Origin of the sequence: Marinibacterium sp. SX1 (assembly GCF_050389775.1) — a bacterium.
Classification (GTDB): Bacteria; Pseudomonadota; Alphaproteobacteria; order Rhodobacterales; family Rhodobacteraceae; genus Marinibacterium.
Genome location: NZ_CP177144.1, coordinates 676,820 through 732,783 on the forward strand (window position 1 = coordinate 676,820; position 55,964 = coordinate 732,783).

54 protein-coding genes (2 of these 54 running past the window's edge) are annotated in these 55,964 nt (G+C 65.9%); 34 read left to right on the forward strand and 20 right to left on the reverse strand.

The window, feature by feature from the left end; translation table 11 throughout:
• A protein-coding gene (locus tag ACK3BB_RS03105) for an FkbM family methyltransferase (RefSeq protein ID WP_428927272.1) crosses the window boundary here: on the forward strand, positions 1–9 show its end. 759 nt of this gene lie to the left of the window's left edge; 9 of the gene's 768 nt are visible here — the last part of the coding sequence; the start codon falls outside the window, past its left edge; its stop codon occupies positions 7–9.
• Between the two features lie 51 nt (positions 10–60).
• Positions 61–657 (forward strand): HD domain-containing protein, encoded by a 597-nt coding sequence (locus tag ACK3BB_RS03110; RefSeq protein WP_428927273.1) that lies wholly within the window; start codon positions 61–63, stop codon positions 655–657.
• An 82-nt stretch (positions 658–739) separates the two neighbouring features.
• Here the strand turns inward: ACK3BB_RS03110 and ACK3BB_RS03115 are convergent, their stop codons facing one another.
• From ACK3BB_RS03115 to ACK3BB_RS03125, 3 genes are all read right to left on the reverse strand, one after another.
• Complete coding sequence (locus ACK3BB_RS03115; protein WP_428927274.1) at positions 740–1,048, reverse strand: hypothetical protein; 309 nt, start codon at positions 1,046–1,048, stop codon at positions 740–742.
• A 277-nt stretch (positions 1,049–1,325) separates the two neighbouring features.
• A complete protein-coding gene (locus ACK3BB_RS03120) occupies positions 1,326–1,880 on the reverse strand; it encodes an ActR/PrrA/RegA family redox response regulator transcription factor (RefSeq protein WP_428927275.1) in 555 nt (184 codons plus the stop codon).
• 68 nt (positions 1,881–1,948) lie between these two features.
• Complete coding sequence (locus tag ACK3BB_RS03125; RefSeq protein WP_428927276.1) at positions 1,949–2,569, reverse strand: SCO family protein; 621 nt, start codon at positions 2,567–2,569, stop codon at positions 1,949–1,951.
• Positions 2,570–2,673: 104 nt separating this feature from the next.
• Here ACK3BB_RS03125 and regB point away from each other — a divergent pair, with 104 nt between their 5' ends.
• The 12 genes from regB (at position 2,674) to ACK3BB_RS03185 (ending at position 19,160) form a co-directional block, all read left to right on the forward strand.
• Entirely contained in the window at positions 2,674–4,071 is a 1,398-nt protein-coding gene (gene regB / locus ACK3BB_RS03130) for a sensor histidine kinase RegB (RefSeq protein WP_428927277.1), read from the forward strand.
• Between the two features lie 129 nt (positions 4,072–4,200).
• A complete protein-coding gene (locus ACK3BB_RS03135) occupies positions 4,201–5,784 on the forward strand; it encodes a PAS-domain containing protein (RefSeq protein ID WP_428927278.1) in 1,584 nt (527 codons plus the stop codon).
• 42 nt (positions 5,785–5,826) lie between these two features.
• Entirely contained in the window at positions 5,827–6,297 is a 471-nt protein-coding gene (tsaE, locus tag ACK3BB_RS03140) for a tRNA (adenosine(37)-N6)-threonylcarbamoyltransferase complex ATPase subunit type 1 TsaE (RefSeq protein WP_428927279.1), read from the forward strand.
• Positions 6,294–7,295, forward strand: a complete 1,002-nt coding sequence (locus tag ACK3BB_RS03145) for an aminoglycoside phosphotransferase family protein (protein ID WP_428927280.1) — start codon at positions 6,294–6,296, stop codon at positions 7,293–7,295. Before tsaE ends, ACK3BB_RS03145 begins: the two co-directional genes overlap by 4 nt.
• Positions 7,292–7,972 (forward strand): nucleotidyltransferase family protein, encoded by a 681-nt coding sequence (locus ACK3BB_RS03150; RefSeq protein ID WP_428927281.1) that lies wholly within the window; start codon positions 7,292–7,294, stop codon positions 7,970–7,972. Before ACK3BB_RS03145 ends, ACK3BB_RS03150 begins: the two co-directional genes overlap by 4 nt.
• On the forward strand, positions 7,965–10,910 hold the full coding sequence (gene addB / locus ACK3BB_RS03155; protein ID WP_428927282.1) for a double-strand break repair protein AddB: 2,946 nt from the start codon (positions 7,965–7,967) through the stop codon (positions 10,908–10,910). The genes ACK3BB_RS03150 and addB overlap by 8 nt, the downstream gene beginning before the upstream one ends.
• Entirely contained in the window at positions 10,907–14,314 is a 3,408-nt protein-coding gene (gene addA / locus ACK3BB_RS03160) for a double-strand break repair helicase AddA (RefSeq protein WP_428927283.1), read from the forward strand. The genes addB and addA overlap by 4 nt, the downstream gene beginning before the upstream one ends.
• Positions 14,315–14,358: 44 nt before the next feature.
• Complete coding sequence (trxA, locus tag ACK3BB_RS03165) at positions 14,359–14,679, forward strand: thioredoxin (RefSeq protein WP_111776918.1); 321 nt, start codon at positions 14,359–14,361, stop codon at positions 14,677–14,679.
• A 97-nt stretch (positions 14,680–14,776) separates the two neighbouring features.
• The gene (gene hslV / locus ACK3BB_RS03170) at positions 14,777–15,334 is read left to right on the forward strand and encodes an ATP-dependent protease subunit HslV (protein WP_428927284.1); all 558 of its coding nucleotides are present in this window, start codon (positions 14,777–14,779) and stop codon (positions 15,332–15,334) included.
• 66 nt (positions 15,335–15,400) lie between these two features.
• A complete protein-coding gene (gene hslU, locus ACK3BB_RS03175) occupies positions 15,401–16,708 on the forward strand; it encodes an ATP-dependent protease ATPase subunit HslU (RefSeq protein ID WP_428927285.1) in 1,308 nt (435 codons plus the stop codon).
• The gene (locus ACK3BB_RS03180) at positions 16,686–17,879 is read left to right on the forward strand and encodes an alpha/beta hydrolase (protein WP_428927286.1); all 1,194 of its coding nucleotides are present in this window, start codon (positions 16,686–16,688) and stop codon (positions 17,877–17,879) included. The genes hslU and ACK3BB_RS03180 overlap by 23 nt, the downstream gene beginning before the upstream one ends.
• 45 nt (positions 17,880–17,924) lie before the next feature.
• Complete coding sequence (locus ACK3BB_RS03185; RefSeq protein WP_428927287.1) at positions 17,925–19,160, forward strand: MFS transporter; 1,236 nt, start codon at positions 17,925–17,927, stop codon at positions 19,158–19,160.
• Here ACK3BB_RS03185 and ACK3BB_RS03190 read toward each other — a convergent pair.
• Genes ACK3BB_RS03190 through ACK3BB_RS03200 form a run of 3 tightly spaced genes read right to left on the reverse strand, consistent with a single transcriptional unit; the run spans position 19,144 to position 21,471 of the window.
• Entirely contained in the window at positions 19,144–19,740 is a 597-nt protein-coding gene (locus ACK3BB_RS03190; RefSeq protein ID WP_428927288.1) for a Smr/MutS family protein, read from the reverse strand. The two genes, ACK3BB_RS03185 and ACK3BB_RS03190, sit on opposite strands and share 17 nt — an antisense overlap.
• On the reverse strand, positions 19,740–20,810 hold the full coding sequence (mltA, locus tag ACK3BB_RS03195) for a murein transglycosylase A (RefSeq protein ID WP_428927289.1): 1,071 nt from the start codon (positions 20,808–20,810) through the stop codon (positions 19,740–19,742). Before mltA ends, ACK3BB_RS03190 begins: the two co-directional genes overlap by 1 nt.
• Positions 20,811–20,814: 4 nt before the next feature.
• On the reverse strand, positions 20,815–21,471 hold the full coding sequence (locus ACK3BB_RS03200) for a Tim44/TimA family putative adaptor protein (RefSeq protein ID WP_428927290.1): 657 nt from the start codon (positions 21,469–21,471) through the stop codon (positions 20,815–20,817).
• Between the two features lie 119 nt (positions 21,472–21,590).
• Here ACK3BB_RS03200 and ACK3BB_RS03205 point away from each other — a divergent pair, with 119 nt between their 5' ends.
• Complete coding sequence (locus ACK3BB_RS03205; RefSeq protein WP_428927291.1) at positions 21,591–22,118, forward strand: FxsA family protein; 528 nt, start codon at positions 21,591–21,593, stop codon at positions 22,116–22,118.
• A 54-nt stretch (positions 22,119–22,172) separates the two neighbouring features.
• The gene (gene secB, locus ACK3BB_RS03210; RefSeq protein WP_428927292.1) at positions 22,173–22,682 is read left to right on the forward strand and encodes a protein-export chaperone SecB; all 510 of its coding nucleotides are present in this window, start codon (positions 22,173–22,175) and stop codon (positions 22,680–22,682) included.
• 112 nt (positions 22,683–22,794) lie between these two features.
• Here secB and dnaQ read toward each other — a convergent pair whose 3' ends face one another.
• The 4 genes from dnaQ to ACK3BB_RS03230 are packed head-to-tail and all read right to left on the reverse strand — an operon-like array spanning position 22,795 to position 25,487.
• A complete protein-coding gene (gene dnaQ / locus ACK3BB_RS03215; RefSeq protein WP_428927293.1) occupies positions 22,795–23,478 on the reverse strand; it encodes a DNA polymerase III subunit epsilon in 684 nt (227 codons plus the stop codon).
• Positions 23,471–24,061, reverse strand: a complete 591-nt coding sequence (gene coaE, locus ACK3BB_RS03220; RefSeq protein WP_428927294.1) for a dephospho-CoA kinase — start codon at positions 24,059–24,061, stop codon at positions 23,471–23,473. Before coaE ends, dnaQ begins: the two co-directional genes overlap by 8 nt.
• Positions 24,058–24,891 carry a shikimate dehydrogenase gene (locus ACK3BB_RS03225; protein WP_428927295.1) on the reverse strand — a complete coding sequence of 278 codons (834 nt, stop codon included), beginning with the start codon at positions 24,889–24,891 and terminating at the stop codon, positions 24,058–24,060. Before ACK3BB_RS03225 ends, coaE begins: the two co-directional genes overlap by 4 nt.
• Complete coding sequence (locus tag ACK3BB_RS03230; protein WP_428927296.1) at positions 24,888–25,487, reverse strand: Maf family protein; 600 nt, start codon at positions 25,485–25,487, stop codon at positions 24,888–24,890. Before ACK3BB_RS03230 ends, ACK3BB_RS03225 begins: the two co-directional genes overlap by 4 nt.
• A gap of 448 nt (positions 25,488–25,935) precedes the next feature.
• Here ACK3BB_RS03230 and ACK3BB_RS03235 point away from each other — a divergent pair, with 448 nt between their 5' ends.
• From ACK3BB_RS03235 to ACK3BB_RS03265, 7 genes are all read left to right on the forward strand, one after another.
• Entirely contained in the window at positions 25,936–26,385 is a 450-nt protein-coding gene (locus tag ACK3BB_RS03235) for a CopD family protein (protein ID WP_428927297.1), read from the forward strand.
• Positions 26,386–26,520: 135 nt separating this feature from the next.
• Positions 26,521–27,792: a transcription termination factor Rho gene (gene rho / locus ACK3BB_RS03240; RefSeq protein WP_428927298.1), complete on the forward strand. Its 1,272-nt coding sequence runs from the start codon at positions 26,521–26,523 to the stop codon at positions 27,790–27,792.
• 13 nt (positions 27,793–27,805) lie between these two features.
• Positions 27,806–29,083 carry a tRNA uridine-5-carboxymethylaminomethyl(34) synthesis GTPase MnmE gene (mnmE, locus tag ACK3BB_RS03245; RefSeq protein WP_428927299.1) on the forward strand — a complete coding sequence of 426 codons (1,278 nt, stop codon included), beginning with the start codon at positions 27,806–27,808 and terminating at the stop codon, positions 29,081–29,083.
• Positions 29,084–29,101: 18 nt separating this feature from the next.
• Positions 29,102–30,979 carry a tRNA uridine-5-carboxymethylaminomethyl(34) synthesis enzyme MnmG gene (gene mnmG, locus ACK3BB_RS03250; protein WP_428927300.1) on the forward strand — a complete coding sequence of 626 codons (1,878 nt, stop codon included), beginning with the start codon at positions 29,102–29,104 and terminating at the stop codon, positions 30,977–30,979.
• A complete protein-coding gene (rsmG, locus tag ACK3BB_RS03255) occupies positions 30,976–31,602 on the forward strand; it encodes a 16S rRNA (guanine(527)-N(7))-methyltransferase RsmG (RefSeq protein ID WP_428927301.1) in 627 nt (208 codons plus the stop codon). The genes mnmG and rsmG overlap by 4 nt, the downstream gene beginning before the upstream one ends.
• Positions 31,595–32,398: a ParA family protein gene (locus ACK3BB_RS03260; protein ID WP_428927302.1), complete on the forward strand. Its 804-nt coding sequence runs from the start codon at positions 31,595–31,597 to the stop codon at positions 32,396–32,398. Before rsmG ends, ACK3BB_RS03260 begins: the two co-directional genes overlap by 8 nt.
• A 17-nt stretch (positions 32,399–32,415) precedes the next feature.
• A complete protein-coding gene (locus ACK3BB_RS03265; RefSeq protein WP_428927303.1) occupies positions 32,416–33,312 on the forward strand; it encodes a ParB/RepB/Spo0J family partition protein in 897 nt (298 codons plus the stop codon).
• A gap of 15 nt (positions 33,313–33,327) precedes the next feature.
• Here ACK3BB_RS03265 and hemW read toward each other — a convergent pair whose 3' ends face one another.
• The 3 genes from hemW to rph are packed head-to-tail and all read right to left on the reverse strand — an operon-like array spanning position 33,328 to position 35,793.
• Complete coding sequence (gene hemW / locus ACK3BB_RS03270) at positions 33,328–34,479, reverse strand: radical SAM family heme chaperone HemW (RefSeq protein ID WP_428927304.1); 1,152 nt, start codon at positions 34,477–34,479, stop codon at positions 33,328–33,330.
• Positions 34,472–35,083 carry an RdgB/HAM1 family non-canonical purine NTP pyrophosphatase gene (gene rdgB / locus ACK3BB_RS03275; protein WP_428927305.1) on the reverse strand — a complete coding sequence of 204 codons (612 nt, stop codon included), beginning with the start codon at positions 35,081–35,083 and terminating at the stop codon, positions 34,472–34,474. Before rdgB ends, hemW begins: the two co-directional genes overlap by 8 nt.
• Positions 35,080–35,793 carry a ribonuclease PH gene (gene rph / locus ACK3BB_RS03280; RefSeq protein ID WP_428928808.1) on the reverse strand — a complete coding sequence of 238 codons (714 nt, stop codon included), beginning with the start codon at positions 35,791–35,793 and terminating at the stop codon, positions 35,080–35,082. Before rph ends, rdgB begins: the two co-directional genes overlap by 4 nt.
• A 112-nt stretch (positions 35,794–35,905) precedes the next feature.
• Here rph and hrcA point away from each other — a divergent pair, with 112 nt between their 5' ends.
• From hrcA to ACK3BB_RS03295, 3 genes are all read left to right on the forward strand, one after another.
• A complete protein-coding gene (hrcA, locus tag ACK3BB_RS03285; protein ID WP_428927306.1) occupies positions 35,906–36,967 on the forward strand; it encodes a heat-inducible transcriptional repressor HrcA in 1,062 nt (353 codons plus the stop codon).
• Between the two features lie 9 nt (positions 36,968–36,976).
• Positions 36,977–37,540, forward strand: coding sequence for a nucleotide exchange factor GrpE (locus ACK3BB_RS03290; protein ID WP_428927307.1), 564 nt, complete (start codon positions 36,977–36,979; stop codon positions 37,538–37,540).
• A gap of 190 nt (positions 37,541–37,730) precedes the next feature.
• On the forward strand, positions 37,731–39,899 hold the full coding sequence (locus ACK3BB_RS03295; RefSeq protein WP_428927308.1) for a response regulator: 2,169 nt from the start codon (positions 37,731–37,733) through the stop codon (positions 39,897–39,899).
• A gap of 2 nt (positions 39,900–39,901) precedes the next feature.
• Here the strand turns inward: ACK3BB_RS03295 and ACK3BB_RS03300 are convergent, their stop codons facing one another.
• Together ACK3BB_RS03300 and mutS are read right to left on the reverse strand one after the other, a co-directional pair.
• Positions 39,902–40,324, reverse strand: a complete 423-nt coding sequence (locus ACK3BB_RS03300) for a response regulator (protein WP_428927309.1) — start codon at positions 40,322–40,324, stop codon at positions 39,902–39,904.
• A 72-nt stretch (positions 40,325–40,396) separates the two neighbouring features.
• Positions 40,397–43,009 carry a DNA mismatch repair protein MutS gene (mutS, locus tag ACK3BB_RS03305; RefSeq protein WP_428928809.1) on the reverse strand — a complete coding sequence of 871 codons (2,613 nt, stop codon included), beginning with the start codon at positions 43,007–43,009 and terminating at the stop codon, positions 40,397–40,399.
• Positions 43,010–43,166: 157 nt separating this feature from the next.
• On the opposite strand from mutS, the gene ACK3BB_RS03310 reads away from it, so the two are divergent.
• A complete protein-coding gene (locus ACK3BB_RS03310; protein ID WP_428927310.1) occupies positions 43,167–45,431 on the forward strand; it encodes an NADP-dependent malic enzyme in 2,265 nt (754 codons plus the stop codon).
• Positions 45,428–46,291, forward strand: a complete 864-nt coding sequence (locus ACK3BB_RS03315) for a ribokinase (protein ID WP_428927311.1) — start codon at positions 45,428–45,430, stop codon at positions 46,289–46,291. The genes ACK3BB_RS03310 and ACK3BB_RS03315 overlap by 4 nt, the downstream gene beginning before the upstream one ends.
• 51 nt (positions 46,292–46,342) lie before the next feature.
• On the opposite strand, the gene msrA is transcribed toward ACK3BB_RS03315, so the two are convergent.
• Entirely contained in the window at positions 46,343–47,002 is a 660-nt protein-coding gene (gene msrA / locus ACK3BB_RS03320) for a peptide-methionine (S)-S-oxide reductase MsrA (RefSeq protein WP_428927312.1), read from the reverse strand.
• 144 nt (positions 47,003–47,146) lie between these two features.
• Between msrA and ACK3BB_RS03325 the strand changes: the two genes are divergently transcribed.
• The 3 genes from ACK3BB_RS03325 to ACK3BB_RS03335 are packed head-to-tail and all read left to right on the forward strand — an operon-like array spanning position 47,147 to position 49,643.
• A complete protein-coding gene (locus ACK3BB_RS03325) occupies positions 47,147–47,962 on the forward strand; it encodes a peptidoglycan-binding protein (protein WP_428927313.1) in 816 nt (271 codons plus the stop codon).
• A 29-nt stretch (positions 47,963–47,991) separates the two neighbouring features.
• The gene (locus ACK3BB_RS03330; protein ID WP_428928810.1) at positions 47,992–48,924 is read left to right on the forward strand and encodes a D-amino acid aminotransferase; all 933 of its coding nucleotides are present in this window, start codon (positions 47,992–47,994) and stop codon (positions 48,922–48,924) included.
• On the forward strand, positions 48,924–49,643 hold the full coding sequence (locus tag ACK3BB_RS03335) for an HAD family hydrolase (RefSeq protein ID WP_428927314.1): 720 nt from the start codon (positions 48,924–48,926) through the stop codon (positions 49,641–49,643). Before ACK3BB_RS03330 ends, ACK3BB_RS03335 begins: the two co-directional genes overlap by 1 nt.
• Positions 49,644–49,685: 42 nt before the next feature.
• On the opposite strand, the gene ACK3BB_RS03340 is transcribed toward ACK3BB_RS03335, so the two are convergent.
• Both ACK3BB_RS03340 and ACK3BB_RS03345 read right to left on the reverse strand, forming a co-directional pair.
• Positions 49,686–50,093 carry a DUF1810 domain-containing protein gene (locus tag ACK3BB_RS03340; RefSeq protein ID WP_428927315.1) on the reverse strand — a complete coding sequence of 136 codons (408 nt, stop codon included), beginning with the start codon at positions 50,091–50,093 and terminating at the stop codon, positions 49,686–49,688.
• Between the two features lie 118 nt (positions 50,094–50,211).
• Complete coding sequence (locus ACK3BB_RS03345; protein WP_428927316.1) at positions 50,212–51,429, reverse strand: argininosuccinate synthase; 1,218 nt, start codon at positions 51,427–51,429, stop codon at positions 50,212–50,214.
• A gap of 102 nt (positions 51,430–51,531) precedes the next feature.
• On the opposite strand from ACK3BB_RS03345, the gene ilvA reads away from it, so the two are divergent.
• Positions 51,532–52,767, forward strand: a complete 1,236-nt coding sequence (ilvA, locus tag ACK3BB_RS03350; protein WP_428927317.1) for a threonine ammonia-lyase IlvA — start codon at positions 51,532–51,534, stop codon at positions 52,765–52,767.
• A gap of 50 nt (positions 52,768–52,817) precedes the next feature.
• Here ilvA and ACK3BB_RS03355 read toward each other — a convergent pair whose 3' ends face one another.
• The gene (locus ACK3BB_RS03355; protein WP_428927318.1) at positions 52,818–53,150 is read right to left on the reverse strand and encodes an Hpt domain-containing protein; all 333 of its coding nucleotides are present in this window, start codon (positions 53,148–53,150) and stop codon (positions 52,818–52,820) included.
• Positions 53,151–53,331: 181 nt separating this feature from the next.
• Here ACK3BB_RS03355 and ACK3BB_RS03360 point away from each other — a divergent pair, with 181 nt between their 5' ends.
• A complete protein-coding gene (locus ACK3BB_RS03360; protein WP_428928811.1) occupies positions 53,332–54,681 on the forward strand; it encodes a PP2C family protein-serine/threonine phosphatase in 1,350 nt (449 codons plus the stop codon).
• 26 nt (positions 54,682–54,707) lie between these two features.
• Here the strand turns inward: ACK3BB_RS03360 and ACK3BB_RS03365 are convergent, their stop codons facing one another.
• A complete protein-coding gene (locus tag ACK3BB_RS03365; protein WP_428927319.1) occupies positions 54,708–55,160 on the reverse strand; it encodes an NUDIX hydrolase in 453 nt (150 codons plus the stop codon).
• A 75-nt stretch (positions 55,161–55,235) separates the two neighbouring features.
• Here ACK3BB_RS03365 and ACK3BB_RS03370 point away from each other — a divergent pair, with 75 nt between their 5' ends.
• On the forward strand, positions 55,236–55,964 hold the 5' portion of the coding sequence (locus ACK3BB_RS03370) for an Hsp33 family molecular chaperone HslO (RefSeq protein ID WP_428927320.1). Its footprint extends 255 nt past the window's final position; only the first 729 of its 984 coding nucleotides appear in the window; its start codon is at positions 55,236–55,238; its stop codon lies off the right edge, out of view.

Sequence of the window (55,964 nt, forward strand, 5' to 3'; positions counted from 1 at the left end):
CCGGAGTGATTGAAGCGGCAGGCGGAAGGGTCTAGGAGGCGGCTCGATCGGAGGATTGTGATGCCGCCCAAGACTCAACGCGCCTGGCAACGTATGCTTTCCGGCCGGCGGCTGGACCTGCTGGACCCCACCCCGGTCGATATCGAGATCGAGGACATCGCCCACGGGCTGGCCTTTGTCGCCCGGTGGAACGGGCAGACCGCCGGCGATTATGCCTATTCGGTGGCCGAACATTCGCTGCTGGTCGAAGAGATCTTTGGCCGGATGCAGCCCGAAGCGCCCGTCAAATGGCGGCTGGCCGCGCTGCTGCATGATGCGCCCGAATACGTCATCGGTGACATGATTTCCCCGGTCAAGGCGGCGGTCGGACCCGATTACGGGGCGCTGGACGATCGGCTGACGGCCGCAATCCACATCCGCTTCGGCCTGCCCGCGGCGATCCCCGTGCGCGTGAAGAAACAGATCAAGAAGGCCGACAAGGTCTCCGCCTGGATGGAAGCCACCCGGATCGCCGGGTTTTCACAGGCCGAGGCCACCAAGTTCTTTGGTCGCCCGTCGCCTGAACTGATCGACGGCCTTGATATCGTGCTGCGGCCCCCGGTTGCCGTGCGACAGGATTTCACCGCGCGCCATGCCGAGCTGATGGCCCGGTTCTGAGCGCGGATCCCCGAAAGAGCCCGGCAAGACCCCAGGAAAGACCCCCGCGCCGGCCCCTCCCCCGGGCCGTGTCGCGGATGGCTCAGCCGGCAATGCCCTCGACGGTCTCGACCAGCGCGGTGTGCCAGCCCTGGCCCGTGGCCATGATGCAGGCGAAACCGTCGGCGCGGGTGACAAAGACCGTGAAGCTGCCCGATTGCGAGCTCCAGATCTCGACCAGCTGCTGGGCATTCTGCATGCCGCCGCCGGTCAGCGATTCCGAGTATTTGGATTCCAGCGTCTGCACGAGAACGTCACGCGGCAGACAGCGCGGGCTTTGTTGGGCAAGGACCGGCGGCGCGAGGGCGGCAACCCCGAACACGACGGCCATGGCGAGAGTACGCTTGAACATGGCAACCTCCAGTTTTCCAAGGGGCCCCGAACATCGGCCGGCCCCGTTGCGTCGTGGGAAAACTATGAAGGCCGGCGGCTTAATGGGCTGTGAAGCGCGTCACAATCCTGCCGCATTTCGCCTGATCCCCTTTTGTTTCACGGCCCGCCACCCATGATTACGGGCGGGCCGTCAGCCACTTACAGGGGATGCATCATTTTTGTGCAGTCTGTCGAAAATTCTTCGCAACGGGCCGGTTTTCCCCTTTTCCGGGGAAAACGGCTGATTCTCCGCCCCCTCAGCGCGGCGAGCGCTTGGCCAGGATCCGTTGCAGCGTCCGCCGGTGCATGTTCAGCCGCCGCGCGGTTTCCGAGACATTGCGGTCGCACAGTTCATAGACCCGCTGGATATGTTCCCAGCGCACCCGGTCGGCGCTCATCGGGTTCTCGGGCGGCGGGGGCAGTTCGTCGCCCTTGGCCAGCAGCGCATTGGTGATGTCGGTGGCATCGGCGGGCTTGGACAGGTAATCCGTCGCCCCGATCTTGACCGCCGCAACCGCCGTGGCGATGGCCCCGTAGCCGGTCAGCACGACAACCCGGCAATCGGGCCGTTTCTCCCGCAGCACCTCGACCACGTCCAGCCCGTTGCCGTCTTCGAGCCGCAGGTCGACGACGGCAAAGGCCGGCGGCCGCGCCGTGGCGATGGCACGGCCGGCGGCAACGGACCCGGCGGTCTCGATCTCGAAACCGCGCTTTTCCATGGCCTTGGCCAGCCGCCGCAGGAAGGGTTCGTCGTCATCGACCAGAAGCAGGCTCTTGTCCGCCCCGAGGTCCTGCAGCGTCCCGTCAGCCATGTTCCGTCTCCAACCTCTTTGTCGGCGCCAGGTTATGACGCCTCCGGCACAAGTTCAAATGCCAGCAATCAGCCGGCCTGGTCAAGGAAGCACCCCACCGCGTCGGCCAGTTCGTCGGCCGACATGTCGCGCCGGAAGAACCCGACCGTGCCGTGTTCAGGTAGTGTGAGGTAGGTGAAGGTCGAGTGATCGACGAGGTAATACTCGTCGTCGGCGGGCTGGGCCTTGTAATAGGTCTTGTAGGCTTTCGACGCGGCATCGACCTGTTCGGGGCTGCCGGTCAGCCCGATCATCTTCTCGTGAAGGACCTCGGCAAAGTCGCCGACCACCTCGGGCGTGTCACGCTGCGGGTCGATGGTGATGAAGACCGGGGTCACCGACTGGCCGCGCTCTTGCAGGATGTCGACCGTCTCGGCGTTGCGCGTGGTGTCCAGCGGGCAGACATCGGGGCAGAAGGTATAGCCGAAATAGACCAGCGACGGTTCCGTGATCACATCGGCTTCGGTCACCGTGGCACCGGTCTTGTCGATCAGCTCGAACGGGCCGCCGATCTCGCCCCCGGCGACGGCGCCGCCGTTGCACTGGGCAAAGAGGTCGTCGCCGGGCTGGGCCAGCCGTGTGATCACATAGGTGCCACCCAGCACCGCGGCGACAACGGCCGCGGCGGCAATGGCGATGTAACGGGTCATGTACCTGTCTCCCAAGGCAGAGTTGAACCGGCTCCCCGGCCCCCGTAACAATCGGTCAGATCAATTGACGGGGCCGGCCGGGGCCGGACACGGGGCGCGCACGGATGCAGCAATCGGAGGTGAACTTAAGACTGGGCCAGCAGCGCGGCAACTGGATCCGCCTGCGCACGCTCATCCTGCTACGATGGGTCGCGATCGTCGGCCAGGTCACGGCGATCACCGTGGCCGAGCGCACCTATCACCTGACGCTGGATGTCGGCCTGTGTTTCCTGGCTGTGGGCGTGGCCGTGATCGGCAACCTGGTGGCCATGTTCGTCTATCCCGAGAACAAGCGCCTGACCGAGGCCGAGAACTTCCTGATGGTGCTGTTCGACCTGTTGCAGCTGTCCGCCCTGCTGTTCCTGACCGGCGGGCTGAACAACCCGTTCTCGGTCCTGCTGCTGGCTCCGGTGACCGTGGCGGCCAACGTGCTGTCGCTGCGTTCGACCATGCTGGTCGGCGGCACGGCCATTGTCATCGTCACCCTGCTGGCCGAATTCCACCTGCCCCTGCGCACCGATACCGGGGTTGTCCTGCAGGTTCCGGCGATCTTCGTCTTCGGCACCTGGCTGTCGCTGATCATCGCGACGATCTTCATGGCGCTCTATTCGCGGCGGGTTTCGTCCGAGATGAATTCCATGGCCGATGCGCTGACCGCGACCCAGATGGCCCTGGCCCGCGAACAGAAGCTGACCGACCTGGGCGGGGTGGTGGCCGCCGCCGCGCATGAGCTGGGCACGCCGCTGGCCACGATCAAGCTGACCTCGGCCGAGCTGATGGAAGAGCTCGACGACCGGCCCGACCTGCGCGAGGATGCCGCGCTGATCCGCCAGCAGGCCGACCGTTGCCGCGACATCCTGCGCGACATGGGACGGGCCGGAAAGGACGACCTGCACCTGCGCCAGGCGCCGCTGTCGGCCGTGCTGGAAGAAGCCGCCGAGCCGCATATGTACCGCGGCAAGCTGATCCATTTCGAGGACGGGCCCGGCGAGGGCGGTGACCTGCAGCAACCGTCGATCCTGCGCATGCCCGAGGTCATCCACGGCATGCGCAACCTGATCCAGAACGCGGTGGATTTCGCCCATGGCAATGTCTGGGTCGAATCGATGTGGACGGCCGACCGGATCACGGTGCGGATTCTCGATGACGGCGACGGGTTTCCGGCGCATCTGATCGGGCGCATCGGCGACCCGTTCGTGCGCCGGCGCAAGACCGAGACCGAGCGCGCCGCGCGCCCGGAATACGAAGGCATGGGGCTGGGGCTGTTCATCGCCAAGACCCTGCTCGAACGCTCCGGGGCCGAGCTGAGTTTTGCCAATGGCACCGACCCTTACGGCAGCGATCTGCCCCCGGCCGAACGGCGCGGCGCGATCATCGAAGTGGCCTGGCCGCGCGACAAGATCGATGCCCGCGACAGCGCCAATGCCGTGCCGATCGGGGCCAACCGCCAGTTCCGCGCGTGAGTGCGGCGCACAACCGATGCAAGTGTTAAGTAGCGAGAATTCTCTTGGTTTCGCAATGAACTGATTAAGCTCGCGTTAACTCTTTTGCGGCCAGGATGGCGACTGAGCTTGACGCGACGGATTGCGGATATGGACTTTGCTGACGTGCTGGAATGGGCGGGCCTGGCGGCGCTTTGCGCTGCCGCCGCGATAGGGGCGACGATCTGGCTGCAGGCCGGGCGCAACGGTCCGTCCAGCCGATCGCGCCAGGTCGCCCGCCTGCCCGAGCAATCGGAACCGGTATTCCTGTTCGACGAGGACATGCTGATCGATTCCAGCGCCTCGGGCCGCGCCCTGCTGGAGGCCGATGAAGAGGATGGCACGCGTGCCGATCTCGACGACCTGGGCCTGTTGCGCCACATCCTGGCCAAGCGGTTCCTCGATCTCGACACGCTCGACACCATGACCGACGAGGCGGTGTTTTCCGCCCGCGATCCGCTGGACGGCTATGAATTGCTGGCCGAACGGCTCGAAGGCATCCTGCGGCTCGAAGTCCGGCCGGTCCAGCTGCCCGGCCTGGCCAATACCCGCAGCCCCGCCGCGCTGCATGCGCTCGAGGTCGAATACGACACGCTGCGCTCGACGATGGACCTGGCACCCTACCCGATCTGGCGGGTCAATGACGGTGGCGAGGTCAGCTGGTACAACGCGGCCTATGCCGACCTGTTTCATCGCACCCATGGCACGCGGCCACAGCCGGGCAAGCGGCTGTTCCAGTCGGGGCTGGATACCAAGCCCAGCGGCAGCCGGATCCGGGCGTCGATTTCCATTCCCGGCCAGGACAATTTCTATTGGTACGATGTCTGGATTGCCCGGCACGATGGCTATCGCATGTTCTATGCCGTCGATGTCGGCGCCGTGGTCAACGCCGAGATCGCCCAGCGGAACTTCGTGCAGACCCTGACCAAGACCTTTGCCCAGCTGTCCATCGGCCTGGCCATCTTCGACCGCAACCGCCAGCTGGCCCTGTTCAACCCGGCCCTGATCGACCTGACCTCGCTGCCCGCCGATTTCCTGTCGGCCCGGCCCAACCTGCTCAGCTTCTTCGACCGGCTGCGCGATGCGCGCATGATGCCCGAGCCCAAGAATTATTCGACCTGGCGCGACCAGATGGCCGACCTGGTCGCCGCCGCGGCCAATGGCGACTACCGCGAGACCTGGTCGCTGCCGTCCGGGTCGATCTACCAGGTCAGCGGTCGGCCCCATCCCGATGGCGCCGTGGCCTTCCTGTTCGAGGACATCACCGCCGAGGTCACCCTGACCCGCCGCTTCCGGTCCGAGCTGGAGATGAGCGAGGCGATCCTCGACCATCTTGACGACGCCGTTGCGGTCTTTGCGGCCAATGGCGTGCTGACCCTGTCGAACGCCGCCTATCGCCAGCTGTGGAATGTCGACCCCGATGCCTCCTTTGCCGAGGTCACGATCCACGACGCCACCCGCGACTGGCAGTCCCGGTCGATGCCCACGCCGGTCTGGGGCGACCTGCGCGATTTCGTCGCCACCCCGGTCGAGCGGACGACCTGGTGGGCGGGCATCCGGCTGAACAATGGCGACGAGGTCATCTGCACCGTCCATCCGATCCAGGACGGCGCCACGCTGGTCTGTTTCCGCGGCAACCGGCTGACCGAAGCCGCCGGACAGGACGACGGCATGTTGCAGGCGGATGCGCGCTGATCGCATCTTGCGGGGGGCCGGAACGGGCGGCATTCTGCGCGCATGTCGCCGCGCCGCCTCTCCCTGCCCTCCCCGGATGCCACCACCGCCCTTGCCGCGGCGCTTGGCCAATGCCTTTCGCCCGGTGATGTCGTGCTGTTGCATGGCCCTGTCGGCGCTGGAAAATCCCACTTCGCCCGGGGCCTGATCCAATCGCTGCAGGACATCCCCGAAGACGTCCCCAGCCCGACCTTCACCCTGGTCCAAAGTTATGACACCACGCGCGGACCACTGTGGCATTGCGATCTCTATCGCATGTCCGGGCCTGACGAGCTGATCGAACTTGGGCTGATCGACGCCTTCGATACAGCCATCTGCCTGGTCGAATGGCCCGACCGGCTGGGCGAGCTGGCCCCGGCCGGCGCGCTGAACCTGACCTTTGTCCCCGATCCCGACGATCCCGACCGCCGCACATTGACCATCGACGCCGGCACGCCGGACTGGGCCGCGCGCCTCGATGGGCTGGCCGCATGACCGCCCGCGACCGCCAGATCGCCGCCTTTCTCGCCGGGGCCGGTTGGGCCGATGCCGACCGCCGCGCGCTGGCCGGCGATGCCTCGGCCCGGCGCTATGACCGGCTGACCGATGGCCGGGGCCATGCCGCCGTGCTGATGATCGCCCCGCCCGAGGATGCCGCCGGCATCACGACCTTCCAGCGCCTGGCCGATCACCTGGCCGCCGCCGGCCTGTCGGCCCCGCGCATCCTGGCCGCCGATGCCGATACCGGGCTGATGCTGCTGGAAGACCTGGGCGACGACACCTTCACCCGGCTGATCGCCCGCGCCCCTGCCCGCGAGCCCGATCTTTACGCCGCCGCGACCGACCTGCTGGCCGAGCTGCGCGCGATGGACCGGCCCGAAGGGCTGGTCACGCTCGATCCGGTCACCCTGGCCGGCATGACCGACCTGGCCTTCACCCGCTATGCCGCGCCGATCACCGGCGCCGATGCCACGCCCCGGATCCTGCCCCGGCTCGAAGACTTGTTCCACGATGCCCTGCGCGGACCGGCCGTTTTCCTGCATCGCGACTACCATGCCGATAACCTGCTGTGGCTGCCCGACCGCACCGGGCCGGCCCGCGTCGGGCTGCTGGATTTCCAGGATGCCGTGGCCGGACCCGAGGCCTATGACCTGGTTTCGCTGCTGCAGGATGCCCGGCGGGACGTGCCCGCCGCCGTCGAAATCGCCATGACCGCCCGGTTCCGCGACACCCTGGGCCAGGACGATCACACCTTCCGCACGGCCTATGCCGTGCTGGGCCTGCAGCGCAACCTGCGGATCCTGGGCGTCTTTGCCCGGCTGGCCTGCGATTTCGGCAAGCCCCGCTACCTTGACCTGATGCCCCGCGTCTTTGGCCACGTCGAACGCAACCTCGACCATCCGGCGCTGGCCCCGGTCGCCCAGGCCATCCTCGACGCCCTGCCCCGCCCGACCCCGGCCACCCTTTCCCGCCTGCTGCCCCGGACCGCATGACCCAGCCTCCCGTTCTCTTGTTTGCCGCCGGTTTCGGCACCCGCATGGGTGCGCTGACCGCCGACCGCCCCAAGCCGATGATCGAGGTCGCCGGCCGGCCGCTGATCGATCATGCGCTCGACCTGGCCCGCGCGGTGACCCCGCCGCGGATCGTGGCCAACCTGCATTACAAGCCCCGCGCCCTGGCCGATCACCTGGCCGCGCGGAACGTCATCACCTCTTTCGAATGGCCCGAGATCCTGGAAACCGGCGGCGGGCTGCGCCAGGCCCTGCCGCTGCTGGGCGCCGACCCGGTCATCACGCTGAACCCCGACGTGATCTGGCAGGGGCCGAACCCGCTGCAGCTGTTGCTGCAGGCCTGGGACCCCGAGCGGATGGATGCGCTGCTGGTCTGCCTTGACCCGGGTGATGCCGTCGGCCGGCTGGGCGGCGGCGATTTCGACCTGGACGGCGACGGGCGCATCGCGCGGGGCGGCCAGGTCATCTATGGCGGGGCCCAGATCATCAAGACCGGCGGGCTGGACGACATCGCGGAAAAATCGTTTTCGCTCAATGTTCTGTGGGATCGCATGATCGCCGGGGACCGGCTTTTCGGCCTGCGCTATCCCGGCCGCTGGTGCGATGTCGGCCGGCCCGAAGGCATTGCCCTGGCCGAGGGGCTGATCGCCGATGTTTGAACCTTCGGACAAGGCCCGGGTCTTTGCCCTGCCCTGCGGCGCCGATTTCCCGGCCCAGCTGGTCGCCGGGCTGGAAAGCCGGATGCAGGGCCAGCCGCCCGAGGCCTGGGCGCGCATCCTGCTGATCGTCAACACCCGGCGCATGGCCCGCAGGCTGCGCGACATCTTTGACGCCGGGCCGCCACGCCTGCTTCCGCAGATCCGGCTGATGACCGACCTGGATACCGGGCTGGACGACATCCCGCCGGCCATCCCGCCGCTGCGCCGCCGGCTGGAACTGGCCCAGCTGGTCAGCCGCCTGATCGAGGCCGAGCCCGACCTGGCCCCGCGCGCGGCGGTCTATGACCTGGCCGACAGCCTGGCCGATCTCTTTGCCGAGATGCAGGGCGAGGGCGTCAGCCCGGACACCATCGCCGGGCTGGATGTCAGCGACCTGTCGGGCCATTGGGCCCGGGCGCAACGTTTCATCGCCATTGCCGGGATGCTGGCCGATCCCGAAGCCCCCGAGGCCGAGGCGCGCCAGCGGCTGGTGGCCGAATCCCTGGCCGCCCGCTGGGCCGAGGCCCCGCCCGAAACGCCGGTGATCCTGGCCGGGTCGACCGGCTCGCGGGGCATGATGCAGATCCTGATGCAGGCCGCCGCCCGTCTGCCGCAGGGCGCGGTGGTGCTGCCCGGCCATGACCCGGACCTGCCGGACGAGGTCTGGGACGGGATGCGCGCGGCGCTGACCGCCGAGGACCATCCGCAATATCGCTACAAGGCCCTGATGGACCGGATGGACCTGGCCCCGGGCGATATCCGGCCCTGGACCGACAGCCCGCCGCCGGCGCTCGAGCGCAACCGGGTGCTGTCGCTGGCCCTGCGCCCGGCGCCGGTGACCGATGCCTGGCTGACCGAAGGCCCGTCGCTGCCCGACCTGGGCCCGGCAATGGCCGGCGTGACCCTGCTTGAGGCGACCGATCCGCGCGAAGAGGCGCTGGCGATTGCCCTGCGCCTGCGCCAGGCGGCCGAAGACGGCCAGACCGCGGCGCTGATCACGCCCGACCGGATGCTGACGCGCCAGGTCGAGGCGGCGCTGGACCGCTGGGGCATCATGGCCGACGATTCCGCCGGCCAGCCGCTGCACCTGGCCCCGCCGGGCCGGTTCCTGCGCCAGGTGGCCGACCTGATCGCCAACCCGGTGACGCCCGAAAGCCTGCTGGCCATGCTGAAACACCCGCTGTGCCACAGCGGGCCGGGCCGGGCGGATCACCTGATCTATACCCGCGACCTGGAATTGTGGCTGCGCCGCAATGCCCCGCCGCATCCCGAACCGGCCACGCTGGACCGCTTTGCCTCGGACATGGTCGACCGCAAGCGCACACCGCCGCCCGAGCCCTGGCGGGCCTGGGTGGCCGACGCGCTGCTCTGCGCCCATGATCCGGCGGTGGCGCCCCTTGCGGGGCGCGTTGGCGCGCTGCGCGCGCGGGCGGAACGGGTGGCCGCCGGCTCGCAGGCCGATGACCCGGCCGAGACCGGCGGGCTGTGGGACCAGAACGCCGGGCAGGAAGCGCGCAAGGTCATCGAGGCGCTTGAGCTGCATGCCGATGCCGGCGGTGACATGGCCGCGCGCGACGTGGCCGACCTGCTGGGCGCGCTGTTGCAACGCGAAACCGTGCGCGACCGTGACAAGCCGCATCCCGGCATCATGATCTGGGGCACGCTCGAAGCCCGGGTGCAGGGCGCCGACCTGCTGATCCTGGGCGGGCTGAACGAAGGCTCCTGGCCCGAGGCCGCGCGACCCGATCCCTGGCTGAACCGGGCCTTGCGCAACCAGGTCGGGCTGTTGCTGCCGGAACGGCGGATCGGGCTGGCCGCGCATGATTTCCAGCAGGCCGCCGGGGCCGAAGAGGTCTGGATCACCCGGGCGAAACGCTCGTCCGACGCCGAAACGGTGCCCTCGCGCTGGGTCAACCGGCTGGTCAACCTGCTGGGCGGCCTGCCGCAGCGGGGCGGGCCGGAGGCGCTGACCGCGATGCGGGGCAGGGGGCGGCTGTGGCTGGACCGGGTGACCGAGCTGGAACGGGCCGAGCGCACGGCGCCGGCGATCCGGCCGTCGCCCCGCCCACCGGTCGAGGCCCGGCCGCAGCAATTGTCGGTGACGCGGATCAAGACGCTGATCCGCGATCCCTATGCGATCTATGCCCAGACCGTGCTGAAACTGCGCGCGCTGGATCCGCTGATGACCGAACCCGACGCGATGCTGCGTGGCACGGTGATCCATACCGTGCTCGAGGATTTCATCCGCGAGACGGCAGACACGCCCGACGAGGTGACGCCCGAACGGCTGATGCAGGTGGCCGACCGGGTGCTGGCCACCGAGGTGCCCTGGGCCGCCGAACGCCGGCTGTGGCGGGCGCGGCTGGCCCGGGTGGCCGGCTGGTTCACCGATGGCGAACGCACGCGGCGCAGCCTGGGCACACCGGAAGCCTTTGAAATATATGGCGAAGTGTTGATCGAAGACCCGCCGTTCCGGCTGACGGGCGAGGCCGACCGGATCGACCGCGACACCAGCGGGCGCTGGGTGATCTATGATTACAAGACCGGCCGGCCGCCAACGGCCAAGGAACAGAAGCTGTTCGACAAGCAATTGCTGCTCGAAGCGGCGATGATCGGGCAGGGGGCGTTCAAGGGGCTGACGCCGGCCCCCGTGGCCCGGGCGGTGTTCCTGGGCCTGGGCGGCGCGGGCAAGGAAGAGCCGGCGCCCCTGGACGAAACCCCGGTCGAGCAGGTCTGGGAGGAATTCCGCGACCTGCTCAGGGCTTACCGCGATCCGGCCCAGGGCTATACCGCCCGCCGGATGCTGCAAAAGGACAGCGACGTGGGCGATTACGACCAGCTGGCGCGTTACGGCGAATGGGACATGGCCACCGATCCGACCCCGGAGGACCTGGCATGAGCGCGGCAGGACAGGCGGCCGGAACGCCCGACGACAAGGCCCGCGACGCGGCCACCGAACGCCAGGTCCGGGCGGCGCGGCCCGATGCCTCGACCTGGCTGGCGGCCAATGCCGGATCGGGCAAGACCCGCGTGCTGACCGACCGGGTGGCCCGGCTGCTGCTGTCGGGGGTCGAACCCCAGCACATCCTGTGCCTGACCTATACCAAGGCCGCGGCCTCGGAGATGCAGAACCGGCTGTTCAAGCGGCTGGGCGAATGGGCGATGCTGGACGACGGCCCGCTGCGCAAGGCGCTGGCCGTGCTGGGCGCCGGTACGACGGTCGACCTGGGCAAGGCCCGCACGCTCTTTGCCAGCGCGATCGAAACGCCGGGCGGGCTGAAGATCCAGACCATCCATTCCTTTTGTGCCTCGCTGCTGCGGCGGTTCCCGCTGGAAGCCGGTGTCAGCCCGAATTTCACCGAGATGGAAGACCGGTCGGCCGAATTGCTGCGGGCCGAGATCGTCGAGGAGATGGCCGCAGGGCCGCAGGGCCACCTGATCGACGGCATTGCCGGTTACCTGTCCGACGGCCTCGACGCTCTGACCGGCGCGCTGGCGGGCCGGCGCGAGGCCTTTGACCCGCCGATGGACATGGCGGAGATCGAAGGTGTCTTCGGCCTGTCGCCCGGGATGGACGAACAGGCGCTGATCGACCAGGCCTTTGCGCCCGACGACATCGACATGCTGACCGCCCTGTCCCGGGCGTTGCAGACCTCGGGCAAGACCGACCAGAGGGCGGCCGACAAGCTGGCCCAGGTGCGCAGCGAGGACCTGGCCACGCTGGAACTGCTCGAAGGCGTGCTTCTGACCGGGGCCGGGGCCAAGGCGCCGTTCACGGCCAAGATCGGCAGCTTTCCGACCAAGGGCGCCCAGAAGGACGGGGCCGTGGCGCCCTGGATGCCGGCGCTGAACGACCTTATGGAACGGGTGCAGGAAGCCCGGCCACAACGGCTGGGCCTGGTGGCCGCGCGCAAGAGCGCCGCGCTGCATGCCTTTGCCGCGGCCTTCCTGCCCGAATATGCCCGCCAGAAACAGCTGCGCGGCTGGCTCGATTTCGACGACCTGATCCTCAAGGCCCGGGCCCTGCTCAAGGATCCGGCGGTCGCGGCCTGGGTGCTGTTCCGGCTGGACGGAGGGATCGACCACATCCTGGTCGACGAGGCCCAGGACACCAGCCCGGTGCAATGGGACGTGATCGAAACCCTGGCCCAGGAATTCACCGCCGGCGAAGGCGCGCGGGATGTCGAGCGCACGATCTTTGTCGTGGGCGACAAGAAACAGTCGATCTATTCCTTCCAGGGCGCCGATCCCCAGGCCTTTGACAAGATGCAGGCCGAGTTCGCCGACCGGCTGCAGGCCGCCGGGCCCGGGCTGCAATCGCTGACGCTGGAATATTCCTTCCGCTCATCGCCGGCGATCCTGGGCCTGGTCGACACGATCTTCGAAGGCCAGGCCGAGGCCGGTTTTGCCGCCGACAGCCTGCACCGGGCGTTCAAGTCCGACCTGCCCGGGCGGGTCGAGCTGTGGCCCGTCGTGCCCAAGACCGAGGACGAAGAGGACCGGGCCTGGCACGAGCCGGTCGACCGCAAGGGCAGCCGCCACCACACGGTCATCCTGGCCGAACGCATCGCCGAGCGGATCGAGGCGATGATCGGCGTGGAAACCCTGCCCGACGAAGGCCGGGGCGGTCTGATCCGCCGGCCGGTCCGGCCGGGCGATGTCATGATCCTGGTGCAGCGCCGGTCCGATCTCTTTGCCGAGATCATCCGGGCCTGCAAGGCGCGCCGCCTGCCCATCGCCGGGGCCGACCGGCTCAAGGTCGGGGCCGAGCTGGCCGTGCGCGACCTGGGCGCGCTGCTGTCCTTCCTGTCGACGCCCGAAGACGACCTGTCGCTGGCCACGGCGCTGAAATCGCCGCTGTTCGGCTGGTCGGAACAGGATCTTTACGCGGTGGCCCAGGGCCGAAAGGGCTTTCTGTGGGAAGTGCTGCGCCGGCGCGACAATCATCCGCAGACCCTGGCCGTGCTGGCCGACCTGATGGGCCAGACCGATTTCCTGCGGCCCTACGACCTGATCGAACGCATCCTGACCCGCCATGACGGCCGCCGCCTATTGCTGGGCCGGCTGGGCGCCGAGGCCGAGGACGGGATCAACGCGCTGCTGGGCCAGGCCCTGGCCTATGAGCGGACGGGCGTGCCCAGCCTGACCGGCTTCCTCAGCTGGATGGAAACCGACGACCTTGAAATCAAGCGCGAGATGGGATCGGCCGGCGACCTGATCCGGGTGATGACCGTGCACGGGTCCAAGGGGCTGGAATCGCCCATTGTCATCCTGCCCGACACCGGCAAGCGCCAGGCGCCTTCGGTGCCCGAGATCATGGAGATCGACGGCCGGCCGGTCTGGCGGGTGAATGCCGATGGCATGCCCCCGGCGATGGGCGAGGCCCGCGATGCCTTCCAGGACCGCCAGCGGGCCGAACGCCAGCGGCTGTTCTACGTGGCCCTGACCCGGGCCGAGAAATGGCTGATCGTCACGGCCGCCGGCGATCTGCCCAAGGATGGCGACAGCTGGTATCAGCAGACCGAGGCCGGGCTGCGCCGGTCGGGGGCCATCGACCTGCCGATGGGCGACGAGACCGGGTTGCTGCACGTGACCGGCGATTGGGACGGCCTGCCGCTGGAACGGCCCGAGATCGTCGCGCCCACCCGTGTCACCGTGCCCGAGATCTTTCGCCAGCCGGCCCCGCCGCCGCCCGAACGGGCGGTCACGCTCAGCCCGTCGGACCTGGGCGGGACCAAGGCCCTGCCGGGCGAGGCCGGGCTGGACGAGGCCGCGGCCAAGGCGCGGGGCAGCGCCGTGCACCTGTTGCTGGAACACCTGGCCGGGCAGGGGCCCGAGGGCTGGGCTGCCCGGGCCGACGACCTGCTGGCCGAGCTGGCCCCGCCCGACCGGGCCGCGCTGCTGGCCGAGGTTTCGGCCCTGCTCACCGCACCGGCCCTGGCCCCGCTCTTCGCGCCCGACACCCTGGCCGAGGTGCCGGTGACCGGAACCATCGGCGAGGGCACCGCGGCGCAGCGCCTGCACGGGGTGATCGACCGGCTGATCGTGACGCCCGACCGGGTCCTGGCCGTGGATTTCAAGACCAATGCCGTGGTGCCCGGCGCGCCCGACACGGTGCCCGAAGGCATCCTGCGCCAGATGGGCGCCTATGCCCTCATGCTGGGCGCGATCTACCCCGACCGGCCCGTCGAAGTGGCCGTGCTCTGGACCCGCAGCGCAAAGTTGATGACCTTGCCACCCGATCACGTCATGGCTGCACTGCGACGCGCGGGCCTTCTTGACGCCGCGCAGGGGCGTTCATAGGTTCCCGGTTCAAGGCCCCATTCACCCGTTCAGGAGCAAGACCCATGGCCACCGTTGCCGTTACCGACACGACCTTCGAAGAAGAAGTGAAGAATTCCGACGTCCCCGTGGTCGTCGATTTCTGGGCAGAATGGTGCGGCCCCTGCAAGCAGATCGGCCCCGCCCTGGAAGAGCTGGCCGCCGAATACGACGGCAAGATCAAGGTTGCAAAGGTCGATGTCGACAGCAACCCCAACTCGGCCGCCGCCATGGGCGTGCGCGGCATCCCCGCGCTGTTCATCTTCAAGGACGGCCAGGTGATTTCGAACCGCGCCGGCGCCGCGCCGAAAGCCGCGCTGAAATCCTGGATCGACAGCTCGATCTGAGCCGATCCCCGGTTGCCCTGACCCTGGCCCGGGCGGCACACGCGCCGGGCCGGTGGTCGTGCGACCCCATCCTGCACAACAAGGCGGAGACCCCACAATGACAGGCGAGAGCTTTCCCGGCTGGCATGGAACGACGATCATCGGCGTGCGCAAGGGCGGACGCGTGGTGATCGCCGGCGACGGCCAGGTGTCGCTGGGCGACACGGTCATCAAGGGCACGGCCCGCAAGGTGCGCCGGCTCAGCCCCGGCGGTTATGACGTCATCGCCGGCTTTGCCGGTTCGACGGCCGATGCCTTTGCCCTGCTGGAACGGCTGGAAGCCAAGCTGGAGGCCACGCCCGGCCAGCTGGCCCGGGCCAGTGTCGAGCTGGCCAAGGACTGGCGGACCGACAAGTACCTGCAAAAGCTGGAAGCCATGCTGATCGTGTCCGATGGCACCGATCTGCTGGTCATCACCGGGGCCGGCGACGTGCTGGAACCCGAACATGACGTGGCGGCCATCGGGTCGGGCGGCAATTACGCCCTGGCCGCGGCCCGGGCGCTGATCGACAGCGACCTCGATGCCGAAACCATCGCCACCCGTGCCATGGCCATTGCGGCGGACATCTGCGTCTACACCAATGGCAACGTGATCACCGAGACACTGGGCGACTGAGAATTTTCGCGAAAATTCTTGTCACAAGATTTTTCCCGGAAAAATCTCCCCCCGAAAGGACCCGACATGACCGACCTCACCCCGCGGGAAATCGTCAGCGAGCTTGACCGGTTCATCATCGGCCAGGCCGATGCCAAGCGGGCCGTGGCCGTGGCCCTGCGCAATCGCTGGCGGCGCAAGCAGCTGCCCGACGATCTGCGCGAAGAGGTCTATCCCAAGAACATCCTGATGATCGGGCCGACCGGCGTCGGCAAGACCGAGATCAGCCGCCGACTGGCCAAGCTCGCCCGGGCGCCCTTCATCAAGGTCGAGGCGACCAAGTTCACCGAGGTGGGCTATGTCGGGCGCGATGTCGAACAGATCATCCGCGACCTGGTCGACAGCGCCATCGTCCAGACCCGCGCGCAGATGCGCGAGGACGTCAAGACCGCCGCCCACCAGGCCGCCGAGGACCGGGTCATCGCGGCGATCGCCGGCAGCGATGCGCGCGAGGCCACGCGCGAGATGTTCCGCAAGAAGCTGCGCAGCGGCGAGCTGGACGACACCGAGATCGAGCTGGACCTGGCCGACACGTCCAACCCCTTGCCGATGTTCGACATTCCGGGCCAGCCCGGCGGCCAGATGGGCATGATGAACCTGGGCGACATCTTCGGCAAGGCCTTCGGCGGGCGCACCGTGCGGCGCAAGACGACGGTGGCGCAAAGCTATGAGCTGCTGATCGGTGAAGAGGCCGACAAGCTGCTCGACGATGAAACCGTGACCCGCGCCGCGCTGGAAGCGGTGGAGCAGAACGGCATCGTCTTCCTCGACGAGATCGACAAGGTCTGCGCCCGGGCCGAGGCCCGCGGCGGCGATGTCAGCCGCGAGGGTGTGCAGCGCGACCTGCTGCCCCTGATCGAAGGCACGACCGTGTCGACCAAGCACGGCCCGGTCAAGACCGACCACATCCTGTTCATCGCCTCGGGCGCCTTCCACATCGCCAAGCCGTCGGACCTGCTGCCCGAACTGCAGGGCCGGCTGCCGATCCGGGTCGAGCTCAAGGCCCTGAGCGAAAGTGATTTCGTGCGGATCCTGACCGAGACCGACAACGCCCTGACCCGCCAGTACACCGCCCTGATGCAGACCGAAGAGGTCACCGTGACCTTTACCGAGGACGGCATCGCGGCGCTGGCGCGCATCGCGGCCGAGGTCAACCAGAGCGTCGAGAACATCGGCGCGCGGCGGCTCTACACGGTGATCGAACGGGTCTTCGAAGACCTGTCCTTCGTGGCGCCCGACCGGGCCGGCGATGCCGTGACCATCGACCGGGCCTTTGTCGAAGAGCACCTGGGCGAGCTGACGAAATCGGCCGATGTCAGCAGGTACGTGCTCTGATCGCCCGGCCCGCGCGGCCCGTCATCCGGATCCGCGCGGGGCCTTTCACGCACATCGTGCGCCCGGATCACACCGCCGCGCGGCGCTGATCGGCCTGCTGGCCGGGGTGGCGCTGGCCGGCGGGTGCAGCCCGCGCATCGACGGGCCCGACATGCCCCTGGCCCTGGACATCGGCACCAACCGCACGGTCTATGCCGTGACCAGCCGGGCCACCGGGCCGGATGGCAGCTATGGCGACGGGCGGTCGGCCGGGCTGGGCCTGCTGGAACTGACGGTGTCGATCCCGCCCAACCACCGGCCCGGCCAGATGACCCACCACCGCAACCGTGCCGACCCGCAGCGGGATTTCGTCATCGCGCGCAGCCTGGCCTATGACGATCCCGCGGCCTTTCGCGCCCGGATCGACCGCGACCTGTCCGGCCTGCCCCGGGACGAACGCGAAGTGTCGATCTTTGTACATGGCTACAACGCCACCCAGTCGGAAACCGCCTTTCGCGCCGCCCAGATCGCCGAGGACATCCGCTCGCCAGCGGTCAACGCGATCTATTCCTGGCCCAGCCGGGGCCAGCTGCTGGGCTATGTCTACGATCACGATTCCATGCTGTTCGCCCGCGACGGGCTGGAAACCATGCTGCTGGCCGCAGGCCAGAGCCGGGCCGAGCGCATCGTGCTGGTCGGCCATTCCATGGGCGCGCTGCTGACCATGGAAGCCCTGCGCCAGATCGAGATCGCCCGCCCGGGCTGGGCCACAGAACATGTGGGCGGGGTGATCCTGATCGCGCCGGACGTGGATATCGACGTCTTTCGCGCCCAGGTCGCGCGGATGAAATCCCTGCCCCAGCCCTTCCTGATCTTCGTGTCCGACCGCGACCGGGCGCTCAGCCTGTCGGCCTTTCTGCGCGGCAAGCCGGCGGGTGAACGGCTGGGCAGCCTGTCCAATGCCAGCCGGATGGCCGACCTGCCCGTCACGATCATCGACACCAGCGACCACAGCGGTGATGCGGCCTCGTCGCACCTGGTGCCCGTGACCTCGCCGACGATGATCGCCCTGTTGCGCCGGGCCGTCGAAACCAGCCGGACGATGGGCGAGGACGATGCGTATTTCGCTGTCATCCCGCCGGCCGGCCGCGCGGTCTATGGCCGCCTGCCCGAGGCGCTCGACACGCGCTGAGAGATAATGCTTGCGCCAAGCATGTAATTGCGGGCAAGCCAAGGCATGACCCTTGGCGATTTCCTGCGCCGGAACGCCCGATGGCTGGCTGCCGGCGCGCTTCTGAGTTTCCTGTCGAGTTTCGGACAGACCTTTTTCATCTCGGTCTTCGCCGGTGAAATCCGCGCGACCTTCGGGCTGAGCCATGGCCAGTGGGGCGGGATCTATACGCTGGGCACGGCCCTGGCCGCGCTGGTCATGCTGTGGGCCGGCGGGCTGACCGACATCTTCCGTGTGCGCCATCTGGGCCCGGTCATCCTGCTGGGCCTGGCGCTGGCCTGCCTGGCCATGGCCTTCAACCCCTTCGCCGGACTGCTCTTTGTCGTGGTCTTTGCCCTGCGGTTCTTCGGCCAGGGCATGTCGAGCCATATCGCCCTGGTGGCCATGACCCGCTGGTTCGATGCCACGCGCGGCCGGGCGCTGGCCGTGGCGACCATGGGCTTTGCCCTGGGCGAGGCCTGCCTGCCGCTGAGTTTCGTGGCCCTGATGGGCGTGACCGACTGGCACCTGCTGTGGGTCCTGTCGGCGGCCATCGTGCTGGCCGCCGTGCCCCTGCTGACGCGCTTGCTGCGCGAGGAACGCACGCCACAATCCCATGCCGAAAAGACCGTGTCGGCCGGGATGGGCAACCGCCACTGGACCCGCAAAGACGTGCTGACCCATCCGCTGTTCTGGTTCATGGTGCCGGCGATTCTGGGCCCGCCGGCCTTTGTCACGGCCTATTTCTTTCACCAGGTCCACCTGGCCGAGATCAAGGGCTGGGCCCATGTCGAGCTGGTCCGGCTGTTCCCGGTCTATACCGGCCTGTCGCTGGCCACGGCCATGGGGGCGGGCTGGGCGCTGGACCGGCTGGGCGCGGTGCGGCTGATGCCCTTCATGCAGCTGCCCATGGTCGCGGCCTTCACGATCTATGCCCTGTCGGACACGCCACCGGTCATGCTGGCGGGGCTGGCCTTCATGGCCGTGACCTCGGGCTGCATGGCCACCCTGCCCAATGCCTTCTGGGCCGAGGTCTTTGGCACCCGCCACATCGGCGCGATCAAGGCCATGGCCACGGCGGTCATGGTGCTGGGATCGGCCATCGGGCCGGGCGTGACCGGCCTGCTGATCGACCTGGGCATCGGCATCCAGACCCAGTTCCTGGGCATCGCCGCCTGGTTCGTCCTGACCACCGTGCTGATGTCGATCGGCATTGCCCGGGCGCGGGCCGCGCTGGCCCCGCCGCTCAGCGCGTCCGCCTGAGATAGACGTAATAGGCCCCGCCGCCGCCATGGCTGACATGGGCCTCGGCGATCTGCAGCACGGCCTGGGCCAGCGGCGGGCGCGACAGCCAGTCGGGCACCTGGTGTTTCAGCACCCCGCGCGGCCGGGGGATCGGCCCGTGATCCTCGCCGCGCTTGCCCTTGCCCGTGATCACCAGCACCAGCCGCTTGCCATCGGCCTGGGCCCGCAGGATGAACCCGGTCAGCGCCGGATGCGCCCGGTCCAGCGTCATGCCATGCAGGTCGATCCGGGCCTCGGGCACCATCTTGCCCCGGCGCATGCGGGTAAAAGCCTTGCGATCCATGGCCAGCGGCGCGCCGGCCATGCGCTCGGCCAGCGGTTTCTTGAGATCATGCGGAGCCGGCCGGTGCGGCGCGGCCTGGCCGATGTCGAACGGGTCCAGCTCGGGCCGGTGCACATGCGGCGGCTTCACCGGTTTCGGCTTGGGCTTGGATTTTGGCGCATCCGGCGTCTTGCGCTCGGGGTGCATCCGTTCGGTCCGGGCCGCCACCTGTTCCCAGAGCGCGGCCTCGTCGGGCGTCAGCTTGCGGCGTTTCATCAGGCACCGTCCGGCAACAGCGCATAGGCCCGCTGGATCGGCAGCAGCACGACCATGCGCCCCGGATCGCGCAGCCGGCCGGCGGCATAACCCGCCGCGTCGCCGGTGCCGAAAAAGACATCCGCCCGCTGTGCGCCCTTGATCACCGATCCGGTGTCCTGGGCCACCATCAGCCGGCGCATCGGCCCGTCGCCATCCTTTTCCAGCCAGACCGGCGCGCCGAGGGGTGTGTAGGCCGGATCGACGGCAATCGACCGCAGCGGCGTGATCGACCGGTTCATCGCACCCAGCGGACCCTTGTCGGAGGGCACGCGCGACACCTCGCGGAAGAACACGTAGGACGGATTGTGGAACAGCAGTTCCTTGCCGAGCAGCGGGTTGGACTTGACCCAATGGCCGATGACCTTGGCGCTGACCTGGTGGGCGCCAAAGATGCCCCGGCGCACCAGTTCGGTGCCGACCGACCGATAGGGATGGCCGTTGTTGCCGCCATAGCCCACCCGGACGTAACCGCCGTCCTGGAAATGGACCCGGCCCGAGCCCTGGATCTGGAGAAAGAACAACTCGGTGGCATCGTCGACCCAGGCGATTTCCAGCCCCCGGCCTTCGAGGATGCCGCTGGTCAGGATCTCGCGCCGGGTCAGCCAGGCGCCGTCACCGGCCTCGGGGGGCATGCGGTAGAGCGGATAGCGGAAACGCGCGTCGGGCTGGCGGGCGCCTTCCAGCTCGGGTTCGAAATATCCGGTGAACAGCGCATCGGCGCCGTCTTCGATCAGCGTCGGCCGGAAGAACAGTTCAAAGAACAGCCGGGCCTTGTCGCGCGGGTGGTTCTGGGCCACGGCGCAGAGCACGGCCCAGTCGGGATCGTCGAGATCGGGGCAGGTTTCCAGGAAAACATCCAGCGCCGCGGCATGGTCGTCATCGGCCCAGCCGTCGAGATCGGCGAAATCCAGGATCGAATAGGTCGGGCCGTCCGCAAGGGCGGCCTGTGCAAGGGCGCGATCCGCGCTCAGCCCGGCAGAGGCGGTGAGGCTTGCCCCCAGTGCCGCCGCGCGTAACGCCCCCCACATGAAATCACCCGTCGGTCGCGACCAGCAGCCAGTTCGGATCGTCCGATCCCATGGTCCGCGCAAAGGTCCAGCTGTCCTTCTGGCGCTTGACGGTGGTGGGGCTGCCTTCGATGATCTGGCCGTCGCGGTCCTTGACCACCGAGGTCAGCTCGCCGGTGAAGCGCATGGTGATCTCGGCCAGGTTGCTGTCCTTGTCGAACCGCGTCTCGGCAAAGGACAATTCCCGCACGCCGATGAAATCGGCTTCGATCGTCAGGCCCTGGTCTTCGCGCTGCGCGACGACATCGACAAAGGTCTGAAAGACATCTTCGGCCAGGTAGGGTTCGAGCGCGCTGAGTTCGCCGCGTTCAAAGCCCATCACGATCATTTCATAGGCACCGCGCGCGCCGCCCATGAATTCCGAGACCGAGAAGCTGGGCTCGACCCGTTTCATGGCGGCGAAATCCTCGGCCATCGGGCTGTCTTCGGGCACGTGATCGGTGATGTCCCGATCCGGCCCGCCCTCGATCACCTCGAAATCCGGGCGCGAGGGTTTTTCGGGCATCTGGGTGGCGGGGGGTTTTTCGAACCCTTCGCGCGTTCCAAGCACGCTGCGCAGGCGCAGGATCAGGAAGACGGCGATCCCGGCAAGGACCAGAAGCTGGATCAGGGGCGAATTCATCAAGTATCCTCGTTTCCGACGCTGGGCATTGAGCGCCCCGTGTTCATCCTTATGTAGGCAAGGGGAGGGTTCAAGTCTACCATCCCCCCGCCAGTTGACCCATCCGCAAGGAGACTTCGTTGCCGCTGTTTCTCGCCTTTCTTCTCGTTCCGCTGATCGAGATCACCCTCTTTGTCCAGGTCGGAGGGCTGATCGGGCTGTGGCCGACGCTGGCCATCGTCGTCGGGACGGCCATGCTGGGCACCTGGCTGGTCAAGAGCCAGGGGCGTCAGGCGCTGCAGAAACTGACCGGCGCGTTCAACGACCTGCGCGACCCGTCCGAGCCGCTGGCCGAAGGGGCAATGATCCTGTTTGCCGGCGTTCTGCTGCTGACCCCGGGGTTTTTCACCGATGCCGTGGGCTTTGCGCTGCTGATGCCGCCGGTGCGGCTGTGGCTTTATCGCCAGGTCTCGGCGCGGGTGACGGTGCAGGGCTTTGCCGCCCATCCCGGGGCCCAGCGGCCGGGCGGGCCCCGCGGCACGGGGCCGCAGGGCTTCGGTGGCCAGGGTGACATCATCGACGGCGATTTCACCGAAGTGCGGCCGCGCGACAATGACGGCCCGTCGCGACCGTCGGCCTGGGTCGAGAAGGACCCCGACCGCCATTGAGCCTTGGCAGGCTTGCTGGTAGACAGCGACAAACCGTATCCAAGGAGACGTCGCATGACCGACAATCCCGATCCGCAAGGTGCCGCACCGCAACAGCCGCAGGTGCAGATGCGCGTGCTTGGCCAGTTCATCCGCGACATGTCCTTTGAAAACGTCATGGCCCAGAAGGGCGGACGCAGCGAAGGCCAGCCCGACATCAACGTGCAGGTGAACTTGGACGGCAAGAAGCGTGGCGCCGATCACCAGTACGAAGTGGCGATCAAGCTGACCATCACGTCGAAGGCCAAGGACAGCGGCGACAGCCTGTTCCTGATGGAAATCGATTACGGCGGGGTCTTTCACATCGAAGGCATCCCGGACGAGCAGCTGCATCCGTTCCTGATGATCGAATGCCCGCGCATCCTGTTCCCGTTCCTGCGCCGCATCGTGTCGGACGTGACGCGCGACGGTGGCTATCCGCCGCTGAACCTGGACAACATCGATTTCGTGGCGCTCTACCGCCAGGAAATCGCCCGGCGCCAGGCCGCCGCACAGGCCCAGGCCGCCGAGGCACCGACCCAGTAAGATACTGGATCAAAAGAAGAATTCAGGGCGTCCCGCGGGGCGCCCTTTTCTGTTTCGGCGGGTTGGCGGGGATGGTGCGCCGGATATTTTCAAAGAGAAAGAAGCAGCAATCCTAGCCGCGGCGCCACAGGGGATCGTCGCCCAGCTTGTCGACGAAGGCGTCGTGGGCCGTGCGCTCGGCCTCGGTCAGGCGCGAGGGCAGCGGAGTGGGGCGCGGGCGCGGGCGCCAGTTGTCGTCGCCCTGGTCGCCGCCGGTCGAGCGGCGGGTGAGCACCAGGTCGGGCTGCCGGCCGCCGATCAGTTCAAGATAGACCTCGGCCAGGATTTCACTGTCGAGCAGGGCGCCGTGCAGGGTCCGCGAGGAATTGTCGATGTTGAACCGCCGGCAGAGCGCATCCAGCGTGGCGGGCGCGCCGGGGAACCGCTTGCGGGCGATGGCCAGGGTGTCGAGCGACTGGCTCATGGGCAGCTGGGGCAGGCCCATCCAGCGCAGCTCGGCATTGAGGAATTTCATGTCGAAGCTGGCATTGTGGATGACCAGAACGGCATCGCCAACGAAATCCAGGAATTCCTGGCCGATCTGGGCGAACTTGGGCTTGTCGCGCAGGAAATCGTCGCCCAGCCCGTGCACCTCGAACGCTTCCTGGGGCATCGGCCGTTCGGGGTTGATGTACTGGTGATAGGTCCGGCCGGTGGCGATGTGATTGTACAGCTCGACGCCGCCGATCTCGACGATGCGGTCGCCGGTTTCCGGGTCAAAGCCGGTGGTTTCGGTGTCGAGGACGATCTCACGCATGGGGCCTGTTCCTGATCTGGTCGAGGATCTTGTGCACCTGTGCGCGGGCATGGTCCAGCGTGTCGGTGACGATGACATGATCCGCCAGGGCGCGTTTTTCGGCGTCGGGCATCTGTTTCGCGCGGATCTGTTCGAATTGCGCCTCGGTCATGGTGCCACGGGCCATCACGCGGGCCTTCTGGGTGTCACCATCGACGGAAACCACGGCGGTGGCATCCATCCGGTCGGCCCCGCCGGTTTCGAACAGCAGGGGAATGTCGAAGACCAGGATGTCGGCCGTGGCGGCGGCGGCGAAATCGGCCCGGTCGCGGGCCACCAGCGGGTGAACGATGGATTCGATGCGGGGCAGGGCGGCGGGATCGTCCGCGATGATCTGTTTCAGCCGCGCGCGCGACACGGCGCCCTGTTCGATCGCGTCGGGAAAGGCCGCTTCCATGGGCGCTACCGCCGCGCCGCCCGCGGCATACAGCCGGTGCACGGCGGCATCGGCATCCCAGACCGCGCAGCCCGCCTCGGCAAAGAGCCGGGCGGTGGTGCTCTTGCCCATGCCGATCGAACCGGTCAGGCCAAGCCGGTAGGTCATGCCAGGACGGCGGCGCGGGTGGCCTCGTCGACCTGGGGCCGGGGGCCGAACCAGCGTTCAAAGCCCGGCACGGCCTGGTGCAGCAGCATGCCCAGCCCGTCGACCACGGTGCAGCCCATGGATTCGGCGGTTTGCAGCAGGTGCGTGCGCAGCGGCGCATAGACCAGGTCGGTAACCAAGGTGCCCGGGCGCAGCCCGTCGAGTGGCACGCGCAGCTCGGGCTTGCCGACCATGCCCAGCGAGGTCGTGTTGACGACCAGCCCGGCACCTTCGACGATGTTGCCCGCCTGGACCCAATCGACAACCTGGACGCGCTGGCCGAAATCCTCTTTCAGCTTTTCCGCCCGGATGCGGGTGCGGTTGGTCAGCAGGATGTCGGGCACGCCGGCCTCGGCCAGGGCCGAGACAACCGCCCGTGCGGCCCCGCCGGCCCCCAGGACCACGGCCGGGCCGGCCTTTGGGTCCCAATCGGGCGCGCCGGTGCGCAGGTTTTCCATGAACCCGTAACCGTCTGTATTGTCGGCATGAATCTTGCCATCTGGCCGAAAGATCAGGGTGTTTGCCGCACCGATCAGCGTGGCCCGGTCGGTCACCAGGTCGGCCAGGCCCAGCACGGTTTCCTTGTGCGGGATCGTGACGTTGAGCCCGACAAAGCCCATGGCCGGCAGGGTGCGCAACACCTTTTCCAGGTCGTCATGGGCGATATCCATGGGGATGTAATGGCCCCGGATGCCGTGGTGGCGCAGCCAATGGGCAAACAGCCGGGGCGATTTCGAATGGGCAATCGGATGTCCGATCACTCCGGCCAGCGGAATGCGCGCGTCGCTCATCTGTCGATATCCCCCCGGTCGGCCAGAAAGGCCAGCAGTTCCAACAGGGGCATACCCAATACGTTGAAATAATCGCCGTCAATCTTTGTAAACAGCCGCACGCCTTCTTCCTCGAGCTTGTAGGCGCCCACGGCGTGGCGGATGCTGTCCCAGTTGCGCCGCACGTAGCCCGTGACATAGGCCGGATCGAGCTGCGCCATGGTCAGGTGCACCATGCCCACGTGTCGCCAGATCGGCCGGGCCTCGTCATACATCACGGCCGCCGAATTGAGCGTGTGGCGCTGGCCGGACAGTGACAGGATCTGGGCCTCGGCCTCTTCGGGCGTCGCGGGTTTCGACAGCAGGCGGCCATCGTGGCTGAGCACCTGGTCGCAGGCCAGGACACGGGCGCCGGGCGCCTTGTCGGCCACCTTGCGCGCCTTCATCTCGGCCAGGGTGTCGGCAATGTCGCGGGGGCGGGCCTCTTCGGCCAGCAACGAGGCCTTGATCGCCTCTTCGTCGATACGCGGGACCTGGACGGTGAACGGGATCGCCGCGTTGGTCAGAAGCGTGGCGCGGATGGCGGAGCCGGAGGCAAGGATAAGCGGGCGTGTCATGGGTTCCGGTCAGATTTCCGGGCCGGGGGAAGGCGGCCGCATGTGGATAAGTCGGTGGAGATGTGGTCGGACGGGTGGCGAGTGATTTGTATAAAACTTGACGCGTTCTTCAAGTCCGCCGGTTTGGTGAAGATTTCATGACGACATCAGACCATTTTCCTGAGAGGACAAGGATAAGTCGTCGCAGTGGATAAGCATGGCCATGCACGGTCATACCTGTTTTATCCACAATCTTACCCGCTGATCTGCTTCGTTAACCTTTTGTTAACGCGTCGTTTTTCACCATCTTCCACGATATGTGGCTGAGAAGGCTGTGATTTTCCCCACAGCGGGAAAACTTGCGGGAGAACGGAATAATCCACAGATTCAGGCCGCCCTACAATCACATCATCCTTACTTTTCTCTTAATATTATATAGGGAAGGGCCGGCGCGCCTCATGAGGATAAGATGACTGACCTTCTGATCTCGCTCTATCCCTGGACCAAGGCCCTGCACATCGTGGCGGTCGTGTCCTGGATGGCCGGGCTGTTCTATCTGCCCCGTCTTTTCGTCCATCACGTCGAACAGGCCGGCGATGTCGACGGCCTCGACGGGGTCTTTGCCATGATGGAATACAAGCTGCTCCGCCTGATCATGAATCCGGCCAGCATCGCGACGTGGGTGTTCGGGCTGATGCTGGTGTTCACCCCCGGTATCGTGGATTGGACGCTTGTCTGGCCCTGGACCAAGGCCGCAGCCGTCATCGCGATGACCTGGTTCCACCATTGGCTTGCGAAAAGGCGCAAGGATTTCGCCGCCGGCACCAATGTTCTGACCGGGCGGCGTTACCGGATGATGAACGAAGTGCCGACGCTGCTGCTGATCGTCATCGTCTTCTCGGTCATCCTGAAATTCTGAATCTTATCCCCAAAAATTGACAGACGCGTCGCGGGTCCTTATGAAGCCCCGCAACGCGCCCGTCCGGGAATGCGTGATTCCCGACGATAAACGCAACGGACCGGCACGGAACTGCCGACCTGCAGGACATTCTTCATGACAATCGAATCGCTCAATCTCTACGATCTCAAGGCCAAGAGCCCCAAGGATCTCCTGGCCATGGCCGAGGAGCTGGAGATCGAGAACGCCTCGACCATGCGGAAGGGCGAGATGATGTTCCAGATTCTGCGCGAACGCGCGGATGAAGGCTGGGAAATCTCGGGCGACGGCGTTCTTGAAGTGCTTCAGGACGGGTTCGGCTTCCTGCGCTCGCCCGAGGCCAATTACCTGCCCGGACCGGACGACATCTACGTTTCGCCCGACATGATCCGCCTGCATTCGCTGCGCACCGGCGACACGATCGAGGGCAAGATCAAGGCGCCGAACGACAACGAGCGTTACTTTGCGCTGACCGATTGCACCAAGATCAACTTCGAGGACCCGGAAAAGGCGCGTCACAAGATCGCCTTTGACAACCTCACGCCGCTTTATCCCGACGAACGGCTGAACATGGAGCTGAACGATCCGACGGTGAAGGACCGTTCGGCCCGGATCATCGACCTGGTCGCGCCCATCGGCAAGGGCCAGCGGTCGCTGATCGTGGCACCGCCGCGCACGGGTAAGACCGTTCTGCTGCAGAACATCGCCCATTCGATCGAAGCCAACCACCCGGAATGTTACCTGATCGTCCTGCTGATCGACGAACGGCCAGAGGAAGTCACCGACATGCAGCGGTCGGTGAAGGGCGAGGTCATCTCCTCGACCTTCGACGAACCCGCCACGCGCCACGTTGCCGTGTCCGAGATGGTGATCGAAAAGGCCAAGCGCCTGGTCGAACACAAACGAGATGTTGTGATCCTTCTGGACTCGATCACCAGACTTGGTAGGGCGTTCAACACCGTTGTGCCCTCGTCGGGCAAGGTTTTGACCGGTGGTGTCGACGCCAACGCGCTGCAGCGGCCGAAACGGTTCTTTGGTGCGGCCCGGAACATCGAAGAAGGCGGCTCGCTGACGATCATCGCGACCGCGCTGATCGATACCGGCTCGCGCATGGACGAGGTCATCTTCGAGGAATTCAAGGGCACGGGTAACTCGGAACTGGTCCTGGATCGCAAGATCGCGGACAAGCGCGTCTTCCCGGCGATCGACATCCTCAAATCCGGGACGCGGAAAGAGGATCTGTTGGTCGACAAGGGCGATCTGCAAAAGACCTTCGTGCTGCGCCGCATCCTCAACCCGATGGGCACGACGGATGCGATCGAGTTCCTGATCTCGAAACTGAAGCAGACCAAGACCAACGGCGAATTCTTCGATTCGATGAACACCTGATCCGGGCTGGTCCATGGACACGATCTTTGCCGAGGCAACAGCGCCTGGAAAGGCGGGGGTCTCGGTTCTGCGGGTGTCGGGACCGGGGGCGTTCGAGATTTGCGAAAAATTGGCCGGCGGCGGCTTGCCTCGGGCCGGGCGCAGCGTGCGGGTGTTGCGCGATAATGGGCGCGAGCTTGATCATGCGCTGCTGCTGACATTCTCGGCGCCGGCCAGTTTCACCGGCGAAGACGTGGTCGAATTGCATCTGCATGGAAGCCGCGCGATTGTGTCCGCGATGATCGACGTCTTGGGCCGTGACGCACGGCTGGCCGATCCCGGTGAATTCACCCGGCGGGCGCTGGAAAACGGCAGGCTGGACTTGGCCCAGGTCGAAGGGCTTGCCGATCTGATCGATGCCGAGACCGAAGCGCAACGGCGGCAGGCCGAGCGGATCTTTTCCGGTGGATTGGGCCAAATGGCCGACCGTTGGCGCGAAGACCTGATCCGCGCCGCCGCTCTGCTGGAAGCCACGATTGATTTCGCCGATGAAGAGGTGCCCGTTGATGTCAGTCCCGAGGTCGCCGGTCTGTTGGACGGTGTGCGCCGGGATCTTGAGCGCGAAAGCTCGGGCGTGGCCATGGCAGAGCGCATCCGGTCTGGGTTCGAGGTCGCGATCATTGGCGCGCCGAACGTCGGAAAATCGACCCTGCTCAATACCTTGGCGGGGCGTCGCGCGGCCATTACCTCGGACGTTGCCGGCACGACCCGGGACGTGATCGAAGTGCGCATGGACCTGGCCGGTTTGCCGGTTACCCTGCTCGACACGGCCGGAATGCGGGAGACCCTGGATGAGGTTGAAGGCATCGGAGTCGATCTGGCGCGGGAACGGGCCAATGCAGCGGATCTGCGTGTCGTTCTGACCGACGGCGATGTGCCCGAAGGTGTGGTCTTGGACGACGACGATATCGTCTTGCGCCCAAAGGCGGACCTATTGGATGTGTCCGACGGTGCGATTTCCGGCGCAACGGGGCAGGGGGTCGACGCTCTTGTCGCCCGGATTGGTGACATCCTGTCGTCCCGCGCACGTCTCGCAGGTACGGCAACCCACGCGCGCCATCGCATGGCAATGGAACAGGCGACCTCTGGCCTGTTGCAGGCGCAAGGCCTTCTAGAGGCCGGGCCCGACCTTTATGATATCGCAGCGGAGGAATTGCGCAGTGCGATTCGTGCTCTTGAATCCCTCGTGGGACGTGTCGATGTCGAAAACCTTCTGGATGAGATCTTTTCCCGGTTCTGTCTGGGAAAATGATGCCGCAACGAGTGGGGAGTGTTTCACGTGAAACATCGTGATCTGGATGTCGTCGTGATCGGCGGCGGTCATGCCGGTGCCGAAGCCGCCCATGCGGCCGCACGGATGGGTGTGCGAACCGGCCTCGTGACGCTTCGGCGCGATGGCATCGGCGTCATGTCCTGTAATCCGGCGATCGGCGGCCTTGGAAAAGGCCACCTGGTTCGCGAAATCGATGCGATGGACGGGGTGATGGGGCGCGTGGCCGATCGCGCGGGCATCCAGTTTCGGTTGCTGAATCGGCGCAAAGGCCCGGCTGTTCAAGGTCCTCGTGCCCAAGCCGACCGCAAGATCTATCGTCAGGCGATGCTTTTCGAGACGGAGAACCGTGAAAACCTGTCCATCATCGAAGGGGAAGCGGTTGATTTCCTGATGGATGGCCCTCGCGTCTGCGGCATCGTTCTTGAAGATGGATCGGAAATTCGCGCCGGTGCCGTGGTTCTGACGACCGGAACCTTTCTGCGCGGCGTGATACATATCGGCGATCAGCGCCGCCCGGGGGGGCGCATTGGCGATCGTCCGTCAATTCGCCTTGCAGAACGCATCGATTCCTTCGCATTGCCGCTCGGACGGCTGAAAACCGGCACGCCGCCGCGGTTGGACGGGCGGACGATCAATTGGGATGACCTCGAAAGCCAGCCGGGTGATGACGATCCGGTCATGTTCTCGTTCCTGTCAAAGGGCGTTCAGGCGCCGCAGATTTCTTGCGGCATCACCCATACGAATGCGCGTACACATGCGATCATCTCCGAAAATCTGGAACGTTCGGCGATGTATGGCGGACACATCGAAGGGGTAGGGCCCCGATATTGCCCGTCAATCGAAGACAAGGTTGTCCGCTTCGCCGATAAGGATTCCCATCAGATCTTCCTTGAACCCGAAGGCGTGGACGATCCGACAATCTATCCCAATGGCATTTCGACGTCTTTGCCCGAAGACGTGCAGGAAGCCTATGTCCATTCGATCAAGGGCTTGGAGCAGGCCGTCATCCTGCAGCCTGGCTATGCCATCGAATATGATTACGTAGATCCTCGTGCGCTGACCCAGGAATTGGCCCTCCGAAACGTGCCAGGTCTCTACTTGGCGGGTCAGATCAATGGAACTACGGGTTATGAAGAGGCGGCAGCCCAAGGTCTGGTAGCAGGTTTGAATGCGGCGCAACATGTTGTGGGTCGCGATCCCGTGCATTTCAGCCGCACCGACAGCTATATCGGGGTTATGATCGATGATCTGACCACGCGTGGCGTGTCCGAACCCTATCGCATGTTCACGTCGCGCGCAGAGTTTCGACTGTCTTTGCGCGCTGATAATGCCGATCAGCGCCTTACACCTAAAGCGATTGAACTGGGGTGCGTCAGTGAAACGCGGAAAATGGCGTTTGAAGACAAGAAAACACGCCTTGATCAAGTTCGGTCGCGTCTGACGGACGAAACATACACGCCAAAACAGGTGCTTGCAGCTGGGATTTCGGTCAATCAGGATGGGACGCGGCGCACGGGCATGGATGTGTTGGCGTTTCCGGATGTTGGATTTGGTGACATTCAGCGCCTGGTGGATGGTTTGGATGACGTCGATGCGGACATCATGGAACAAACCGAGCGGGATGCGCTGTATGTCAACTACATCGCACGTCAGGAAAAGGACGTGGCGGCGATGAAACGGGACGAAGCGTTGTTGATTCCGTCAGAATTCGATTTCGATGAACTTGAGGGGTTGTCGTCGGAGTTGAAAGGTAAGCTGTCGCGGCATCGGCCCGGAAATGTCGGGCAGGCGGCGAAGGTTGACGGCATGACACCCGCCGCTTTGGCACTGATCCTGGCGCGTTTGCGTCGGGCCGAGCGGCTGAAACGGGCATGAACGACATCATTCGGCCCGAAATGGCGGCGTTGGATGTTTCACGTGAAACATTCGAACGGCTGGAAGCCTTTGCAGACCTGATCCTGAAATGGAATCCGCGCATCAATTTGATTTCACGGGCATCCATCCCGGATCTGTGGACCCGCCATATCAAGGATTCTATCCAGGTCTACAAGGCAGGGCATCCCGCGAAACACTGGGTAGACTTGGGGTCGGGCGGCGGATTTCCCGGGGTCATCGCCGCGATTTGCGCGGCTGGTGCTTCGATTGAGACGAAGTTCACTCTGATTGAGAGCGATCAGCGCAAGTCCGTGTTTCTCAGAACCGCTGCGAGAACCTGTGGACTGGATAACTTCACTGTCCTGTCCAAACGGATCGAAGCTGTGGACCCTCAAAATGCAGATGTTGTCTCGGCACGGGCACTTGCCGATCTGACGACATTGTTGGGCTACGCTGCACGCCATGCTGCGCCGGACAGCAGGATGCTGTTTCCCAAGGGGAAAACCTGGGGAAAAGAGCTGGAGGAGGCGCGGCGCACATGGAATTTCGAGGCCGAAACGATTACAAGTGAGACGGAGCCGGATGCGGTTCTTCTGATCCTCAAAGGAGTGTCCCGTGATTGATCTTTCGCGTCCGCAGGGCCCGCGGATCGTTGCCGTTGCCAATCAGAAGGGCGGGGTGGGCAAGACCACGACGGCCATCAACCTGGCCGCAGCGCTGGTCGAACGCGGATTGCGCGTTCTGGTGGTGGATCTTGATCCGCAGGGCAACGCGTCCACCGGTCTTGGCGTCGATGATCGCGAATACACGGCTTATGATCTTTTGTTGGACGAGGTTCCGCTGACCGATGTCATTCAGGCCACGGAAATCGACAACCTGGGGATCGTTCCAGCGACGGTTGACCTGAGTTCCGCTGATATTGAGCTGGTTTCCAACGAAAAACGCAGCTACCTGCTGCATGATGCGCTGCGACAGACGGCCATGGATCAATATGCCTGGGATTACGTGCTGATCGATTGCCCGCCGTCGCTGAACCTGTTGACGGTCAACGCCATGGTGGCGGCGCATTCGGTTCTGGTGCCGCTGCAAAGCGAATTTTATGCGTTGGAAGGGCTGTCGCAGCTGATGTTGACCATCCGCGAGGTGCGCCAGACCGCGAATCCCGAGTTGCGGATCGAAGGCATTGTCTTGACGATGTATGATCGGCGGAACAACTTGTCGCAACAAGTCGAGCAGGATGCGCGGGACAACCTGGGTGACCTGGTGTTCCGCACCCTGATTCCGAGGAATGTTCGCGTCAGCGAGGCACCTTCCTACGCCATGCCGGTGACCGCCTATGATACGAACTCGCAGGGTGCGATGGCTTACCGGGCCTTGGCCGACGAATTGATGGAAAAACACAACAAGGTGGCCGCCTGAGCCGCCGGGAGGGCAGAATGGCAGGATCGAAGAAACCGCGCGGGCTGGGACGTGGCCTTTCGGCGCTGATGTCCGATGTTCAGCCGGAAGAAACCCGGGAAGGCGGTGCGGGGCCGCGTCGGCCGGATCTTTTGGTGCCGATTGAAAAGCTGGTGGCCAACCCGAATCAGCCGCGGAGGCGATTCGCGCCGGAACATCTGCAGGAATTGACCAACTCGGTGCGCGAAAAAGGGGTGATTCAGCCTCTGATCGTGCGTCCGAAAGACGGTGGGCTGTACGAGATTGTCGCCGGGGAACGGCGTTGGCGGGCCGCGCAGGCCGCACAACTGCATGAAATCCCTGTTCTGGTGCGGGAATTCGACGATGTCGAAGTGCTGGAAGTTGCGATCATCGAGAATATCCAGCGCGCTGACCTCAATCCCATCGAGGAAGCGGCCGGATATCGTCAGTTGATGGATAATTTCGGCCATACGCAGGAAAAACTGGCCGAAGCTCTGGGGAAAAGCCGCAGCCATATCGCCAACCTGATGCGCCTGATGAACCTGCCGGAAGACGTGCAGGAATTCTTGCGTGAAGGATTGCTGTCGGCGGGCCATGCTCGGGCGCTGATCACCTCGGAAAATGCGTCGGAATTGGCGAAAAAAGTCGTCAAAGAAGGCCTTTCGGTTCGCGCGACCGAAGCCCTGGTCAAACGCGAGCAGGCAGCGGTCGACGCACCGGCAGCCCGGCTGAAACCGCGCAAGACCGAGGAAAAAGACGCTGACACACGCGCCCTGGAAGGCGATTTGTCCGCGGCTTTGGGCATGAAAGTCTCGCTGGCGCATCAAAACGGGACCGAATCAGGCTCGTTGACCGTGCGCTACGAGACGCTGGAAGAGCTTGATAGTCTCTGCGCCCTGCTCAGCAACACCTGAGGCGGGCCAGAAGGCTCAGATCAGCTCGGCAATGACGCTGTTCAGAAGGGTGCGGCCCGATTCGGTCGTCTTCAACCGGCCGGATTCGATGTAGATCAGGCCAAGATCCTGGAGATGATCGAGCGTATCGGGGCGTAATTCCGCCCCGGACAGCCGCGCAAACCGCCCCATATCTAGCCCTTCGGACAGCCGCATCCCCATGATGAGGTATTCAGACGCCTGATCTTCGCGGGTCAGGGCAATACGGGGCACTTCGCCCAGGCCGGCGCGTGCCTTTTCCAGCCACAGCCCCGGCGCGCGGGGCGATTCGGTGGCGAATCGCTGGCCATCCACGGTGAGGCGCCCATGGGCGCCCGGACCGATTCCGGCATAATCGCCGTAACGCCAATAGATCTGGTTGTGCCGCGATTCGGACCCGGGCGCGGCGTGATTCGATACCTCGTAGGCGGGCATCCCGGCTCCGCCGCAGACCTCCTGGGTCACGGCATACATGTCGGCGGCCAAGTCCTCTTCGGGCAGGCCGCGCAAACCGCCGGCACGAAACCTGTCGGCAAAGGCCGTGCCGTCTTCGATCGTCAGCTGGTAGAGCGACAGGTGATCGACGGCCATCGACAGGGCTTCGGTCAGTTCGGCGCGCCATTCGTCCAGCGATTGATCCTGGCGGGCATAGATCAGGTCGAAACTGACCCGGTCGAATTCGCGCCGCGCGATGTCGAATGCGGCGCGGGCCTCGGCCACGGAATGGATGCGGCCAAGGCGCCGCAAATCGCGGTCGTTCAGCGCCTGAACACCCATGCTGACCCGGTTGACCCCGGCCATGCGATAGCCTGCAAAGCGTCCGGCCTCGACAGACCCGGGATTGGCTTCGAGCGTGATTTCCACGTCGTTCGACCACCGCCAACCGCGCCGCGCGGCGTCGATCACGTCACCGACCAGCTCGGGTGACATGAGCGACGGCGTGCCGCCGCCGAAGAAGATCGTGTTCAGGACCTTGTCGGGCGTTTCGGAAGAAACGCGTGCGATTTCAGAGAGATAAGCCTCGCGCCAGGCCTGTTCGTCGATCTGGCGCGAGACATGCGAATTGAAATCGCAATAGGGGCATTTGGCGGCGCAGAAGGGCCAATGGACATACAGCCCGAAGCCGCCGGATTGCCAATCCTCAGCCAAAATTGGCGTCGATGAACTTCGCTGTGGCCTTGGCCCGGTGCGAAATCCTGTTCTTTTCCCAGCGATCCATCTCGCCGAAGGTGATGTCATAGCCATCGGGCACGAAGATCGGGTCATAGCCATGACCCTGTTCCCCGCGCATCGGCCAGACGACCTGGCCGGGCATCACGCCTTCGTAGACCTCGTCATGGCCGTCGGGCCAGGCCAGCACCAGCGTGCAGCAGAACCGGGCGGTGCGGGGGGAGGGCGCGTTGATGGCCTCGAGCTCGCGATGGGTGCGTTCCATGGCCATGACGAAATCGCGGCCATTGGGTGTTTCGGCCCAATCGGCAGTATAGACGCCGGGTGCACCGTTCAGCGCGTCGATGGCAATGCCGGAATCGTCGGACAGGGCGGGCAGGCCGGTGGCGCGGGCCGCGGAATGGGCCTTGATCCGGGCGTTGCCGACGAACGTGTCCTCGGTTTCTTCCGGCTCGGGCAGGTCCATGTCCGCCGCGCCGACCACCGAAACCCCGTAGGGTTCCAGCAGCGCGGCCATTTCTTCCAGCTTGCCCTTGTTGTGGGTGGCGATCAGCAGGCGATCGCCGTCGAAACGCCGGGTCATGCGACGGCGGCCAACTGGGCGGCGGCCAGCTCCTTGACGCCTTTTTCGGCCAGGTCCAGCAGGGTATTCATCTGGTCGCGCGAATAGGTCGCGCCTTCGGCCGACATCTGCACTTCGATCATGCGGCCATCGCCCAGCATGACAAAGTTGCCATCGACCCCGGCTTCGCTGTCCTCGGGGTAATCCAGGTCCAGCACCGGCTGGCCGGCATAGATGCCGCAGCTGACGGCGGCCACGGGCGAAATCAGCGGGTCGGTCCGCACGTCGCCGGCTTTCATCAGCTTGTTCACGGCCAGCCGCAGGGCAACCCAGCCGCCGGTGATCGACGCGCAGCGGGTGCCGCCATCGGCCTGGAGCACGTCGCAATCGATGGAAATCTGGCGTTCGCCCAGGGCCACGCGGTCGACCCCGGCGCGCAGCGACCGGCCGATCAGGCGCTGGATTTCGACGGTGCGGCCGCCCTGTTTGCCCTGGGTGGCCTCACGGCGCATACGGGTGTTGGTGGCGCGGGGCAGCATGCCGTATTCGGCCGTGACCCAGCCCAGGCCCGAGCCCTTGATGAAGGGCGGCACGCGGTCCTCGATGGTGGCGGTGCACAGCACATGGGTGTCGCCGACCTTGATCAGGGCCGATCCTTCGGCATGTTTGGTAAAGCCCGTCTCGATTGAAACCGGGCGCATTTCGCTTAAATCTCGACCAGAGGGGCGCATGGGATATCCTTTGTTGACGCGCCCGGGATAGACCCCGGCACGGTCCCGGCGCAACCCTGATTGACCTTTCACAGCGGTCGAATTTAATGGAGCGCCAGGCAGGGTTTTGCAGATGACAAGCACCAGCGAATTGTTGGAAAGCATGAACGACCGGTCCCGCGAAGTCTTTCGTCGGGTGGTCGAGGGCTATCTTGAAACCGGCGATCCGGTGGGCAGCCGCACGCTGACGCGCAGCCTGTCGGAAAAGGTGTCGGCCGCAACGATCCGCAACGTCATGCAGGACCTGGAATATCTGGGCCTGCTGGACAGCCCGCATGTCAGCGCCGGGCGGGTGCCGACGCAGCGCGGGCTGCGGATGTTCGTGGATTCCCTGCTTGAGATCGACGACGTGACCGTGTCGGACCGCGAAAAGATCGAAGCGACGGTCAGCGGCAATTCTTCCGACGTGGCGCATCTGCTCGACAAGGTCGGGTCGGCGCTGTCGGGGGTGACACAAAGCGCGTCGCTGGTTCTGACGCCCAAGCACGAGGCCGGGCTGCGCCACATCGAATTCGTGTCGCTGTCGCCCGAACGGGCGCTGGTCGTTTTGGTGTTTTCCGATGGCCATGTCGAAAACCGGCTGTTCACCCCGCCGCCCGGCCAGACGCCCAGTTCGATGCGCGAGGCGGCGAATTTCCTCAATGCCCTGATCGACGGGCGCACGCTGTCCGAGCTGCGCGGGGTCATCGGGGCCGAGATCACGACCCGCCGCCAGGAGATCGACAGCCTGGCTCATGCGCTGGTCGAAAGCGGCATGGCGGTCTGGGACAATTCCGGCGAAGGCGCCGAGCGGCTGATCGTGCGGGGCCGGGCCAACCTGCTGGCCGAGGGCGGCGAGGCCGAGATCGACCGCATCCGCACGCTGTTCGACGACCTGGAGCGCAAGAGAGACATTGCCGAGTTCCTCGATCTGACCGAAGAAGGCGACGGGGTACGCATTTTTATCGGCTCCGAGAACAAACTTTTTTCGCTTTCGGGTTCCTCTCTGGTGGTCTCTCCATATATGAACGCGGATCGAAAGATCATCGGCGCGGTGGGTGTGATTGGCCCGACGCGCCTGAACTATGGACGGATCGTGCCGATCGTGGATTACACGGCACAGCTGGTCGGGCGGCTGATTTCCGACCGAAATTAGAGGTGACGAATGGCTGAGCCCAAGAACGACGATTTTCTCGATGATATCGCCGAAGCCGAGGCCGAAGAGCAGGCGGCGGAACTGCACGAGGCGGGTGCCGACGAGATCGAGCTGGACGCGCTGCGCGCCGAGCGGGACGAGTTCCGCGACCGGTTCATGCGCGCGCTGGCGGATGCCGAGAACGCGCGCAAGCGGTCCGAGAAGGATCGGCGCGAGGCCGAGAATTACGGCGGGTCGAAACTGGCGCGTGACATGCTGCCGGTTTACGACAACATGAAACGGGCGGTTGAATCGGCGTCCGACGAGCAAAAGGCCGTGTCGGCCGCGCTGATCGAAGGCGTCGAGCTGACCATGCGCGAGCTGCTGAACGTCTTTGCCAAGCACGGGATCGAGCTGATCTCGCCCAAGGTTGGCGACAAGTTCGACCCGCAGATCCACCAGGCCATGTTCGAAGCCCCGGTCCCCGGCACCACCGCCGGCGAGATCATCCAGGTGTCGGCCGAGGGCTGCATGCTGCATGACCGCCTGCTGCGCCCGGCGCAGGTCGGCGTTTCGTCGAACCCGGCCAAGTAAGGCCGACCCCGGCCCGGGCGCGCCTGCCGGCTGACGGCAGGGCGGGCACGCCCCGGCCGCATACCTCCGAAGGTTGAAGAAAACTCCCATGGGCGCAGTGATGCCCATGGACGCAGCGGCGCAACTCGTCGATGCTGTGTCCCAGTGAAGGCCCCGGGCGTCATGATCCGGGCCATCGCGCGGGGGGACAATGACGTTGCGGCCACGCCTGAACAGGAATGCCGCGCTGGCCGGTCTGGCCGGCGCCGTCGTGCTTGGCCTTCTGGCCTGGCTGCCGGTCCAGATGGACCGGGCCACCAAGCGCTTGCGCACCATCGAGCTGGAATTTGACATCACCACGCAGCAGATGCTGGTGAGTGTCGGCTTTGATGGCATGATCCACAATTTCAAGAATTGCGTGCTGCGCCCCGAGGAGCCCCGCTATTGCACCGAAGCCGCGACCCATGCGGCCCAGGCGCTGGGGCTTCTGGCGCGGATGGAAGAGATCGCGGGCGAGGCGGGCACCCCGCTGGATGTCAGCGACGTTCGCGCCGCCGTCCTGGCCTATGCCGAGGCCGCGCCCCAGGTTCGCGCGGCCCATGACCAGGGCCTGTCGGTCCGCGAGATCGACGCGCTGGTGCGTTACGACGACCTGCCCGCGACCAACCAGCTGGATGCCACGCTGGAAGTGGTCCGGGTGGCCATGCAGGACCGGGTGACCGAATTTGCCCGCACGCTGCGCTGGCTCAGCGCCCTTGGTATTGCCATCGTGTTCCTGGGCATGGCCGCGGTGCTTTACATCATCCGCCGCGAAGCCCGGCGCAGCGCAGCCCGCGAACGCCGGCTGGACGGCGTCTTTTCGGCCCTGTCCGGCGCGCTGATCGGGCTGGACGGCGATGGCCGCATCATGCTGGCCAATGCCCATGCCCGCCGGCTGTTTCGCCTGGGCCAGGGGCCGGTGCCGCTGGACTGGCCCACGGGCTTCAGCTTTCATTGGCAGGATGGCGACCAGGGTGAATTCGGCCCGTCCAAGCTGGTGGACCACCTGCTTGGGGCCGAGCCGCTGCGCTCCGAGATCATGCGGATGCATGACAGCGCCGGCGAGTCCCGCGATCTGTATCTCAGCCTGACCTCGGCCCCGGTCGACATGGAACCGGCCGGGCTGCACCGCATCCTGCTGATCGATGACGTGTCGACCCGCGAGCGCAGCCGCCAGCAGATCGAACGCAACAGCCGGTTGGAGGCCCTGGGCCAGCTGACCGGGGGTATTGCCCATGATTTCAACAACCTGCTGGCCACGATCCTCTATGCCACCGAACTGGCCCAGAGGAAGGTGTCCGACGAAGACACCCGGTCGATGCTGGAACGCATCCTGTCCTCGGTCGCCCGGGGCCGTGACCTGACCGAACGGCTGTTGTCCTTTGCCCGGCGCCAGCCCGGGCGCAACCGGTCCTGGCCGGCCGACCAGGTGATCGAGGAATTCCGCATCCTGGCCCGGCCGGCCGTCGAAGAGACCATTGCGCTCAGTTTCGAGGTGGCCGAGCCTGACCTCTATGTCTTCTGCGACCGGCCCCAGCTGGAAAACGCCCTGCTGAACCTGGTTCTGAACAGCCGCGATGCCATCCGCGAAAGCCGGCGTGGCGACACGATCGGCATCCTGGTGCGCGGGGTGACCTCGCAAAACCCGGTGCTGATCGAACGCCAGGGCGGAGAGCCGCCGGTAGAGCCGCGCGAACATCGCTTCATCGAAATAGCCGTGGCCGACAACGGTCCGGGCATGACCGAGGACGTCCGCCGCCGGGCCACCGACCCGTTCTTTACCACCCGGGCCGAGTCGGGTGGATCGGGGCTGGGCCTGGCCATGGTCTATGGGTTTGTCCAGCAATCGCGGGGCGAATTGCAGATCTATTCCGACGAAGGCCGGGGCACGACGGTGCGCATGATCCTGCCGCGCGGCACGCCCGAGCACCAGCGCGAGGCGCCTCAGCATCGGCCCGACGTGCCCCATGGCTCGGGCCAGACCGTGTTGCTGGTCGAAGACGAACCGGACCTGCTGGAAACCATGTCGCGGATGCTGGATGACATGGGCTATCGGGTGATGACCGCCGGCGACGGCAAGGCGGCGCTGGATCTTGTCGACGAGGGCATGGCCTTTGACATCCTGCTCAGCGACATCGTCATGCCGCGCGGGGTCGATGGCATCGAACTGGCCCGCCAGGTGCGCGACCGGTTCCCCGACCGGGGCATCATCCTGATGTCGGGCTATGTCAGCCTGTCGGGCGACAGCGATGCCCGCGAGACCGACGAGTTCATCGTGCTGCAGAAGCCGTGCAAGCTGTCCGACCTGGCCGCCGCCCTGTGGGAAGTCAGCCCGGTCTGATCTCAGACCGGATGATCGATCAGCATGCGGGTCACGGCGTCATGCATGTCGTCGCTGGAAAACGGCTTGGCCAGCACCGCATCGGCCCCGACCGAACTGGCCACGTTCAGGATGTTTGCCTGGCCCGGGCGGTTGATCGCCCCGGAAATGACGATGATCGGAATACGCCCGCGTCGATCCGACTTGTCGGTGATGCGCAGCCGCCGCAACCGCCCGGCCAGCAGCAACCCGCCGTCATTCTGCACCCGGCCGCCTTTCCAGATGTAGATATCGGCGATCAGCAGGTCGAAATGGCCGTTTGTCAGGTGGTCCAGCGCCTTGGAGCCGGAATCGGTGATGATCACCTCGTGGTCGGACAGCTCGAGATCCATCTTGAGCAGCTCGGCGAATTCCTCGTCATCTTCCAGCAGCAGAATACGCGCCACGTCATCACCCCGTGATTGGCCCAGCCCGGCCAATCTAGGGGGGAAACCCTGTTGGCGCAATCGCCGAGCCTGTCACGAATCCAGGCTGGCCTTCAGCCGATAGACCAGCTCCAGCGCCTCGCGGGGGGACAGGTCGTCGGGCTGGATCCCGGCCAGCAGGTCCAGCGCCGGGCTGGGCGCCGGCGCACTGGCCGCGGGGGGCGGTGGCGGGGCGGCGGCAAAGAGCGGCAGATCGTCGATCAGCGCCTTGGGCGTCTTGCCGCCTTCGCGGTCGCCCTGTTCCAGCGCGTCCAGAACCGTGCGCGCCCGCGCCACGACCGAGGCCGGCAGCCCGGCCAGCTGGGCCACCTGCACCCCGTAGGACCGGTCGGCCGCGCCCTGGCGCACCTCGTGCAGGAAAATCACCTCGCCGTCCCATTCCTTGACGGCCACCGTGGCATTTTCCACGCCGTCCAGCGATCCGGCCAGCTGGGTCAGCTCGTGGTAATGGGTCGCAAAGAGCGCCCGGCAGAGGTTCTGCGCATGCAGGTGTTCCAGCGTGGCCCAGGCGATGGACAGCCCGTCATAGGTTGCCGTGCCGCGCCCGATCTCGTCGAGGATGACCAGCGCATGGTCGTCGGCCTGGTTCAGGATCGCCGCGGTCTCGACCATTTCGACCATGAAGGTCGACCGCCCCCGGGCCAGGTCATCGGCGGCCCCGACGCGCGAGAAGATCTGGCTGACACAGCCGATATGCGCCCGGTCGGCCGGCACATAGGACCCGGCCTGGGCCAGCAGCGCGATCAGCGCGTTCTGCCGCAGATAGGTCGACTTACCGGCCATGTTCGGGCCGGTCAGCAGGTGGATCGCCGCGCCGCTGGCGGCCGTCAGGTCGCAATCATTGGCCACGAAGGGTGTGCCGTCGCGCCGCAGGCTGGCCTCGACGACCGGGTGGCGCCCGGCCTCGATGTGAAACGCCCGGCTGTCATCGACGAGCGGCCGGGTCCAGCCGTCGCCCGCGGCCAGGTCGGCCAGCCCGGCCGACAGGTCCAGCTCGGCCAGCGCCCGGGCCGCCTGGTGCAGGCGCGGGGCCTCGTCCAGGATCGCCCGGCGCAGCGCGTCGAACAGCCGTTTCTCGATCTCCAGCGCCCGGCCCCCGGCGTTCAGGATGCGGGTTTCCATTTCCGAGAGTTCGACCGTCGTGAACCGCACCTGGTTGGCCGTGGTCTGGCGGTGGATGAACCGGTCCGACAGCGGCGGCGACAGCATCTTGTCGGCATGGGTCGCCGTGGTTTCGATGAAATAGCCCAGCACGTTGTTGTGCTTGATCTTCAACGAGGAAATCCCCGTCTGCGTGGCATATTCCTTCTGCATCGCCGCGATCACGCCGCGCCCCTCGTCGCGCAGGGTGCGGGCCTCGTCGAGCTCGGCCTCGTAGCCTTCGGCAATGAACCCGCCGTCGCGCGCCAGCAGCGGCGGCTCGGCCACCAGCGCGGCGTCCAGCCGCGCGGACAGCGTATCAAAGCCCGTCAGGGCGCCCACGGCCTGCGGCAGCAGGCCGCTTCCCCCGGCCCGGCCCGACAGGGCCGCCCCCTGGGCCAGCGCCCCGCGCACGGCGGCCAGGTCACGCGGCCCGCCGCGATCCAGCGAGAGGCGCGACAGCGCCCGGTCCAGGTCGGGGGTCTTGCGCAGCAAGGCGCGCAGGTCTTCGCGCAGCAGCGGATCCTCGACCAGCAGGTCGAGCGCCGCAAGGCGCGCCTGGATGACCTCAAGGTCCCGCGACGGGCTGGACAGCCGCTGTTCCAGCAACCGCGCCCCGCCCGGGGTCAGCGTGCGGTCGATGACCGACAGCAGCGACCCGGCCCGCCCGCCCGACAGGGCATGGGTCAGTTCCAGGTTGCGCCGCGTTGCCGCGTCGATCTGCACGTTGCGCTCGGCCCGGTCGCGCTGGGGCGGTTGCAACAGCGGCAGCTTCCCCTTCTGCGTGATGTCCAGGTAATCGATCAGCGCGCCCATGGCCGAGACCTCGGCCCGGCCAAAGCTGCCGAAGGCATCCAGCGTCGACACGCCGAACAACTCGCACAGCCGGTGCTCGCCCCCCGCGCTGTCGAAACTGGACCGTGCCAGCGGCGTCATCGGCACTCCCATATCTGAGACAATTTCTTCGAACTCGGACACAAGTCCATCAGCCACCAGCAATTCGGCCGGCGCCAGCCGGGCCAGTTCGGGGCCCAGCCGCGCCCGGCCCAGGGGCATGACATGGAACGCGCCGGTCGAGATATCGGCCCAGGCCAGGGCGCATTCGTCGCGCAGCAGCGCCAGGGCGGCCAGGAAATTGTGGCGCCGGGCTTCCAGCAGGGCATCTTCGGTCAGGGTGCCCGGCGTGACCAGCCGCACGACATCGCGCTTGACCACCGATTTCGACCCGCGCTTCTTGGCCTCGGCCGGGCTTTCCAGCTGTTCGCCCACGGCCACGCGAAACCCCTTGCGGATCAGCGTCAGCAGGTAGCCCTCGGCGGCATGGACCGGCACGCCGCACATCGGAATGTCCTGGTCTTCATGCTTGCCGCGCTTGGTCAGGGCGATGTCCAGCGCCTCGGCCGCGGCCACCGCATCATCAAAGAACATCTCGTAGAAATCGCCCATGCGGTAGAACAGCAGGGCATCGGGATGCGCTGCCTTGATCTCGAGATATTGCGCCATCATGGGCGTCACTGCGGCCACGTCTGCCCCCGGGTCTTGCCAAAACGCCACGACCTTACAAATGCCGGCGGCGGGCCGAAAGGCCGAAAACCGTTGGATCGTTGTAGCGCGGTCGGTGCTGGGCTATGAGACCGGGCGCTTTGAGGGGAGACGCCGCGAGATGACACGCATCAAGTACACCCGGGAAGAGGCCCTGGCCTTTCACCTGGAACCGAGACCCGGCAAGTGGGACATGACGGCTTCGGTGCCGATGACCACCCAGCGCGACCTGTCGCTGGCCTATTCGCCGGGCGTGGCCGTGCCCTGCGAGGAAATCGCCCGCGATCCCGCGCTGGCCTATGATTACACCAACAAGGGCAACCTGGTGGCCGTGATCTCGAACGGCACGGCGGTCCTGGGCCTGGGCAACCTCGGCGCGCTTGGCGCCAAGCCGGTGATGGAAGGCAAGTCGATCCTCTTCAAGCGGTTCGCCGACGTGAATTCCATCGATGTCGAGCTGGATACCGAGGACCCGGACGAGTTCATCAAGGCCGTGCGCCTGATGGCGCCGACTTTCGGGGGCATCAACCTCGAAGACATCAAGGCCCCGGAATGTTTCATCATCGAGCAGACGCTGAAAGAGCAGCTCGATATCCCGGTCTTCCACGACGACCAGCACGGCACGGCCGTGATCTGCGCGGCCGGCCTGCTGAACGCGCTGCACCTGAGCGGCAAGAAGATCGAAGACGTCAAGATCGTGCTCAACGGCGCCGGGGCGGCGGGCATCGCCTGCCTGGAGCTGCTGAAATTCATGGGCGCGCGCTATGACAATTGCATCATGTGCGACACCAAGGGCGTGATCTACCAGGGCCGCACCGAGGGCATGAACCAGTGGAAATCGGCCCATGCGGTCAAGACCTCGGCGCGCACGCTCGAAGACGCGATGGTCGGGGCCGACGTGTTCATCGGCGTGTCGGTCAAGGGCGCGGTGACCCAGGACATGGTCAAGTCGATGGCCGACAACCCGGTCATCTTTGCCATGGCCAACCCCGACCCGGAAATCACGCCCGAAGAGGCCCACGAGGTGCGGATGGACGCGATCGTGGCCACCGGCCGGTCGGATTATCCCAACCAGGTCAACAACGTGCTGGGCTTCCCCTACCTGTTCCGCGGTGCGCTGGATATCCATGCCCGGGCGATCAACGAAGAGATGAAGATCGCCTGCGCCCATGCCCTGGCCCAGCTGGCGCGCGAGGATGTGCCCGACGAGGTGGCCCTGGCCTATGGCAAGGCGCCGACCTTCGGGCGCGACTACATCATACCCACGCCCTTTGACCCGCGGCTGATCCACCGCATCCCGCCGGCCGTGGCCAAGGCGGGCATGGACACCGGCGTGGCCCGGCGGCCGATCATCGACATGGAGGCCTATGAACAGGGCCTGCGCCAGCGCATGGACCCGACGGCGTCGATCCTGCGCGGGCTGAGCGCCCGGGCGCGCAAGGCCCAGTCGCGGATGATCTTCGCCGAGGGCGACGATCCGCGCGTGCTGCGGGCGGCGGTGATGTACCAGCGGTCGGGCTTTGGCAAGGCGCTGGTCGTCGGCCGGGCCGAGGACGTGCGGCAAAAGCTGGAAGAGGCCGGGCTGGCCGATGCGGTGCGCGAGCTGGAGGTGGTCAACGCGGCCAACACCCAGCATCTCGATACCTACAAGGATTTCCTTTACAAGCGGTTGCAGCGCAAGGGCCATGACCGGCTCGACGTGCACCGCATGGCCGCGCGCGACCGCCATGTCTTTGCCGCGCTGATGCTGGCCCATGGCCATGGCGACGCGCTGGTCACCGGGGCGACGCGCAAGTCGGCCCATGTGCTGAACCTGATCAACCATGTCTTCGATGCCGATGCCGAACATGGCGCGGTCGGGGTCACGGCGTTGCTGCACAACGGCCGGATCGTACTGATCTCGGATACGCTGGTGCAGGAATGGCCGGAGTCCGAGGACCTGGCCACGATCGCCGAACGGGCGGCCGACGTGGCCCGCCACATGGGGCTTGATCCGCGCGTGGCCTTTGTCAGCTTTTCGACCTTTGGCTACCCGGTGTCGGAACGGGCGGAAAAGATGCACCGCGCGCCGGCCGTCCTGGAACAGCGCGGCGTCGATTTCGAATTCGAGGGCGAGATGACCGTCGACGTGGCCCTGAATGCCCGGGCCCAGGCCAATTACCCGTTCCAGCGCCTGTCCGGCCCGGCCAACATCCTGGTCGTGCCGGCCCGGCATTCGGCGTCGATCTCGGTCAAGCTGATGCAGGAAATGGCCGGGGCAACGGTCATCGGCCCGATCCTGTCGGGCGTCGGCCATTCGATCCAGATCGCCTCGACGGTGTCGACGGCCAACGACATCCTGAACATGGCCGTCATCGCGGCCTGCAACATGGGGTCCGACCAGTGACCATCTGGAACCTGGGGTCGATCAACATCGACATGGTCTATGACGTGCCGCACCTGCCGGCCCCGGGCGAGACCCTGGCCGCCAACGGCCTGACCCGCGGGTTGGGCGGCAAGGGCGCCAACATGTCGGTGGCCGCGGCCCGGGCCGGGGCGCGCGTGGCCCATGTGGGGGCCGTGGGGGCTGATGGCCGCTGGGCCGTCGAGCGGATGATGGAATACGGTGTCGACACGCGGTTCATCGCCGAGGTCGACGCGCCGACGGGCCATGCGATCATCAGCGTCGATGCGGCGGGCGAGAACCAGATCGTCATCCTGGGCGGGGCCAATCGCGCGCTGCCCGGCGACCTGGTCGGCCGGGCCCTGTCGGACGCGGCGGCCGGTGACATGTTCCTGACCCAGAACGAGACCAGCGTGCAGATCGAGGCCGCGCAGATGGCCCGCGACATGGGTCTGCACATTGCCTATGCCGCTGCGCCCTTCGATGCCGAAGCGGCCACGGCGATCCTGCCGTTTCTCGACCTGCTGGTGCTGAACGCCGTCGAGGCCGAGCAATTGCAGGCGGCCACGGGGCTGGCGCCCGGGAATCTGCCGGTGAGCGACGTGATCGTCACGCTGGGGGCCGAGGGCTGTCGGTGGTTCGGGGCCGAGGGCGAGCGGGAGTTCCCGGCGCTGAAGGTCACGGCGGTGGATACGACCGGGGCGGGCGATACCTTTACCGGCTACGTGGCTGCGGGGCTGGACCGGGGGCTGCCGATGCCGCAGGCCATTGCCCAGGCCCAGCGGGCGGCGGCGATCATGGTCACGCGCCATGGCACGGCCGATGTCATCCCGGATCTGAAAGACGTGCAGGCCGGGCTGTAAATCCGGCCGGGGCGGGCGCGGCTCATCCGCCGTGCCCGGCGGTCTCGAGGGTTAGCCGCCGACGAAGGCGGCCGTGTCGCCCCAGAGGTCGCGCAGGCGCTGATCGCGGCCGCAGGCCTTGCGATAGGCCTTGTAGGCTTCGGCCTGGGTCTTTGGGCCGAACCGTGTCAGGACCAGGCGCGACCCCTTGTAATAATCCTGGTGGTAGGCCTCGGCGGCATAGAACGGCCCGAGGTCCAGCACCGGCGTGACAACATGCTGGTCCAGCTGGGCCTGGGCCCGGGCGATGGCCTCCTTGGCCATGTCCTGTTCGGCCGCGCCATCGACGAAGATCGCCGTGCGATAGCTGTCGCCGCGATCGCAGAACTGGCCGCCGGCATCGGTCACGTCGACCGAATGCAGGAACAGGTCCAGCAGCTGGTCGCGCGACACGACGGTCGGATCAAAGGTGATCTGCACGGCCTCGTAATGGCCCGTGCCGCCGCGCGTGACCTGCTTGTAGCCCGGGTTTTCCACCGTGCCGCCGGTAAAGCCCGACACCGCCTCGGTCACGCCCCGGACCTTTTCGAAATCGGCCTCGACGCACCAGAAACAGCCGCCGGCGACCGTCAGCGTGCGCAGTTCCGAGGCATGGGCCACGTGACACACGCCCATGCCCAACGCGATGGCCCCGGCCAATGCGACCGCCTTGATGTTATCCGTTGCCCACATGTCCGAAGCCTCCGGTTTCGAAGAGTTTTGCGCAGATTGACCGCAGCGGGCGCCGCGCTCAAGCGGCTGAAACGCGGGTTCACGGGGCCTTGACCGGCGGTGACCGGACGGACCACCTTGGGGCGGTTCAACCGGAGGCCCGCCATGATCCCGCTCGACGGTGATTTCATCCTGTCCGTCGCCCCGACCTTTGCCGGGCGCGAGGCTTTGGCCCAGCGGCGCATCGTCTTTGCCCTGGCCGACCGGCTGTCGCCGGTGCTGGCCGAATACGACATCGACACGCCCCTGCGGATCGCCCATTTCATGGCCCAGATCACCCATGAATGCGCCGGGTTTCGCACGACCCAGGAATTTGCCAGCGGCGAGGCCTATGAAGGCCGGGCCGACCTGGGCAACACCCAGCCGGGCGACGGGCCGCGCTACAAGGGGCGGGGGCTGTTGCAGCTGACCGGGCGGAACAATTACCGGCGGTATGGCGAGCTGATGAACCTGCCGCTCGAAGACCAGCCCGAGCTGGCCGCAGATCCGGTGACCTCGTTGCGGATTGCCTGTGTCTATTGGCAGGATCACGGGATCAACGCGCTGTGCGATGCGGATGATTTGCTGGGCGTGACGCGCAAGGTGAACGGCCGGCTGAACGGGCTGGAAGACCGCCAGGCCTGCCTGGCCCGGGCGCGGCGGGCGGTGGCCGAACGCTGGGCCGTGGCGGTTGGCGCGGGGCAGGGGCCCGGGCCGGTGCTGCGGCTGGGGTCCTTTGGCGCCGAGGTCGAAGAGCTGCAGCGGGCGCTGGTCGGGCGGGGGCTTCCGCTGGGCGTCGATGCCGATTTCGGGCCGGCGACATTGCTGGCCGTGCGCATCGCCCAGGGGGATGCCGGTCTTGTGGCCGATGGCGTGGTCGGCGCGCGCACCTGGCAGGCGCTGGGGCGCGATCCGATTGCGGCGGGGCCGGCAAGCGCCTAGCACAGTGGGGACAGAAGGACCCGATGACCATGACCGACCACGTGACGACCCACCAGGCGGAAGAGGATGCCCGCAACGACAAGATCCTCATCTGGATCAACGGCGCGCTGAAGCCCAAGGCCGAGGCCACCGTCAGCATCTATGACAGCGGCTTCATGCTGGGCGATGGCGTCTGGGAGGGACTGCGCCTGTATGACGGGCATTGGGCCTTTCTCGACGACCACATGGACCGGCTGTTCGAAGCGGCGAAAGCCATCGACCTGGACCTTGGCATGGACCGCGACGGGGTTGTTGCCGCGCTGCGTGCCACACAGGCGGCCAACGGCATGACGACGGATGCCCATTGCCGGCTGATGGTCACGCGGGGGGTCAAGACACGGCCGTTCCAGCACCCGGCGCTGTCGCGCTCGGGGCCGACGATGGTCATCCTGATGGAACATTCGAAACCCTCTCTGCCGCGTCCCATTAACCTGGCGACTGTCCCACATCTGAGAGGGCTGCCGATGACCCAGGATCCCAAGCTAAATTCGCATTCCAAGCTGAATTGCATCCTGGCCTGTATCGCGGCGGAAAAAGCCGGGGCCGATGAAGCGCTTATGCTGGATGTGCATGGGTTCGTGAACACGACCAACGCCTGCAACTTCTTCATCGTGAAGAAGGGCGAGGTTTGGACCTCGACGGGCGACTACTGCATGAACGGGATCACCCGGCAGAAGGTCATCGACCTGTGCCGGGCCAATGACATTCCCATTTTTGAGCGAAACTTTTCACTTGTGGACACCTATTCCGCCGACGAGGCCTTCCTGACCGGAACCTTCGGGGCGCAGACTCCGGTGGGCCATATCGACGGGCGGATGATCGGCACGGGCACGTTGGGGCCGGTCACGGCGCGGCTGCGCGGGCTGTACAAGGATCTTGTCCGGGCGGATGCCGAGGCGGCCCGGGGCAAGGACGGACACTGATGCGGATTGCCATGTGGTCGGGGCCGCGCAACCTGTCGACGGCGATGATGTATTCCTTCGGCGCGCGGCCCGATTGCGCGGTGGTCGACGAACCGTTCTACGCGGCCTACCTGCAGATGACGGGGCTGGATCACCCGATGCGCGACGACATCCTGAACAGCCAGTCGCGCGATCCCGGTAAGGTTGCCCGCGACTTGGTCGGCCCGGTCCCGGGCGGTCAGCCGCATTGGTACCAGAAACACATGACCCAGCACATGATCCCCGGCGTGCCGCGCGACTGGATGGCCGAGGTGGTCAATGTCTTCCTGATCCGCCATCCCGCCCGGGTGATCGCCAGCTATGCCCAGAAACGCGAGGCGCCGGTTCTGGACGATATCGGTTTTCGCCAACAGGCCGAGCTGTTCGACCAGGTTGTGGCGATGGGTCAACGGCCCGTGGTGATCGACAGCGCCGATATCCGCACCAGCCCCGAAACCGCCCTGCGCGCGCTTTGCGATGCGATCGGGCTGGCCTGGAGCGACAGGATGCTGTCCTGGCCGTCGGGCGGCCATGACGACGACGGGGTCTGGGCGCCGGTCTGGTATGGTGCGGTGCATCGGTCGACGGGCTTTGCCGGGCCCGAAGGTGACCTGCCCGTGCTGCACGGGGCTTATGCCGAGCTGCTCGACGAGGCCATGCCGTTTTACCAGAAGATGTTGCCCCACAGCCTGTTGGCCTAGGGAGCCCGGGAAAACGCCCGGCAGGCTGGCCGGGCGCCCGCGTCAGACGAGTGTCTCACTTTCGGGACAAGTTTCCCCATCGTAGAACACGTCGAGTACCTTGGCGAAGATCGCCGGCGCGTCGTCGACCTGGGAAAACAGGGTCATCGACGACCGCACCTTCAGCGCATCGACCGGACCCAGGATGTCTTCGGGCGAGGCGCCGCGATGCATCATCAACAGCTCGGCCACCTCTTCCAGCCGCTCACGCAGCACCGGATGGGCCAGGTAGTCCCGGGCCTCGGCCAAATCGGCCAGCCCGTAATACCGCGCCCGCTCGGACCGGCCGAGCGATGCAAGCTGTGGAAAGACAAACCAGATCCAGTGCGAGCTTTTCTCGCCCCGTCTCAATTCCCGCACGACTTGCGGCCAGACCTTGTCCTGGGCCGCAATGAATTTCTGCGCGTCCACCGATTTTGCTCCCTCGGGATAACGGCGTTGACGGAATGTCAGATTCCGGGCCCGGATCGGGCCGCGCATACAGGATATCAGCGCCGCATCCCTGTCAATCGGGATGCGGCAGGCCGGTTCAGCGCTGGCGCCGATTCCGGGCGGCCAGCAGCTTGAGCCGCAGGGCGTTGAGCTGGATGAAGCCCTGTGCGTCCTTCTGGTCATAGGCGCCGGCATCGTCTTCAAAGGTCACGTGGGCCTCGGAATAGAGCGAATGGTCCGACCAGCGCCCGACACAGGTGGCCGCGCCCTTGTAGAGCTTGAGCCGGACGGTGCCGGTGACATGTTCCTGGCTCTTGTCGATGGCCGCCTGCAGCATCTCGCGCTCGGGCGAGAACCAGAAGCCGTTGTAGATCAGCTCGGCGTAACGCGGCATGAGCGAATCTTTGAGATGCCCGGCACCGCTGTCGAGCGTGATCTGTTCGATCCCGCGATGCGCTTCGAGCAGGACAGTGCCGCCCGGCGTTTCATAGATGCCGCGGGATTTCATGCCGACGAAACGGTTTTCCACGAAATCCAGCCGGCCGATGCCATGCTTGCCACCCAGCTCGTTGAGCTTGGTCAGGATTGTGGCGGGCGACAGGGCCTCGCCGTTGATCGACACGGCATCGCCCTTTTCAAAGCCGATCTCGATGAACTCGGGCTCGTTCGGGGCGGCCTCGGGGGAAACCGTGCGCTGATAGACATAATCGGGCGCGGCTTCGGCCGGATCTTCCAGAACCTTACCCTCGGACGAGGTGTGCAGCAGGTTCGCATCGACCGAGAACGGCGCTTCGCCGCGCTTGTCCTTGGCGATCGGGATCTGGTTTTTCTCTGCGAAATCAATCAACTTGGTCCGCGAGGTCAGGTCCCATTCCCGCCAGGGCGCGATGACCTTGATCTCGGGGTTCAGCGCATAGGCGCTGAGTTCGAACCGAACCTGGTCGTTGCCCTTGCCGGTGGCGCCATGGGCCACGGCATCAGCGCCTTCGGCCTCGGCGATCTCGACCAGCCGCTTGGAAATCAGCGGCCGCGCGATCGAGGTGCCCAGCAGGTAGAGCCCTTCGTACAGCGCGTTGGCGCGGAACATGGGAAAGACGAAATCGCGCACGAATTCTTCTCGGAGATCCTCGATATAGATCGCCTTGGCGCCCATCATTTCGGCCTTGGCGCGGGCTGGTTCCAGCTCTTCGCCCTGGCCGAGATCGGCGGTAAAGGTGACCACGTCGCAGCCATATTCGGTCTGCAGCCACTTGAGGATGATCGAGGTGTCGAGGCCGCCGGAATAGGCGAGCACAACTTTCTTCGGCGCGGACATCACGTTTTCCTTCGTTGAACGCCTCGCCCGTTATCCTTTTTTGCAAGGCTGGGCAAGGCGCGGACGCTTGTATCGCCGCCCGGTCCGGGGCACAGAGGTGCCATGACCGACCTTCCCACATTCCAGGACCGTGCCCGCGCAGCCGAAACCGCCATGCGCGCCGTCTTCCCGCCCACCCCCCTGCAACGCAACGCGCTTCTGTCCGACCGGTATGACGCCGATATCTGGCTGAAACGCGAAGACCTCAGCCCGGTGCGATCCTACAAGATCCGCGGCGCGCTGAACGCCATGCGCAAGCAGCCCGACCGGGATCTGTTTGTCTGTGCCAGCGCCGGCAACCATGCCCAGGGCGTGGCCTTCATGTGCAAGCATTTCGGGAAGCGGGGCGTGATTTTCATGCCGGTAACCACGCCGCAGCAGAAGGTCATGAAGACGCGGATGTTCGGCGACGGGCATGTCGAGATCCACATGACGGGGGATTATTTCGACGAAACGCTGAAGGCGGCGCAGGATTGGTGCGCGCGTGAGGGCGGGCATTTCCTGGCGCCGTTCGACGACGACGATGTCATCGAAGGCCAGGCGTCGGTGGCTGTGGAAATCTGCGATCAGCTTGGGGTTGCGCCCGACCTGATCATGTTGCCCGTCGGTGGTGGTGGCATGTCCGCAGGGGTGTTTTCCTGGCTGAATGGGCGCAGTTCGTGCCGTTTTGTCGAGCCTTCGGGCGGTGCCTGCCTGCGCGCGGCGCTGGATCAGGGCGGGCCGGTGACGCTCGGACATGTGGATAACTTTGTGGATGGCGCGGCGGTCGCGCGGATCGGGGACAAGCCCTATGCGCTGCTGCGCGACGTGCCGGCCGATGATGTGCTGGTCCTGCCCGAGGACCGGATCTGCCGGACGATCCTGGAAATGCTGAACGTGGAAGGCATCGTGCTGGAGCCCGCCGGAGCGATGTCGGTCGAGGCGCTGGACGATCTGCGCGACGAGATCCGGGGCAAGACGGTCGTGGCCGTGACCTCTGGCGGCAATTTCGATTTCGAGCGCCTGCCCGAGGTCAAGGAACGGTCGCAGCGGTTCCAGGGGCTGAAGAAGTATTTCATCCTGCGCCTGCCGCAACGGCCCGGGGCGCTGAAGGAATTCCTGAACATCCTCGGCCCCGAGGACGACATCGCGCGGTTCGAATACCTGAAGAAATCGGCGCGCAATTTCGGGTCGGTTCTGATCGGGATCGAAACCACCGATCCGGCCAATTTCGACCGGCTGTTCGCCCGGCTCAGCGGATCGGGCATGACCTATCAGGACATCACCGATGACGAAACGGTGGCGCAGTTCGTCCTGTAGCCCGGCTGAACGCAGGTCAGCCGGGGCCCCTGTCCCGGCGATCTGTCAGCTCAGGCGGCCAGCGCGGCGGGCAGCCCGTCGATGAAATCGGCCTTGGAATTGAAGAAGGCAAACAGCACTTCCGAGATTTCCTCGTCCGTGGCCAGGCCGCGGCCGGCCTTCTGTTCGACCTCAAGGCAGAGGCGCGAGAAACTGGCAAAGCCCAGGCTCAGCGCGCTGCCGCGCAGGTAATGCAGATCGGCCTCAAGGGCATCGCGATCCGAACCGGCCTGTAGACGGCCGACGACATCCTCGACCTCGGCAAGGAACAGCTGGACGACTTCTTCAAAGTCCTCGGCCCCGACTTCGTCGCGCAATTCGCTGACCCGTGCCCAATCGATCATGACATACCCATCGCTACAAATCCTGTTCCGCCCCGCGGTCTGACCACCTTGAAGCGAAGTCCTTAAGGTATCCTGAACTAAGGCATTTGAAAGGACTGGATTTGAAATTTCATGGGCCATTAAGGGGTTGGGCAAAAGACTGCCGGGGTCCGAAGCATCGTATGAACCCTGCCCGTTGGAAATTCTGCCCACAGATCCCGCCGACACACCGGCCCATCCCGAACGTGGCGCGTCCCGCCACGTGCTGGTTGTCGACGACAGCCGGTTGCAGCGCCGGATCCTGGTAAAGCTGCTGCGCAAATGGGGCTATTCCGTCGACGAGGCAGCCAGCGGGGAAGAGGCACTGGCCCGTGCCCGGGCACAGCCGCCCGATTTCGTGATGAGCGACTGGATGATGCCGGGGATGGACGGGCTGCAATTCTGCCGGGCCTTCCGCGAGGCCGGGGGACCGTCCTATGGCTATTTCATCCTGCTGACCTCAAAGAGCGAAGCCGATGACATCGCCCGCGGGCTTGATGCCGGGGCCGACGATTTCCTGACCAAGCCGGTCAGCGCCAACGAATTGCGCGCCCGGGTCGCCGCCGGCGAGCGCATCCTGAACATGCAGCGCGAGCTTGAGGACAAGAACCGGGTGATCCTGGACACGCTGAGCAAGCTGCAGGATGCCTATGACGTGATCGACCGCGATCTGCTGCAGGCCAAGACGATCCAGGAATCGCTGGTGCCCGATTTCGATCGCCGGTTCGATGGCGGGCGGGTCAGCCTGTTGCTGAAACCCTGCGGTCATATCGGCGGTGATCTCGTGGGCATGTTCTCACCGGGGGAAAACCGGGTGGCCTTTTATTCGATCGACGTGTCGGGCCATGGCATCACCTCGGCGATGATGACCGCGCGGATCGGGTCTTACCTGAGCAACACGCATCTGGATCACAATATTGCCGTCGACCGGCGGGTCGGCCGGTTTTATGCGCTGTATCCGCCGGCCGCCGTGGCCCGGGCGCTGAACGAACGGCTGTTGGCCGATGTCGGGATCGCTGAATACTTCACCATGGTCTATGCCATTGCCGACCTGCGCCGGGGCGCGGTGCGGCTGGTGCAGGCCGGCCATCCCCACCCGCTGCTGATCCGGGCCGACGGGCGCACCGAATTCATCGGCCAGGGCGGGATGCCCATCGGGCTGATTCCCGGCGCGCAATACGAACAATATGATGTCGATCTCGCCCCGGGCGACCGGCTGCTGCTGTATTCCGACGGGTTCACCGAGGCGCGGCTGAAATCGGGCGAGATGCTGGGCGAAGAGGGGCTGTTGCGGATGGTCGCCGAAACACTGCCCGCGTCGGGTGGCCCCATGGATGCGGCGGCCAAATCGGCGGGCCCGGAATTCATGGATGATCTCTATTGGCGCCTGACCGCCGAGATGGAGGACGGCGCCGGCCTGGCCGATGACGTTTCGGCCACGCTGTTCGAATTCACCGGTGCGCCCGGGCCCGATGCGGACCCGCGCCGGGAGGGGCCGGATGATGACAGCTGATCGCGCCGCTTGCCGCGTCCCCGGTTTTACTCGTCGGCAATGCCCCGGGCCAGGGCGGCGGCAAAGTAGCGATCGCCGGAATTGCCCAGGCGCAGGGCGGCTTCTTCGGGTGGCAGCCACAGCGCGCTGTGCCCGGGTTCCACCGGCGGGCCGTGGCGCAGGACGGGCCGGGCCAGGTAGATCAGGCAGAGCTTTTCAGCATGGAGGTCATATTCAGGCATGTAGGTGAACCGCCGGAACGCGCCGACACGCCGGGGCGCGGAAATGGACCAGCCGGTTTCCTCGTGGACTTCGCGGTGCAGCGCGCGGATCGGCGATTCGCCGGGATCGACGCCGCCACCGGGCAATTGCAGCTCGGGCCCCGGCTCGGCCTGCACGGTGACAAGCAGGGCGCCATCGCGTTCCAACAGGGCATATGCGCCGATGCGACGGGTGTATTTGCGCCCCGTTTCGGGCGGCTCTCCGAATCGCCGGATCATGGTGGCCTCTTCCAACCCCGCTTGTTGTGCCTATATAGGCGCGATATGCCAATCTCCGGCGACCAAGGAAACCCCATGACCATCGGATCCAAACTCGCGTGGGACGACACGGTCCTGCCCTTCCAACTTGATGCCTCTGACATGCGCGGCCGCGTTGCGCGGCTGGACAACGTGCTCGACGGCATCCTGAAACAGCATGATTACCCGCCCCAGGTCGAAGCGCTGGTGGCGGAAATGGCCCTGTTGACCGCGCTGATCGGCCAGACCATCGACCTGCGCTGGAAACTGTCGTTGCAGGTTCAGTCGAAAGGGCCGGTGCGGATGATCGCCACCGATTACTTCGCTCCCACAGAGGCGGGCGCGCCGGCGCGCATCCGGGCCTATGCCAGTTTCGACGCCGAACGGCTGACCGACGGCCTCCCGTTCGACCAGGTGGGCGAAGGCTATTTCGCCATCCTGATCGACCAGGGCAAGGGCACCGCGCCCTACCAGGGTATCACCCCGCTGGACGGCACGTCGCTGGCGCAATGTGCCCAGGCCTATTTCGCCCAGTCCGAACAGCTGCCGACGCGGTTCGCGCTGAGCTTTGGCCAATCGACCACGGCCGACGAGCCCGAACATTGGCGCGCCGGGGGCATCATGGTGCAGCACATGCCAAAGGCGTCGCCCTTCGTGGCCACGTCGCAGGGCGAGGGTGGCATCCTGAAGGCCGCGGACCTGATCGATGGCGAGCAGGAAGAGAACTGGAACCGCATCAACATCCTGCTCGACACGGTCGAGGACATGGAACTGATCGGCCCCCGG

What these genes read in the sequence shown, in the direction of transcription:
- ACK3BB_RS03110 (WP_428927273.1), top strand. Translation starts at nt 61, where the DNA reads ATGCCGCCCAAGACTCAACGCGCCTGGCAACGTATGCTTTCCGGCCGG.
- ACK3BB_RS03115 (WP_428927274.1), bottom strand. Translation starts at nt 1,048, where the DNA reads ATGTTCAAGCGTACTCTCGCCATGGCCGTCGTGTTCGGGGTTGCCGCC.
- ACK3BB_RS03120 (WP_428927275.1), bottom strand. Translation starts at nt 1,880, where the DNA reads ATGGCTGACGGGACGCTGCAGGACCTCGGGGCGGACAAGAGCCTGCTT.
- ACK3BB_RS03125 (WP_428927276.1), bottom strand. Translation starts at nt 2,569, where the DNA reads ATGACCCGTTACATCGCCATTGCCGCCGCGGCCGTTGTCGCCGCGGTG.
- regB (WP_428927277.1), top strand. Translation starts at nt 2,674, where the DNA reads ATGCAGCAATCGGAGGTGAACTTAAGACTGGGCCAGCAGCGCGGCAAC.
- ACK3BB_RS03135 (WP_428927278.1), top strand. Translation starts at nt 4,201, where the DNA reads ATGGACTTTGCTGACGTGCTGGAATGGGCGGGCCTGGCGGCGCTTTGC.
- tsaE (WP_428927279.1), top strand. Translation starts at nt 5,827, where the DNA reads ATGTCGCCGCGCCGCCTCTCCCTGCCCTCCCCGGATGCCACCACCGCC.
- ACK3BB_RS03145 (WP_428927280.1), top strand. Translation starts at nt 6,294, where the DNA reads ATGACCGCCCGCGACCGCCAGATCGCCGCCTTTCTCGCCGGGGCCGGT.
- ACK3BB_RS03150 (WP_428927281.1), top strand. Translation starts at nt 7,292, where the DNA reads ATGACCCAGCCTCCCGTTCTCTTGTTTGCCGCCGGTTTCGGCACCCGC.
- addB (WP_428927282.1), top strand. Translation starts at nt 7,965, where the DNA reads ATGTTTGAACCTTCGGACAAGGCCCGGGTCTTTGCCCTGCCCTGCGGC.
- addA (WP_428927283.1), top strand. Translation starts at nt 10,907, where the DNA reads ATGAGCGCGGCAGGACAGGCGGCCGGAACGCCCGACGACAAGGCCCGC.
- trxA (WP_111776918.1), top strand. Translation starts at nt 14,359, where the DNA reads ATGGCCACCGTTGCCGTTACCGACACGACCTTCGAAGAAGAAGTGAAG.
- hslV (WP_428927284.1), top strand. Translation starts at nt 14,777, where the DNA reads ATGACAGGCGAGAGCTTTCCCGGCTGGCATGGAACGACGATCATCGGC.
- hslU (WP_428927285.1), top strand. Translation starts at nt 15,401, where the DNA reads ATGACCGACCTCACCCCGCGGGAAATCGTCAGCGAGCTTGACCGGTTC.
- ACK3BB_RS03180 (WP_428927286.1), top strand. Translation starts at nt 16,686, where the DNA reads ATGTCAGCAGGTACGTGCTCTGATCGCCCGGCCCGCGCGGCCCGTCAT.
- ACK3BB_RS03185 (WP_428927287.1), top strand. Translation starts at nt 17,925, where the DNA reads ATGACCCTTGGCGATTTCCTGCGCCGGAACGCCCGATGGCTGGCTGCC.
- ACK3BB_RS03190 (WP_428927288.1), bottom strand. Translation starts at nt 19,740, where the DNA reads ATGAAACGCCGCAAGCTGACGCCCGACGAGGCCGCGCTCTGGGAACAG.
- mltA (WP_428927289.1), bottom strand. Translation starts at nt 20,810, where the DNA reads ATGTGGGGGGCGTTACGCGCGGCGGCACTGGGGGCAAGCCTCACCGCC.
- ACK3BB_RS03200 (WP_428927290.1), bottom strand. Translation starts at nt 21,471, where the DNA reads ATGAATTCGCCCCTGATCCAGCTTCTGGTCCTTGCCGGGATCGCCGTC.
- secB (WP_428927292.1), top strand. Translation starts at nt 22,173, where the DNA reads ATGACCGACAATCCCGATCCGCAAGGTGCCGCACCGCAACAGCCGCAG.
- dnaQ (WP_428927293.1), bottom strand. Translation starts at nt 23,478, where the DNA reads ATGCGTGAGATCGTCCTCGACACCGAAACCACCGGCTTTGACCCGGAA.
- coaE (WP_428927294.1), bottom strand. Translation starts at nt 24,061, where the DNA reads ATGACCTACCGGCTTGGCCTGACCGGTTCGATCGGCATGGGCAAGAGC.
- ACK3BB_RS03225 (WP_428927295.1), bottom strand. Translation starts at nt 24,891, where the DNA reads ATGAGCGACGCGCGCATTCCGCTGGCCGGAGTGATCGGACATCCGATT.
- ACK3BB_RS03230 (WP_428927296.1), bottom strand. Translation starts at nt 25,487, where the DNA reads ATGACACGCCCGCTTATCCTTGCCTCCGGCTCCGCCATCCGCGCCACG.
- ACK3BB_RS03235 (WP_428927297.1), top strand. Translation starts at nt 25,936, where the DNA reads ATGACTGACCTTCTGATCTCGCTCTATCCCTGGACCAAGGCCCTGCAC.
- rho (WP_428927298.1), top strand. Translation starts at nt 26,521, where the DNA reads ATGACAATCGAATCGCTCAATCTCTACGATCTCAAGGCCAAGAGCCCC.
- mnmE (WP_428927299.1), top strand. Translation starts at nt 27,806, where the DNA reads ATGGACACGATCTTTGCCGAGGCAACAGCGCCTGGAAAGGCGGGGGTC.
- rsmG (WP_428927301.1), top strand. Translation starts at nt 30,976, where the DNA reads ATGAACGACATCATTCGGCCCGAAATGGCGGCGTTGGATGTTTCACGT.
- ACK3BB_RS03265 (WP_428927303.1), top strand. Translation starts at nt 32,416, where the DNA reads ATGGCAGGATCGAAGAAACCGCGCGGGCTGGGACGTGGCCTTTCGGCG.
- rdgB (WP_428927305.1), bottom strand. Translation starts at nt 35,083, where the DNA reads ATGACCCGGCGTTTCGACGGCGATCGCCTGCTGATCGCCACCCACAAC.
- rph (WP_428928808.1), bottom strand. Translation starts at nt 35,793, where the DNA reads ATGCGCCCCTCTGGTCGAGATTTAAGCGAAATGCGCCCGGTTTCAATC.
- hrcA (WP_428927306.1), top strand. Translation starts at nt 35,906, where the DNA reads ATGACAAGCACCAGCGAATTGTTGGAAAGCATGAACGACCGGTCCCGC.
- ACK3BB_RS03290 (WP_428927307.1), top strand. Translation starts at nt 36,977, where the DNA reads ATGGCTGAGCCCAAGAACGACGATTTTCTCGATGATATCGCCGAAGCC.
- ACK3BB_RS03295 (WP_428927308.1), top strand. Translation starts at nt 37,731, where the DNA reads ATGACGTTGCGGCCACGCCTGAACAGGAATGCCGCGCTGGCCGGTCTG.
- mutS (WP_428928809.1), bottom strand. Translation starts at nt 43,009, where the DNA reads ATGATGGCGCAATATCTCGAGATCAAGGCAGCGCATCCCGATGCCCTG.
- ACK3BB_RS03310 (WP_428927310.1), top strand. Translation starts at nt 43,167, where the DNA reads ATGACACGCATCAAGTACACCCGGGAAGAGGCCCTGGCCTTTCACCTG.
- msrA (WP_428927312.1), bottom strand. Translation starts at nt 47,002, where the DNA reads ATGTGGGCAACGGATAACATCAAGGCGGTCGCATTGGCCGGGGCCATC.
- ACK3BB_RS03325 (WP_428927313.1), top strand. Translation starts at nt 47,147, where the DNA reads ATGATCCCGCTCGACGGTGATTTCATCCTGTCCGTCGCCCCGACCTTT.
- ACK3BB_RS03330 (WP_428928810.1), top strand. Translation starts at nt 47,992, where the DNA reads ATGACCGACCACGTGACGACCCACCAGGCGGAAGAGGATGCCCGCAAC.
- ACK3BB_RS03335 (WP_428927314.1), top strand. Translation starts at nt 48,924, where the DNA reads ATGCGGATTGCCATGTGGTCGGGGCCGCGCAACCTGTCGACGGCGATG.
- ACK3BB_RS03345 (WP_428927316.1), bottom strand. Translation starts at nt 51,429, where the DNA reads ATGTCCGCGCCGAAGAAAGTTGTGCTCGCCTATTCCGGCGGCCTCGAC.
- ilvA (WP_428927317.1), top strand. Translation starts at nt 51,532, where the DNA reads ATGACCGACCTTCCCACATTCCAGGACCGTGCCCGCGCAGCCGAAACC.
- ACK3BB_RS03355 (WP_428927318.1), bottom strand. Translation starts at nt 53,150, where the DNA reads ATGATCGATTGGGCACGGGTCAGCGAATTGCGCGACGAAGTCGGGGCC.
- ACK3BB_RS03365 (WP_428927319.1), bottom strand. Translation starts at nt 55,160, where the DNA reads ATGATCCGGCGATTCGGAGAGCCGCCCGAAACGGGGCGCAAATACACC.